Raw genomic sequence first — 56,945 nt, 5'->3', positions numbered from 1 at the left:
TTCCTGGGGATTTCCTCGCCTGCGGCGACATCGATCACGTAGATGGTCAGATCCGCCAGTTCCGGGCTGAATGTGGCTGATAGATTGTCGCCTCCACTTTCAATCAAAACAATGTCGAGATCCGGATGACGTGTCTGCATCTCGGCGACGGCGGCCAAATTGATCGAGGCGTCTTCGCGAATTGCTGTATGCGGGCAACCGCCAGTTTCGACGCCGATGATCCTGTCCCGCGGCAGGACCTGCATGCGCATCAGCGCTTCGGCATCTTCCTGCGTATATATGTCGTTGGTAATAACACCCACCGAACAGACATCGCGCAGCGCTTCAGATAAGGCGGCGGTTAAAGTAGTTTTTCCGGCTCCTACCGGGCCTCCAATACCTACGCGAAGAGGGCCGTTTATACTGGTCATGTGCGGAAAATCCTCGAATATTGTGTTTCGTGTTTCATGGCCGCAATGTCCCCCAAGAACGCAGTAGAGCTTAACTCGTCCAGACTCGCCTTTTTTGCATTTTCAGCAATCTGGGCACACAGCGGTGTCAGTTGGCGGATCAACCTCTGAGCATCGGTCTGTCCAAGTGGCACAAGGCGCGTGGCACAGGCGACAAGGTTGCTTGCGAATGCTTGCAGAAACATCTTGGTCGTCAGCAGCAAGGGAAGGTTTTGTAGTCTTGCAGCCAGTCCAATCGAGACGGGGTAGGTGAAGTGCCCAAGGTCCAATTCCCAGACACCTTTGGTGACATTTCCGAAGGCCTGTCCCAGCAACTCGGTTTCCATGAGCCTTTCGGATGTCGCGCAAAAGGCCCGCGCCGTGACATCGACGTTGATCAGTTCATCTTTGTCCAGCGCATTGAAGGCCGCCACAACGAACAGAGCATCATTCCAACCAGAGCCATATTCTAGCACATCTGAAATCCAGGCTTCGGTATCCTGGGAATTCGCGACGGTTCCCCAGTCAATCGCGGATTCAAGTCCGTGAGAGTAGGCAAACCCCCCCACAGGATAGGCAGGGGACAACCATTGTGTCAGCGTCAGGATGTCGGCGTCAGTGGGTGTGGCCATGTGTCCTGCCGTGGCCATAGGCGCCGCCTTCGGGGGTGAACGGCTCGTGCACTTCTCGCGCGGTAGCCCCGATTTTAAGAAGCATGTCTCGGATTACGTGATCGACCTGGATCAACAGGCGAGCCTTTTCGATCTGGCAAGGCGTGTGGCGATTGCCGATATGCCACGCGATGCGCGTCAGATCCGGGGCTTTTACCTCCAGCAACGCTTCGGGCGCAGCCTGTATTTCCACTTCGCGACCATCGTCCAGAACCAACGCGCCGCCGTGGTTCAACGAAGTCGTTTGTGCCAGGTCGATGAGAATCTGTTCGCCACTTTCGCAGGTCAGAACCTTGCGCCGCAAAAAACGGTCTTCATAGGTCAGCGACAGGGCATCTGCAGGCTCGCCGTGTAGATGATCAGAATACCGCCGTGCTGTACAAAGGAGGATGGTCATGCCAGCGCCCCCTCTGTGGAACGGGTAGCTATTACCAGATAGAACCCGCGAAAACGTGTTGTACGATCCGGTCGCGTGACAGGCCGCGTTTGCGCAGTTCTTCGTCGCTCAGCGATTGCAGGAACTGGATTTGATCGGTGCGCGATCGTGCTTCTGCCAATCGAGCAAGAGCCGAATAGATCGACGAACCAATCGCCGAGAACAGACCGAATACGGAAAAACCGGAATGCTGTTGATTTTCTGTGTGTGCCATTGGGACCCTCGTAAAATTGCGAGACGTTGGTCCTCCCTTCCGTTCTAATATCTGTCATCTTTCACTCGCTTAGTAGTAGGCGATTGGTCATGCCCGGGATGCGTTTGCTGCAATGCAGCGTAAATTTTAATCAGAACATAAAGTATCGCTGTGCCATCGGTAGAACTTCGGCAGGCTGACAGGTTAGCAATTCGCCATCCGCGCGCACCTCATAGGTTTCCGGGTCAACATCGATATGCGGTGTCGCGTTGTTCAGCAGAAGATCCTGCTTGCCAATTTCTCGTGTGTTTTGGACGGCGACGGTTTGCTTTGCCAATCCCAGTGTATCACCGATCCCATCCACATGGGCCGCCTGCGAGACAAATGTGATCGCCGAGTTTTCCACCGATCGTCCGTAAGCGCCAAACATTGGGCGACTATAAACCGGCTGCGGTGTAGGGATCGACGCGTTGGGGTCGCCCATCTGCGCGCAGGCTATGGTGCCGCCCAGCAGAACCATCTCGGGCTTAACGCCGAAAAAGGCCGGGTTCCAAAGGACGAGGTCGGCGCGTTTGCCTTCCTCGATACTACCAATCTCGTGGCTCAGGCCATGTGCAATGGCCGGGTTGATGGTGTATTTCGCAATATAGCGGCGGACGCGAAAGTTGTCGTTCTCACCGGTTTCCTCGGGCAGGCGCCCGCGCTGTTTCTTCATCTTGTCTGCGGTTTGCCACGTGCGGATCAGCACCTCTCCGACGCGGCCCATGGCCTGACTGTCGGACGCGATGATCGAGAAAGCACCCATGTCGTGCAGGATATCCTCGGCCGCAATGGTCTCACGCCGAATGCGGCTTTCGGCAAAGGCCACGTCCTCGGGGATGGATTTGTCGAGGTGATGGCAGACCATCAGCATGTCGAGGTGTTCCTCGACCGTGTTTACCGTAAAGGGCCGCGTCGGGTTGGTAGAGGAGGGTAGGACATGGTCCTGGCCGCAGATCTTGATGATGTCCGGGGCATGGCCTCCGCCAGCGCCTTCGGTGTGGAAGGCGTGGATCGTGCGGCCTTTCATGGCGGCCACGGTGTTTTCGACAAATCCAGATTCGTTAAGCGTGTCGGTGTGGATCATCACTTGCACATCCATCGCATCAGCCACCGATAGGCAGCAGTCGATAGCGGCAGGGGTCGTGCCCCAATCTTCATGCAGTTTTAGGGCGCAGGCCCCAGCACGGACCTGTTCCTCAAGCGCTGCGGGCAATGAGGCGTTGCCCTTGCCTGCAAAGGCCAGATTCATGGGAAAGGCATCTGCCGCCTGCAACATCCGTCCGATATGCCAGGGGCCGGGGGTGCAGGTGGTCGCCAGCGTCCCATGCGCCGGACCGGTGCCGCCGCCCAGCATAGTGGTCAGGCCGGAATGCAGCGCGTCTTCGATCTGTTGTGGGCAGATGAAATGGATGTGGCTATCGAACCCGCCTGCGGTCAGAATGCGACCTTCGCCCGCAATGATCTCGGTGCCAGGACCGATAATGATGCCCACACCGGGCTGCGTATCCGGGTTTCCGGCCTTGCCGATCTTGGCGATACGCCCGTCTTTCAACCCCACATCCGCTTTGTAGATGCAGGAATGATCGAGGATCAGCGCGTTGGTGATCACCGTATCCACCGCCCCTTCGGCGCGCGTGAACTGAGATTGCCCCATTCCATCACGAATGACTTTGCCGCCACCGAACTTGACCTCCTCGCCATAGACGTCTTCGCGGTGTCCGGTTTCGCTAAAACGCGCGGCTGTTGCACGCTCAACGATCAGGTCTTTCTCGACCTCAATAATCAGATCGGTATCCGCCAATCGTACTTTGTCGCCGACCGTGGGGCCAAACATAGAGGCGTAGTCACTCCGACTGATTTTGCCCGGCATTTTTCAGAGCCCCCATGATATGCATATTGAAACCGTAGATGTGGCGGCGCCCGTCGTAGGGCACCAGCATAACCTCGCGAGTCTGACCCGGCTCAAATCGCACGGCAGTACCTGCTGGGATGTCTAATCGCATCCCTAAAGCTGCATAGCGATCGAAATCCAAGGCGGAGTTCGCTTCGGCGAAATGGTAATGGCTGCCGACCTGAACGGGTCGATCACCGGTGTTGGCGACAACAACAAGACGACTGCTGCGTCCGGCATTGAGCGTCAGTGAACCCTCGGCGGGTATGATCTCACCGGGGATCATTTTGGCAGTTTCATAATCACTGTGACAGCGATGACCGCGATCAATGCCAGCCCAGCTGCGAGCAGGGCATAATCACTGCCATGGGAGTGAACATGGGTATCCGAATGGGCCATGGCAGGGCCAGCCAGAATGAGGGCGGGAAACAGCATGCGATACATTGGGAACTCCTCTGAGGTTTAGCGAATAGGGTTATGGACAGTCACAAGCTTGGTGCCATCCGGGAAGGTGGCTTCGATCTGCACCTCGTGGATCATCTCGGGCACGCCTTCCATACATTGGCCGCGGGTGATCACTTCAGCCCCGGCCTGCATCATGTCGGCAACCGAATGGCCATCTCGCGCGCCCTCGACCACGGCGTCGGTGATCAGGGCGATAGCCTCGGGGTGGTTCAGTTTGACGCCGCGGTCCAGCCGCTTTCGGGCGACCTCGGCGGCCATGGCGACCAGAAGTTTGTCTTTTTCACGAGGTGTCAGGTTCATGTCAGAGCATCCAGCATCGGGGTAATGTGTCTTTGTTCAACCGGCGCAAAATCGGCATCAATGTGCGGCGAAGAGCCAAGCTGTTGTCGGCCAGAATACGGGCGACCAGCAGGTCCTGTTGGATCAAGGTTGCGCCGGCAGTATCGGGTAGCATTTTGCGAATGGAATCCAGTCGAGTTCCGGCCGCTTTCGACGCAAAGACGATCAGCGCCATCGCACCCGCGCCATCTGCAACATTTGGCTTCGAAAGGTGAGAGTGCCAATTCCCCGAGAACCGTATCGTATCCAGAAACGCCAGCGCCCCTGCGTGTCGAATCTCTATCTGATCGCGCAAGCGGATGTCGGTCAGCGTCTCGCCCATGGCCGCGCGACCGAAGACCAGCGGCTCTACCATCAGCATCTCGGCATCCGGCGCCATATCGATCCTGAGGCGGCGGTCCAAAGCACTGCCATTGAACAGAATAGTCTCTTGCGGCAACCAGTTCAGCCGGGCTCCGGCCTCAACTGTCAGATGATTGGTAATCTGGCCACATTCTTCGGGTTGAGCCTTGTAGGCCCTCTCGCAGGCTTGCGTTGTCAAAGTCAGCGCGGTGCCTTCTGCGGCCATGCCGGAAAACCGGAATGTATCCCCTCCGGTCACTCCACCTGCCGTGTTCAGAAGAACCGTATCAAGATCAGACGTCGTGGTTCTGGGAAACAGGCATTTAAATGACCCGGACTGGCGAAGCGTGTCCAGCACCGTCTTTTTGCCCAGTTTCTTAGTGCTCAGGCTGACGGCACCTGCAGCACGCGGTGGAACAGCACTGTGCGTGGGCAATATGGCTGTAACTTGGGTAATAAGGCACCTATAGAGCTTGGTTTGGTGGCACCTGTTTCTCTGTTGAAGGGGCGGAACACTAATCTACAGTGTCGAAATCTGCTTATTTCGACATCGCGCGTCTAAATTTTAGACAGCGACCCCGGTCTTGGATGAAAAAATAGGCGCATCTCGCCGATTTCCCAAATTGGGTAAATGGTAAGTTGCCAAGCTTGCTGCGATGCAGAAACCGTATGGGTGCCACCGCGGAAACGACCCGGGGGTGTGTGACGGCTGCGCGAATTGGACCTCGAACACAACCGCCACACGGAACGCAACAACAGTTGCGGGGATCAGGTAGAAGAAGAGTGTGCCTTTGCGCAAGCCCTCTCTCCCGGCCCCGCCAGGAGGATTATATGAAATCGCTCAAATCCACGCTCGCCGGATCACTTGTATTTGCTGCCATGGCCACCGCCGCACTGTCGGCTGAGGACACGATCAAGGTTGGCGTGCTGCATTCGCTGTCCGGCACGATGGCGATCTCGGAAACCACGCTGAAAGACACAATGCTGATGCTGATCGATCAGCAAAACGCGAAGGGCGGCCTGCTGGGCAAGCAGCTTGAGGCGGTTGTGGTCGACCCCGCATCCGACTGGCCGCTATTTGCTGAAAAAGCGCGCGAGCTGCTGACCGTGCATGAGGTGGACGTGATCTTTGGCAACTGGACCTCGGTTAGCCGGAAATCGGTGCTGCCGGTCATCGAAGAGCTGAACGGCCTGCTGTTCTACCCGGTTCAGTATGAGGGCGAGGAGTCCTCGAAAAACGTATTTTACACCGGCGCCGCGCCGAACCAACAGGCAATCCCTGCGACAGACTATTTTCTGGAGGAACTGGGGGTCGAGAAATTTGCTTTGCTCGGCACGGACTATGTCTACCCCAGAACCACCAACAATATTCTTGAAAGCTATCTGAAACAAAAGGGTATTGCTGATGACGATATCTTCGTCAATTACACCCCTTTCGGCCATTCCGACTGGTCCAAGATTGTGGCTGATGTGGTCGCGTTAGGCGCGGATGGCAAGAAAGTCGGCGTGATTTCGACCATCAATGGTGACGCCAATATCGGATTTTACAAGGAACTGGCAGCGGCTGGTGTTTCGGCAGATGACATTCCGGTCGTGGCCTTCTCGGTCGGTGAGGAAGAACTGTCCGGTCTGGATACCACCAACCTCGTCGGTCACCTCGCCGCTTGGAACTACTTCCAGTCGGCGGATACCGAGGTCAACGCAGAATTCGTGGACACCTGGAAAGCCACCATGGGCGATGAACGCGTGACCAACGACCCGATGGAGGCGCACTACATCGGCTTCAACATGTGGGTGAACGCCGCGACCGAGGCCGGTTCGACCGAAGTCGATTCCGTGCGCGCTGCGATGTACGGGCAGGAGTTCCCGAACCTGACCGGTGGCACCGCCGTCATGCTGCCAAACCACCACCTGGCGAAACCGGTTCTGATCGGTGAGATTCAGGAAGACGGCCAGTTCGATATCATCAGCGAAACCGAAGTCGTGCCGGGTGACGCGTGGACTGATTTCCTTCCGGAGTCGGCTGTGCTGGTCTCTGATTGGAAAGAGCTGGGTTGCGGTATGTACAACACCGAGACCAAGACCTGCGTTCAGACCCTGTCGAACTACTAACAGACCACGCAAGGCGGGTTTGTTTGCCCGCCTTGCCACAAAAGACATTCGGGTTTCACCACATGGTACGACTTTTCCTTGCGGGCCTCGCAATCCTGTGCGCCGGCCTGACTGCAAACGCTCAAGAGGTCGGTCTGCAACCGATCCTGCAAGAACATCAGGAGATCATCGCCAAAAGTTCGCGTAAGACGATCAAACCGGCGATTGATGCTATTGCGTCCAGCGGTTTGCCTCAGGCGCAAGTAATGCTTGAGACATGGGCCGCCAAAAACATGTGGATGCGCAAGTCTGACGGTCTGTTCTTCGCTGGCCAGAAAGGTGAGGGGCGGTCGTATGAACTGACCGATTTCGATACAGGTGCGATCGTCGGCACCTTCGAGAAGTCCGAGCTTAAGCAGTTGAAGCCCAACAGCGGTATCCGCGCGATGATTGGGACAGCGTTGGTGCAGTTCCAACTGACCGATCCCAACCGCGCGAAGCGGCTGGCGGCCCTGCAATCCATTCAGCGTGATCCCGAAAGCGCACTATTAGAGCCGCTGCGGGCTTCGATAGACGATGAACCGGACACGGAATTGAAAGCGCAAAAACAGCGGCTTGAACGATTGCTGACGATTGGATTTGACGAAGATACCGCAGCCCGCGTGGCCGCAATCGAAGAAATGTCCGGCGATCTGGGCGTAGATGTTCGTGCCGCTTTGAACCCTTTGGTCGTCACCTCCCGGCACGCCGCTCTCGAATTGCCCACTGACCTGAACGTCGCAGTTATTCTTGAAGCGGGCTCAGAAGTCTTAACGTCCGACGAAGCATATGACTTGCTCGTTGCGGGAAACCTCGCCCCACCGCGTGTTTCAGCGGATGATATCAGAGCGGCACTATCGACTAACATTGTCGGTGGTCGTGTAGGTGACATTCCCGTCGCGCAACTGAGTTCAGATGCAATGCGCGAGCGTGCGTATGCCTCTCTGGCAGAGGCCGGGCTTGTGCCAGCCTTATTCACGGACGCAGACATCGACGCTGCAGTAAACGCGCATGTATTCTTCGAGACCTACAGCGAGTCGTCTGCTGAGGTCACCGAAGCAGCCGAGAAAACTCTGGAACAGATCGAACTGAAGGTCGGCCTGAACCAAACACTCGACCTGACGCTGGACGCGATCTCACTGGCGTCGATCTATTTCCTCGCCGCCATTGGTCTGGCCATCACCTTCGGCGTGATGGGCGTGATCAACATGGCCCATGGTGAGTTTATTATGATGGGCGCCTATACCGGCTACGTGGTGCAACAGTTTATCCCTGACCACACGCTTTCGATCGTCGTGGCAATCCCCATGGCCTTTGCCGTGACATTTGCCATGGGTGTCGCAATGGAGAGGTTGGTGATCCGCTGGCTATACGCCCGGCCGCTGGAGACACTTCTGGCGACGTTCGGTATCTCAATTGCCCTGCAGCAACTGGCCAAGAACATCTTTGGTACACAGGCTCGTCCGCTGACCGCTCCAGGCTGGCTCAACGGGGCGTGGGTGCTGAACGACGTGGTCGCGATCAGCTATATCCGCATCGCGATCTTCGTGCTGGCTATGATCTTTCTGGGGCTGTTCCTCTACATCATGAAACGGACCCGGCTGGGGCTTGAGATGCGCGCGGTGACGCAGAACCCGCGCATGGCGGGGTCGATGGGGATCAATCCGGGGCGGGTGAACATGCTGACCTTCGGGCTGGGCTCGGGCATCGCCGGGATTGCGGGTGTCGCCATCGGCCTCTTTGCCAAGGTCACATCAGATTTGGGCAGCGATTATATCGTACAAAGCTTCATGACCGTTGTTGTCGGCGGTGTCGGCAACATCTGGGGCGCGCTGGCGGGTGCCGGAATGATCGGCTTCCTGCAGAAAGGGATCGAGTGGATGAACCCATCGAACACCCTCGCGGCGCAAACCTACATGATCATCTTCATCATCATTTTCATCCAGTTCCGGCCAAGGGGCATCATCGCCCTCAAGGGCCGCGCGGCGGGGGATTGAGCCATGGAACGCAGCTTTATCTCCAAGAACCCATCCGTGCTGGTCTTTCTTGCCATCCTGTCCCTGTTCACCCTGAGCGTGACCATCCTGTCCGAGGGTTTCGGGATCGGCGTAATCTCGACCAGTTTCGTTAAAACACTGGGCAAGACCCTGTGCCTGTGCCTGATCGCAGTGGCGATGGATCTGGTCTGGGGCTTCACTGGCATCCTGTCGTTGGGCCACTTCGCCTTTTTCGGGCTGGGCGGCTACATGATCGGTATGTGGCTGATGTACGAGCGTACACGCCTGATCGTGGTAGACTCGCTGGCACAGGCCGAAATTCCACCGACTTCGGCCGAGGTGGTGGACGCCATCGCTACACAAGTCTTTGGCGTTGTCGGATCGTCGGAATTTCCGTTGATCTGGGTGTTTTCCCACAGCCTGACACTGCAACTGATCCTGATCGTGCTGGTCCCCGGTCTACTGGCGCTGATCTTTGGATGGTTGGCTTTCCGGAGCCGTGTCACCGGTGTGTATCTGTCGATCCTGACCCAGGCTATGACTCTGGCGCTGGCCCTGTACCTGTTCCAGAACGACAGCGGCTTGCGCGGCAATAACGGGCTGTCCGGCTTGCAGAACCTGCCAGGTGTCACCGCCTCGCAGGACGTGGTGTCGATCTGGTTCCTCTGGGCTTCAGCACTGGCGCTGGGTCTGGGCTATATGCTGGCCGCATGGATCGTGTCAGGCAAGTTCGGCTCGGTCATCCGCGGCATTCGCGATAACGAGGCACGAGTGCGCTTCCTTGGCTACTCGGTCGAGGTCTACAAGCTGGCCGTCTTCACCCTGACTGCTTGCATCGCAGCCATTGCCGGCGCGCTTTACTATCCGCAAGCTGGCATCATTAATCCCGAGGAGATGGCCCCCATCGCCTCGATCTATTTGGCCGTCTGGGTCGCCATCGGTGGACGAGGCCGCTTGTACGGCGCGGTAGTTGGCGCAGCCTTTGTCAGCCTTCTGAGCACGTGGTTCACGGGCGGGCAGGCCCCGGATATTCCGCTTGGGTTTTATACGATCAAATGGGTTGATTGGTGGCAGGTGCTACTGGGCGTAACTTTCGTGTTGGTTACGTTGTTTGCCCCTCAGGGCATCGGAGGATTGTTCGACTTGTGGACCGATCGCCGCCACCCGGACAGGCATGGGGCAAATTTGGGACCGGGTGACGGCGCTCTGCGAGAGAAGGAGGCCATGGAATGAACACTTTGCTTGAGGTTAGCGGTGTTTCGGTCACTTTCGACGGTTTCCGAGCTATCAACAACTTGTCGTTCCAGATCGGCGACGTTGAGCTTCGCGCAGTGATCGGCCCGAACGGGGCCGGTAAGACTACGTTCATGGACATCATCACAGGTAAAACCCGGCCCAATGAAGGGCGTGTCATCTGGGGAGAGAAATCCCTATCTTTGTTGGGACTTTCCGAAGCAAAAATTGCGCAGGCTGGGATCGGGCGGAAGTTTCAGAAACCAACGGTTTTCGAAGACCAGACCGTGCACGAAAATCTGCTGATGGCGCTTCAGAACAAACGTGGCTGGCTTCACGTGCTTTTCTATCGAACCACCACTGAGGATTTGCAGAAAGTTGAAGATCTGGCTGTCGAAATCGGTCTGCATCAAGACCTAAGCCGCAAAGCTGGTGAACTGAGCCACGGTCAAAAACAATGGCTGGAAATTGGCATGCTGCTGGCCCAGGAGCCACTACTCTTGCTGGTGGACGAACCTGCCGCCGGCATGACACCGCAGGAGCGCGAACACACCACCGACTTACTGGTACAAGCCGCCAAAACCCGTGCCGTTGTCGTGGTGGAACACGATATGGAATTTGTCCGACGCCTGAATTGCAAAGTCACGGTTTTACACGAAGGGTCCGCCTTGGCTGAAGGCAGTCTTGATCACGTGACATCTAACCAGGACGTCATCGACGTTTATCTAGGGCGCTAAACAATGCTGAAGCTGACTGATCTGACTTTACATTATGGGCATTCGCAAATCCTCAACGGGATTTACATGGAAGCCAGACAAGGTGAAGTGACTTGTGTCATGGGGACCAATGGTGTCGGGAAAACCAGCCTGATGAAAGCAATATCAGGTACGCATCTGCGCTCGGGTGGCAATCTGGAACTGGACGGGAAACCTTTGGGTGTCCTGCCTGCTCATCAAATGGCGTGGAAAGGCGTGGCTTATGTTCCACAAGGTCGTGAAATATTTCCTTTGCTCACAGTTCGCGAAAACCTTGAAACGGGGTACGCCTGTCTGGCAGCCAGCGAGCATTTTATTCCAAATGAAATTTTTGACATGTTCCCGGTTCTCAAGCAGATGCAAAACCGTCGTGGAGGTGACCTTTCTGGCGGTCAGCAGCAACAGCTGGCGATCGCGCGGGCACTGATCACGCGGCCACGCCTGCTGCTGTTGGACGAGCCGACCGAAGGAATTCAGCCCAACATCATCCAACAGATAGGCGAAGTCATCCGGCACCTCAGAACCACGAGCGGAATGGCAATCATCCTGGTGGAGCAATACTTTGACTTTGCCTATGACCTTGCCGACAGATTTATCGTGTTGCGACGCGGAGAAGTCTTGATCAACGGCACTAGGGAAGACGTGACACGCGATAAGTTGTTGCAGGCCGTAACTGTCTAAAGCAGATGCTTGAAATGGGTTTCAGGATTGAAGAATGAAACGCAAAACTTGGTTAAATTTAGGCTCGGGATTTGGTTTGATCCTCTGAACACGTTCAATTGAAACTGTATTCTCTTCTGAAATCCCGTCGTTCGGTGTCTCCTTCCTTGAAGGGCAAGTATATTTGATCACATGACGGACTTCATTTCGTGCTGAAGTTCGACGTAGACGCTTTCCCAGCTTTCACCGTATTTCGAGTAATGACGGCTAACTAGAAGTACCCATGTTGTGGAAGGCTTTTGAGTCGCAAATGGCAAAACCTGTGCGCAGAAGAATTTCCGCATGATTCAAAATCAATAGCTTAGCTGTCATTGAGTGGCAAAACTATGTGTCGCCCGACAGTTGGACGTCAGACGAAATTGACCTTTGCGTCATAAACTGACCCAACACCCCCTTTTTCGTTCTCCCGTAGACTGTTTCGTTTGATCTGACTTCCCTTCCGGAAATCAGGGCTGATTTGCAGATCAGACGGCGAAGCCGCCTGTTCCTGCTGATCTGCCACGTGGCGAACGCGGGAGGGGGCGAGGCAATGCTAATCGGCAGGGGTGGTGCGGCCCGCAGGCACGGCCGAGGACACGGCCGGTCTAATAGGGTTGCCCGAGGGGGAGGGCCGCGCCCTCACACTGACGGCCAGAGCGTTTGACCTGTCCAAATCCCGCTGGCCCACGAAAGGAAAATGGTGGGGAAGAAAACCCCACCGCAAGTTGCGATTGTATCATTCTGTCGAACTGAAAAAGTAACAGTCTGGCCACCAAGCTGCCGTTCGCTGCAGTTGCGGCATGGATCCTCAAAAATGGCAGCTATGCGCAGATAGAGAACTTTGCAAATGTTCGTGGGATGTCACTACCGAGCCCAAAGCCTCGGCGTAAATTCCATCACTCTGTCTGCCTTGCAAAATGGTTACGCCCAAGGCTTGTTACGAAGACTAGTAGTCTTCGGTTTTACACCGTTCCCTTCAATTAGCGTTGTTTTAATTGACACAATGCCTTGCATGCGATCCGCTAAACTACGTCATCTGTTTTAGCGCAAGGATTTGATGTCATGCCAGAATCGCTCAACCTGCATAAATTTGAAAACCTAAGTCCTTTCCAAATCAAAGACGAACTTATCAAGTTGGCGCAAAAAGAGGCGCGGCAGATGGCTCTGCCATATCTTAATGCTGGTCGAGGGAACCCTAACTGGATCGCCACTAAAGCGCGGGAGGCATTTTTCCTTTTAGGGCAGTTCGCTATGACAGAAGCACAGCGCCATCGTAATGAGCCGCAGGTCGGTCTGGCCGGGATGCCGCAAGGGCCAGGCTGTTATGACCGGCTAAAAGCATATTGCGCCAAATCGGTTGAAGAAAACGGCCCTCCAGGGGCGGAAGCTTTGGTGGCCGTAGTGGATTTTGCGATTGAGAGATTTGGTTTTACGCCAGACGATTTCGTGCTTGAGCTGACCGACGGTATTGTTGGCGACCATTACCCGATGCCCGACCGGTGCATGGAGCACAACGAGGCGATTGTCCACGAATACGTCATGTGGGCGATGTGCGCGGGGAACCGACCGGATGCGAAGTTCGATATCTACGCAGTTGAGGGTGGAACCGCTGCGATGTGTTACATTTTCAAGGCACTCAAGAACCAGCGGTTGCTGAATGCCGGCGACACCATTGCGTTGGGCACACCGATTTTCACGCCCTATCTGGAAATGCCGGTACTTGAGGACTACGGGCTGAACACAGTGGATGTATCTTCGACAGAAGAGGACCATTTTCAACTGAACGACGATGATTTCGAAATTTTGTCCGACCCGAAAGTCAAAGCACTATTTCTGGTCAACCCGGGCAACCCGTCATCAGTCGCTATCAGCCCCGAAGTCTCGACTCGGCTTGTCGAGTTCGTAAAGAACCGCCGCCCGGACCTGATCATTTTGACTGACGATGTTTACGGGACCTTCGTTCCAAACTTTCAGTCCATCTTGGGGCACCTGCCTGAGAATACCATTGGGGTCTATTCCTACTCCAAGTATTTCGGTTGCACCGGGTGGCGCTTGGGCGCGATTTTGGTGGCCGAGAACAACATCTTCGACAAGATGATTGCGGAGGCTCCGGACGAAACCAAGGCCGTCGTCAACGCACGGTACGAAACGTTGACGCCTGATCCATCCTCGTTCAAGTTCATTGACCGGATCGTTGCCGACAGTCGCGATGTTGCGCTGAACCACACCGCAGGTCTATCACTGCCGCAGCAGGTGATGATGACTTTGTTTTCACTGGTCGAGCTTATGGACGAAGAGAAGGCCTATCAGAAATTCTGCTGGGGTATTCTGAAGCATCGCTTTGACGAGTTGGTCGAAGGGATGGGCATCGACGTTCCAGATAACCCGCTGTTCGACAAATATTACGGTATCATCGACTTCGAATTCTGGCTCCGTAAATACGTGGGCGAAGAGGTGGTCGAATGGATTAAGGAGAATGTCCACCCTCTAGATATATCCTTCAAACTGGCTCAGGATCACGGGATCGTTTTGCTGAATGGGTCGGGCTTTGACGCGCCCAACTGGTCGGCGCGGGTATCGTTCGCCAATTTGGATGATAGCGCTTACCGCCAGATCGGAAGGGCGGTGCGCGCGGTGGCCACTGGTTACGTGCAGGCCTACCGTGCCTCGAAAGGACTGCCTTTGCACGGTTGAAATCTAGCACTAGCAATGAGGAACGGATCAGCGTGATGGTTGCCACACACGCTGATCGCACCCTTTCAAGTTAGGATCCCGGTTGTCGCGCCCATTTCCGGTTTGACTCACGGAACAAAAGCCACAACCAGCGGCCCCCAGAGCGTCAGGAAGATGTTGGCCACGGCATAGGTCATGGTGAAGGCCGGTGTGGGAGTCGAGTTTCCAGCCTTTTCCAATAGTGTCGCAAAACCGGGATTGCCCGAGCGTGATCCGGTCACAACCGCACAGGCCTCAATCGGGTTTTTTATACGCAGGGCGAAATAGTTGATTGGGAACTGCACGATCATGGGCATCAATGTAACCACTACACCCAACAGCAGCAGCGTGATCCCATATTCCTGAATCGCCTCTAGCGCGGGCTTGCCTGCATTGAGGCCAACGACACCAACAAACACAGCTAATCCAAAGCTCTGAAGGAAATTCGCGGCCCCACGGTTAATACCGCCGATCTTGGGCCGCCGGATGCGCATGTAGCCGATGATCAACCCTGTAACTAGGCATCCGAGGCCGGACCCCAAAGCCACCTTCGTTCCCGCGATGACAAAACTGATCTCTCCTATCAGATAGCCGATGGCCACGCCGATCCCCAATGCAATGAAATTGGTTACCGAGGCCGAAGGCGGAACGTAGCCCGCAACTTTCGCAACTCGGTTCAGATCGTCCTTGTGACCGACAATACTGACCTCGTCCCCTGCGTGGATCTCAGTGTTGTGCAAGACGGGGACATCATGGCCCATGCGGGTGATCTTTGAGATGTGAACACCGCGCCTTTGATCCGCTGTCAGAGCCTCGCTCAATTCTGCCAACGTTTTGCCAGTCAGTTTGCGGTTGGTGACCACTACGTTTCGACGTTCCTCTACAACCGTCAGTTCAGGAGGATACTCTCCGATTTCACCACTGGCGCTACCCTCAAACTGGGTCAAAGTCGCTACGAGGCCAGAGACGACCACAACGTCTCCTGCATTGACCACTGTTTCAGGATTCGGATCCACAGGAGCGCCATCGTGGAGTAACCGTTCGACGATCAGATCGCCATCATAGCCGCTTTCGATGTCTTTGACGGGTTTTCCGGCAATGGTTGCATCGGCATTTACCTGATAGGCTCGGGCGTCAAACCGGTTCATAGGAAGGAACTCACCTTCCTCTAGTTTGCGACCGCCGCCGCTGAGCTTCTGAGCCAGCTTAATCGCTTCTTGTCGCAGGTCGACACGCATGATGATTGGAATGACACTAACTGCCAATATTGGGCCGATCGAGCCGAAGATATAAGTGACCGAGTATCCCACGGCGATGTTGGTTTTCAACTTTTCCGCCTCATCTGCGGCCAGCCCAAGCAGATCTATGGCATTTCCAGCGGTGCCGATGATTGCAGATTGTGTCAGGCCACCAGCGGCTAATCCAGCCGCCAACCCTTTATCCAAGCCGGCCAACCGAGCAACAACAATAACAAAAAACAACCCCCAGAGGGTCATCGTAAACGCGGCAAGTAACTTGGTCAGAGCAGTTCGGTTCAAGGCCGCAAAAAATTGAGGCCCGCCATTATAGCCAACCATAAAAATGAAGAGGGAAAAGAATACATTCTGAACATCGGTGCTAAGGTTGATACCGCCGATTTGGCCAATGAAGACCGCCACCAACAACGTACCGGCGATGCCCCCCAGTTCGAACTTGCCGACCCGAAACTTCCCAACGCCGTATCCCAGACCCAGACAAAGAAACAGTGCCATGATCGGGAAGGCGCGCAGTTGTTCTGTAATCAATTCCATTGTGAAATCTCCCGCGTCCCAACGGTGGTCCTTTCCGTTCAAGATACAGCGCCTTACTGTATTGAAAACAAGAAAATTTAGACGATGGGCGTCGTGCGGACTTTTCGAAAGTACTCGGAATAAACTTTTTCAAGGGCAGGTGCATTTGGAACCTAAAAAGCAACTTTTTGGAATGTAGTCACACCATTCACTCTTTGTTTTTGGGGAGTGAGTTTTGGCCATCCCGATGGATTTTTGAGTACCCTTCGGACAAGCTGCAATTACTCACGCAAGTTGCAGCGAACGGCGTTTGTTTTTCTGACCTGCTCTGCAGGAATGAAGCCATAAGTTTGAATCTCGGGCGACTGTGTACAGGATAGCGTCTTCGTAAACGCACTTAAGTCTTCAGTCTCTTTCTCAGGCAATTCCAGTTCCGAGAGTATGGCGGCCTTGTGGACGTGCGACTTTTAGTGGGTCTATTGGAAGACAACCAACAAATTTACGCTGGAGAAAAGACGGTCATCCGGGCTGGCAGCTTTTTCCGCTGACCCGCCAAGTGTGCTTCAAATCCAATGTCCACTTCGGGCTTGATAGGGATCCAGCATGTGGATTTCATCAGGGCCAGCGGTCAATCGCGCCGCACAAATAGGCCGGACAAATGACCGCTACGCAAAACGATCAAAATCACAAAGAAAACCCTTGCAACACCGGAGCTGTCCACAAATTGCATTATCCGCAGGATAGATGTGTCCAGTAAACCGCCTAGATTGGCTTTTACAAAAGATTGCGAAACAACCGATAGTCGGCGACACAGCGCGAGTATTTGTGAAATTTTTTTCAAGTTTTGGGAATTGTCCTAAACTTCGTTGACCAAGCGCACGCTCCACCTATGAATAAAGCTGTGCAACAAAATGCACGCACTGAAATTTCTTGCGTTCCTGATGCTGTGGAGGAAAACTATTTCAGGAGCGACGAGCAATCGACCTAGGGAGGAATTCCATGAACTATAAGAAACTCAAGACAGTTCTTGCGTCAACTGCACTCGTCGGCAGCATCTCGGCCGCAGCTCCGGCGGCGGCTGAGGGGATCATGTGCGAACCCGGTGAGACGTATATCATGAACGTCATGGTCTCGGGCCACCCCTACTGGGTGCCTGTCTACCAGGGCTTCAAACAGGCGGCCGAGGCATTCGGCTGCGAAACGGTATTCTCGGGCACACCCGATTACGATATCACCAAACAAATCGCATCGTTCGAACAGGATCTGGTCAAGACCCCCGCCGGTATCCTGCTGCACCCCATGCAGTCGGACCCGTTCATCGAGCCGATCAACCGGGCCATCGGCAACGGCACCGAGATTGTAACCTTTGCCGCCGACAGCCCGAACTCGGACCGGACCGCGTATATTACATCGGACAACCTGGCCGAGGCGAAATTTGCCGCCGAAGAGATCGTCAAGCAAGTGGGTGACAGCGCGGAATATGCGGTGCTGGAGAACCCGGGCCAATCGAACCACGACCTACGCGTGACGGCCCTGGTCGCATATATGGAAGAGAATTATCCGAACATGAACCTGGTCGGTCGTCAGGCCACCAATCAGGACAGCAACGCCGCCTATCGCGCTACTGCGTCGATCATTCAGGCCAACCCGAATGTGGCCGCGATCTGGATCCCTGAGGCAGGTTCAGCCGAAGGCGCGGTTGCGGCCAAGCTGGAAGCGAACTCGGACCTGCTGATCATGCATGCGGATGTGACGCCTACAACGCTGGAACATATCAAGGCGGGCAACATTCACATGTCGTTGAACCCCAACCAGGGTGTGCAGGGCTTCATGGGCTTCATGGCGGTGCACTTGGCCAATCGGGCGGATGTCTTTGACCCGTTCAACGACTGGCAAACCAGTGGTTTCAACCCCGTTCAGATCCCGTTCATGGACAACGGCTTTGCCGTCATCACCAAGGACAATGCCGACAGCTTTGACCTGAACGTCTATATGGAAGGCCGCGATCCGGCCTGATCCCCGAAAAGGGTGCTGCCTTGCAATCGAAGGCAGCGCCCACCCCAAACGAAACTGGGCGCGATGGTGTAATGCAAGACGATGTGATCCTGAAAATCTCGAACCTCAGCAAGTCCTTTGGCCCAGTCAAAGCCTTGCGCGGCGTCGACTTTGAACTGCGCAAAGGTGAGATACACGCCATCGCAGGCGAGAACGGGGCCGGTAAATCGACTTTGATGAACGTGATCGATGGCATCCTGCAACCCGATGACGGGCAGATCATGCTGGATGGCAAGCCGGTCAAGATCACCTCGCCGACAATGGCACAGCGTCTGGGCATCGGGTTTGTCCATCAGGAAATCGCCTTGTGCCCGGATGTGTCGGTTGCCGAAAACATCTTTATGGCCAAGACAAATGTCAGCAGGTCCTGGCTGATGGATTACAAAAAGCTGGAGCATGAGGCCCGCGACGTCTTTCGCCAACTCAGCAATATTGATCCGGCCGTTTTGGTCAAGAACCTGTCGATCTCGAACCAGCAACTGGTCGAGATTGCAAAGGCGCTGACCCTTGATTGCCGTATCCTGATCCTCGACGAACCCACCGCCGCACTGACCGAGGCCGAGGCACAGACCCTGTTCGGGATCATGCGTGACTTGGCGGATCGAGGTATTTCCATCATCTATATCTCGCACCGCATGGTCGAGATATTCGACAATTGCGACCGGGTGTCCGTGTTCCGGGATGGCCAACATATCGTGACGCAGAATGTGGCAGAGATTCAGCCCTCGGACGTGGTCAATGCCATGGTCGGACGGGTGATCGACAATTTGTATCCCGAGAAACAGACCAAAGACGAGAAATCGGACGATATCCTGTTGGATGTGCGCAACCTGACCGAGGCGACACGGTTCCGCAATGTATCCTTCAGCCTGAAAAAGGGTGAGATTCTGGGCATCGCCGGGCTGATCGGTGCAGGCCGCAGCGAGATCGCCAAGGGTATCTGCCGTCTGGAAGGCGACATCTCGGGAGAGGTCTGGCTGAATGGCGAAAAACTAAACCTGCGCACCTATCAGGACAGTATCGCAAAGGGCATGGTCTACCTGTCCGAGGACCGCAAAGGCGACGGCGTGTTTCTGGACCTGCCGATCTCGGCCAATATTTCCGCCCTGAAGCCCGACCAGGTAGCCAATGGGCTGGGGTTGATTCAATCGGCCTCGGAGGAGGCGCAGGCCGAAGCGCTGGGTCGAAAGCTAAACTTGAAATACGGATCCCTCTCCGATCCGGTTTCGTCGCTCTCAGGTGGCAATCAGCAGAAGGTGGCGCTTGCCAAGATGTTGTCGGTGAACCCGCGGCTGATCTTTCTGGATGAACCGACCCGCGGGGTCGACGTGGGCGCAAAAGCTGAAATCCACCGCATTCTGCGGGATCTGGCGCGGGATGGCGTCGGAATCGTCGTGATCTCCTCGGAGCTGCCGGAACTGATCGGTGTGTGTGACCGGGTGCTGGTGGTGCGCGAAGGGCATATCAGCGGTCAGGTAACGGATGAGGATATGACAGAAGAAAACATCATGCGTCTGGCCTCGGTCATGGATGCGCAGGCCACGGTTGCATGAGCGGAGAAAACAAGATGGACAACACAGTGAATATGGCCCAGGCAAACCCGAGCGACAGCACCTCGCCGCTGAAACGGCTGTTTCGGATGCGCGAAACCGGGCTGATCGTGATCATTCTGGGGCTGTTCCTGATCATGTCCTTTGCCTCGCCCTACTTTCTGACTTGGGCGAATATGCGGGCCATGTCGATGGCCTTTGCGATCGATGGCATTCTGGTGATTGGGATGACGATCCTGTTGATTTCGGGCGGGATAGACCTGTCGGTCGGTTCGGTCACGGCCTTGGCAATGGTGATCGCGGGCTGGCTGTTTCTCAGCGGAGTAGACCCCTGGGTTGCCTCAGCAATTTCCATCGCTCTGTGCACGGGGATCGGAGCTTTCATGGGGTTTTTTGTGACCCGCGTGGGTCTGCATCATTTCATCGTGTCGCTGGCCATCATGGTCATCGCGCGCGGCGCCTGCCTGTTGTTTACCGGAGGGCGACCCCTGGGTCTCTATACCCTACCGCCGGAGTTCAAGTTCATCGGGCAAGGCAGCATCGGGCCAGTTCCGATTGTAATCATCATCTTTCTGGTCTTTGTGATAGCCTTTGATTTCATGCTGCGTCGGACGACCATGTTCCGCAAGGTGTTCTACACCGGCAGCAACGAAAAGGCCGCCGCGTATTCCGGCATTCGGACCAAAAAGGTCATCTTCCTGACCACCACCCTGTGTTCGACCCTGTGCGGGATCGCCGGGATCATCTACATGGCGCGGTTCGGCTCGGCCCAGCCCACCTTTGGTCTGGGGCTAGAGCTGACGATCATCGCCGCCGCCGTGATTGGCGGGGCCAGCCTGAATGGCGGCTCGGGCTCGATCCTGGGTGCGATTCTGGGGGTGATCCTGCTATCGCTGGTGTCCAGCTCGCTCGCGCTGCTGGATGTGTCGGTCTACTGGCAGGATATCATCCGCGGTTCGATCCTGCTGAGCGCGGTGACCATCGATCATTACCTCAACAAACGGCGGGGGTAGACCATGACGGATAAACAAAAGGACTTTGAACTGATCCGACAGATCCACACGGTGCTGATCCTGCATTTCATCGAAGGTCAGAAACAGTCGGACATCGCCAAGGCGCTGAACCTGTCGACGTCCAAGGTGAACCGGCTGATCACGCAGGGCCGCCGCATGGGTATGGTGAAGATCGACATCGAAACCCCGTTCCAGACGTTGATGGATCTGGAGCGCGAGCTGGCACAGACCACCGGTCTGAACGATGCAGTGGTGACGCCCTCGGTGTCGGGCAGTGTCGAGACGACGCTGCAACAGGTGGGACGCGCCGCTGCGGGTCGTCTGGTCGAGACCCTGCGCGACGGTGACGTGATTGCGATTACCGGCGGCAAGGCCGTCAGCGCCGTGGTGGAAAGCCTGGCCCCCGAACAATCCTTTGACGTGACCGTTGTGCCGCTGACCGGCGGGGTTCAGGGCAAGTATTACACGGACGTCAACCATCTGGCGACGCAGATGGCGGAACGTTTGGGCGGTCAGACGATGCTGATGCATGCGCCGCTGTTTGCCGAAAGCCAGCAACAGCGGGACATGCTGATGGACGTCGCTTCGATCCGCGACGTACTGAATCTGGCACGGCGTGCGAATGTGGCGCTGGTCGGGATCGGTTCGATCGAGCCGGAATGTTCAAGCTATTACGACCTGCATCCCGTACCGGATGCGGATCGCAAGATGCTGATTGGGATGGGTGTCGTGGGCGAGTTTCTGGCACATCTGATCCACAGCAACGGCGCTGTATCGAACTACGCTCTGAACTCGCGTCTGGTCGCATTGCCGCCAGGCGATCTGGCCGAATGCACAAGGGTGATCGGTGTGACCGCAGGCCCGCTTAAGGTGCAGCCGATCACTGCGGCGCTGAACGGTAAATTTTTGGATTCACTGATTGTCGATGAAGAGACCGCCAAGGCGGTTCTGGAAGAAATGGAAGGAACGCAGAATGTCGCATGACATGCTGACACGTGAAATCGGCACGTCCGGGATCGAGGCCTCGGCCATCGGGCTGGGCACCTGGGCCATAGGCGGCTGGATGTGGGGTGGCACAGATGAGGCCAAATCCATCGCCGCAATACAGGCCTCGGTCGATGCTGGCGTGACCCTGATTGATACCGCCCCGGCCTATGGGCAAGGCGTGGCCGAGGGCATCGTGGGCAAGGCGCTGAAAGGCCGTCGTGATCAGGTGGTGCTGGCCACCAAATGCGGGCTGGTCTGGCACACGCAGAAAGGCAACCACTTCTTCGACTATGACGGCCGACCGGTGCATCGCTATCTGGGCAAGGATGCGATCATTCATGAGGTCGAACAAAGCCTGACCCGTCTGGGGACCGACTATATCGACCACTACATCACCCATTGGCAGGACACGACGACACCAGTGGCCGAGACGATGGAAGCGCTGGAGACGCTCAAGCAGCAGGGCAAAATTCGCTCCATCGGGGCCAGCAACACTTCGGCGGACGACGTTCGGGCCTATGTTGCCGCCGGTCAGCTGGACGCCATTCAGGAAGAATATTCTATGGTCAAACGTGACATCGAAAGCAGCCTGCTACCCGTCTGCAGCGAGAACGGGGTTTCGGTGCTGAGCTATTCCTCGCTGGCGCTTGGCCTGTTGACGGGCAAGGTCGGCCCCGACCGGGTTTTTACCGGCGATGATCAGCGCAAGGACAACCCGCGCTTTTCGCAGAGCAACCGGGAAAAGGTGGCCGAGTTGATGAAAACCATAACGCCGATTGCCGAGGCGCACGGCGCGACGCCAGCGCAGACGGTCATCGCCTGGACTGTTCAGCAGCCGGGCATCACCTTTTCACTGTGTGGGGCGCGGGATGCGGTGCAAGCGGCTGAAAACGCACGGGCGGGCCAATTGCGCCTGTCGGCTGAAGATATTGCGACAATCGATCAACAAGCAAAACACCACCTGAGCGATCTGGACGCCTGATCCCGGATCAAAACCAAAACACAAAGACCATTGAAACACTGTTTCAATGAACAGGAGAGTTATGTCCGATCAACGGGAACAGAACCTGGCCAGCCTGCGCAGCGATGCGGCCTTTGACGCGGTCGTCATCGGCGGCGGCGTGAACGGCATCGGCGTCTATCGCGATCTGTCCCTGCAGGGTTTGCGCGTTCTGTTGGTAGAACGGAACGACTTTTGTTCAGGCTGCAGCGCCGCGCCGTCCCGGATGATCCATGGCGGGCTGCGCTATCTGGAAAACGGTGAATTCGATCTCGTGCGCGAGTCCTTACGCGAACGCGATGCTCTGCTGGAAAACGCACCGCATCTGGTGCGCCCGCTGCCCACAATGATCCCGATCACCTCTCGGTTCTCCGGAATGCTGAACGCGGCGGCCAGCTTTGTGGGCTGGAAGGGAAAACCTGCCAGCCGGGGCGCGGTTCCGATCAAGCTAGGGCTGTCGCTATACGACTGGGTAACGCATAGCCGCCGGGTTTTGCCGCGCCACGGGTTCAACTCGGCCGCGCAGACGCGGCAGACCTGGCCCGATCTGACGCCCAAGGCCACACGGTCGGCTGTTTATCACGACGCATGGATCAGCCACCCGGAACGCCTGTGCATCGAAATGCTACGCGACACCGCACGGGCCAATCGCGCCTCAGTCGCGCTGAATTATGCTGAGCTGGACCAGCGGGACGGTACCTATCACCTGCGGGATGTGCGCACGGGAGCGACGCTCCCGGTTCGGCCAAAGGTCATTGTCAATGCCACCGGCGCGTGGCTGGACGACACGATCCGCACGCTGGGCAATGGGCTGGACAAGCCGATGGTGTCTGGCACCAAGGGCTCTCACCTGATCATCGACAACCCTGACCTGCTGAAGGCACTTGGCGGACATATGGTATATTTTGAGAATACCGATGGCCGGGTGTGTATCGTGTTTCCCTATCTGGGCAAGGTTCTGGCCGGGTCGACGGATATCCGGGTTGAACGCGCCCGGCGGGTGCGCTGCGAAGATGAGGAAAGGGACTACATCCTTGGATCGCTGCGCCTTGTGTTCCCTGACCTGACGTTTTCATCCGACGACGTCGTGTTCAGCTATAGCGGTATCCGCCCCCTGCCTCACAGCGATCATGATTTCACCGGGCGGATTTCCCGCGGCCATTACACCAGGCGCCTGGATGGAGAGGTGCCGCAATTCTGCATGATCGGTGGCAAATGGACCACCTTCCGCGCCTTTGCTGAACAAACAGCCGATGAAGTGCTGGCCGAATTGGGCAAAACCCGACGCCAGTCCACACTTGGCAGTGCCATAGGTGGCGGGGCCAGTTTTCCTGCACAACCGGCAGTTCTGGAAGAGGAATTGGTGCGCCACTACCAACTCAGCACTGAACGCGCCGCGCATTTGGTGACTCACTACGGTACGCAAGCCCGACAGGTGGCCCAAGGCAGTCCGGCGATTGCGGACACGCCCCTGGCCCCCGGTTGCCCTTACACGCGCGCAGAAATCCGACTGCTGCTGCGTGAGGAATATACTCAAACGCTCTCTGACATCGTGCTGCGTCGGACATCGCTGGCCATTACCGGCGGGATATCGATGCAGGTCATCGACACTCTGGCCGATCTGCTGGCGCAGGAGCGAAACCTGTCCAAACAGGACCTAAAACATCAGCGCAATGTGCTGATCAATGAATTGTCGGAGTTTCACGGCGTATCCGCCGAGACGCTGACCGCCAGAAATATCAAACGGAGTGAAGAATGCGTATTAGCAGCAAAGCCCGCATGAACCGAATGTTCACCAATGGTGGATGTCTCGACGTTGCAGTTGATCACGGGGTCTGTAACGAGCCCAGCTTTATGGTCGGTCTGGAAGACATGCCTGCAGTCATGAACACATTGATCGAGGCAAAACCGGATGCGATCCAATGCGCCTATGGGCAAGCAGATCTGTTGCAGAACCGCCCGGAAAAAGACAAGCCAGCGCTGGTCATGCGTATCGACATGGGTAACCCGTACAATGATCAACGCCACAGGGTGATGTGGTCTATGCTGCAAAACGCTGATGAACCAATCATCGGTGCGCTGGAAATGGATGCGGCAGCCGTCGTGGTGAACTTGTTCATGCTGCCGGATGAACCCGAACTGTTTCGTCAATGCGTCGAGAACATTTCACGCGTTCGGGCTGCGTGCGACAAATACGGGATGCCGCTGATGATCGAACCTCTGGTCATGCTGCCAAATGACATTCGCGGCGGCTATCAGGTAGACGGAAACGCGGAAAAGATTGTGACTCTGGTGCGTCTTGCCTCGGAAATGGGGGCAGATATCATCAAGGCCGATCCAACCGAGAACGCGCAGGATTTTCACCGCGTGATCGAGGCGGCCCGGGTTCCGGTTCTGGTTCGCGGCGGTGGCAAAGAGGATCTGAAGACTGTTCTTGAAAAATCGGCGGCCTTGATGGCGCAAGGCGCGCAGGGCATGGTCTATGGACGCAACATTTATCAGCATGACAACCCAAAGGCGGTTGTGTCGGCCCTGATGGCAATGATCCACAACGGCGCAAACGGCGAGGAAGCCTGGGATATCTACAACCGTGGCTGAGAAGAGCACATTTTTTCTGGGGCTGGACGCCGGGAACACTGTAATCAAGGCCGTCCTGTTTGATCAGGACGGGCATCAGGTTGCGGTGCACGCGCTGGACGGGCAGTCCTCGACGCCCGAGCCGGGATTTGTCGAACGTGACCTGAATGAGCTTTGGGCCAACGCGCGTGACGCAATTGGCGGCTGTATCGCCAAGGCTGGCATTCAGGCGGATCAGATTGCCGGTGTTGGATGTGCGGGCCATGGCAACGGGCTCTATCTGCTGGATCGGGCAGGGAGCCCGCTGATCGGTATTCAATCGCTGGACACCCGTGCCGCGGATCTGGCGGCACAGCTTTCCGCGGCCAACGGGGATAGATTGCACGAGATTTGCCTGCAATACCCCTGGCCCTCGCAAACTCCGGTTTTGCTGGCCTGGATCAAGCGACACCGGCCCGAGATTTACGACCGCACACAGACCATAATGCTGTGCAAGGACTTCATTACGTTCAAACTGACCGGTGAGCGAGTCAGCGATATGTCGGACATGTCCGGCTGCGGACTGACCCGAATGCCGGACTGTGTCTATGACGACGAATTGCTGACGCTTTACGGGCTTTCGGATGCGCGGGATTTCTTGCCGCACCTGATTGACCCCGGGGATATTGCCGGGGTCGTGACCGCTGATGCAGCTGCCGCGACCGGCCTGGCGCCCGGAACCCCGGTGATCGGCGGGTTTTTCGACGTGATCTCAAGCGCCATGGGGTCAGGTGTGGTTGCCGCGGGCGAGGCTTCGATCATCGCCGGAACCTGGAGCATCAATCAGGTGTTCTCAGCAGCGCCGGTCAACGACCGGAACGTCTTTATGGCCTCGTGCTTTGGCCGGGATCGTTTCGTCAATATCGAATCCAGTGCGACATCGGCGGCCAATCTGGAATGGTACGTGCGCGAGCTGGTTGAACGCGGCGGGCATCACGATGACCCGTTCGGTTATTGCAATGTGCAGATCGGGCGGGTGACACCCCGGGCAGATGATCCGTTCTTTCACCCCTTCCTCTATGGCTCAGGTCAGGGCGCATCGTTCCGTGCCGGGTTTTACGGGCTGGCTGGCTGGCATGGCGAAGGTCATATGCTGCGCGCCCTGTTCGAAGGTGTGATGTTCGAACACCGCCGCCATATCGGGGTACTGGAACAAGCGGGTGCTTCGCTTGATCGGGCCATTCTTTCGGGTGGTGGTTCGCGCAGCCCACTTTGGCCGCAGATGTTTGCAGATTGTTTGGGCTTTCCGATCACCGTGGCTGAAGCCCGCGAGACGGGCGCTCTGGGCGCGGCTATTGGCGCGGCCCGTGCAGTGGGCGAGGTAGGAACCTATGAGGAAGGGATCGCCCGGATGACACGCGTTAAACAGGTTTTTGAACCCGATCCGGGCATGCACACCCACTATGGCGACCGATACGACACTTATCTGGATCTGATCGAAACGATGCAGGACTTCTGGTCGCGCGCGCACATGCGGCAAGACCGAGCCTGAAACTACGCTATGATCGGCACACAAATAACAGGCAATCGAGATTGACCATGACACAGGCAACACGCCTTGATGGCGACTATGACTATATCATCGTCGGGGCCGGAACCGCGGGATGCGTGCTGGCAAACCGGCTGACCGAAGACCCCGACACGCGTGTATTGCTGCTAGAGGCCGGAAAATCCGACAATTACCACTGGGTGCATATACCGGTGGGTTACCTCTATTGCATCGGCAATCCCCGCACCGACTGGATGATGAAAACCGCGCCCGAGCCCGGCCTGAACGGGCGGTCTCTAGTCTATCCGCGTGGTAAGGTGCTGGGGGGCTGCTCGTCGGTCAACGGCATGATCTATATGCGCGGGCAAGCGGCGGATTACGATCACTGGCGACAGATGGGCAACACAGGCTGGGGCTGGGATGACGTTCTGCCCTATTTCCTGAAATCCGAGGATCACCACGGCGGCGACACCGATGTGCATCGCAGCGGGGGTGAGTGGAAGGTTCAGAAACAAAAGCTCAGCTGGGACATCCTGAAGGCGGTTCAGGACGGAGCAAAAGAATTCGGTATTCAGCCGCGCGACGATTTCAACGATGGCGACAACGAAGGGTCGGGTTTTTTTGAAGTGAATCAGAAGAACGGCGTGCGTTGGAACACCGCCAAAGCCTTTCTGCGCCCGGCCTCAAAGCGCCCGAACCTGCGGGTGATAACCCAGGCCACCACCGACCGCCTGATCTTGGACGGTAAATCCGTGCGCGGCGTCCGGTTTCGCCACAAGGGGCAAGTGTTGGAGGCACTTGCGGGGCATGAGGTGCTGTTGACTGCGGGTGCGATAAACTCACCAAAGATATTGGAGCTTTCAGGGATCGGTCGCGGCGATGTGCTCAGTTCGCTGGGCATCGACCTTCTGCACGAAAGCAACGGCGTCGGAGAGAACCTGCAGGACCATCTGCAGATCCGAACCGTGTACAAAGTGAAGAACGCTAAAACGTTGAACACGATGGCGAATTCCATCTTGGGCAAGGCTCGGATTGCTTTGCAATACGGGCTGACCCAATCAGGCCCAATGTCGATGGCACCCAGCCAATTCGGGATGTTCACCAAATCCGATCCCGCGCTGGAAACGCCGGATCTGGAATATCACGTCCAGCCTTTGTCAACCGACAAGCTAGGCGATCCGCTGCATCCCTTTCCCGCCATCACCGTGTCGGTCTGTAACCTGCGTCCCGAAAGTATCGGCAGTAGCCATATCCAAAGCCGAGATTTGGATCAGCAGCCCGATATTCGGCTGAACTACCTTTCCGCTGCACGGGATCGATCGGTTGCCGTCAAGTCGGTCCAACAGACCCGCCGGATTATGACGGCCAAAGCGCTTGAACCTTACCAGCCGCAAGAGATTCTGCCCGGCCCGGCCATTCAGGATGAGCCGGATCTGATGAATGCCGTCGGAGATATCGCAACAACGATCTTTCACCCGGTTGGTACGTGCAGAATGGGACAGGACGACAAAGCGGTCGTGGATCCGCAATTGCGTGTCGTGGGTCTGACGGGACTGCGCGTCGTAGATGCATCGATCATGCCAAAGATCGTGTCGGGAAATACCGCCTCTCCGGTCATTATGGTCGCCGAGAAAGCGGCTGACCTAATCAGGAAATCCAGAGCATAACTGGGTTAGTTTTGGAAAGTGGATCCGCTGCGACCCTGTTTCAGGGAGCGTCTCCACAGAGTGTTTTCTGTGACGTGAGCGATGATAGATGCCCCACAAGTATCAATGATACCTGTCGGGACAAGTTTGAAAAAGCACGGTATCGGGTGGTGAATGCATTAGAGTTCAACGAAAGCCTTCGGCAACGTGGTGAATTGACGACTTGGGTTTCAGGTGATCTGGCCAAGATATGGTCGCCGCCGCGGTGCAGGACTCGCTGGGGACAGGCGATTTATTCGGACATAGCGATCGAGATTTGCCTCACTTTGTGGGTCGTGTTTCGGCTTGCCTTGAGACAATCACAGGGCTTTATGCGATCGATTTCCAAGCTGATGGCTGGATCTTGTGGCGCCGGATTACTCGACGCGATAGCGACGCGGTAAGGGGCTGATAGTGGCCCCAAACCGGCGCGCTTCAGAAAAGCCGATCACCCTGAGTGTGGATAGTACCGGTCTGAAAATTCATGGTGCCCGGAGCCGGCATGAAGAAAAGCACGGTGCTAAGAACACCTGCAAAACATGCCGCAGACTGCACATCTCCCTTGACCCAGAAACCGGCGATATCGCCGCGGAGGAGTTGACCACTGAACATGCAGGCGATGAAACTGCTGTCCCGGATTTGCTCGCCAGAATTGAAACCGGTGTGGGCTGTTGCTTCGCGGAAGAACGCGGTTCACGGGGCGAATGCACAGCGCAATCAACACATCACTGCCATCGCCGAACATGGTAGAATGAAGTGGCAAACCAAGGCAGGATACAATCAGAGGTCAAAGGTTGAAGCCCAGATCGGCAGTTGGACACAAGTACTCAGGAATCGCCTGCAAGCGTGCGATTTCGACAATCAAAGATCTGAAGCGAAAATTGCATCAACAACGCTCAACCGCATGACAGCTCTCGGTCGTGCGGCGTATGAGCGGGTCTTTTGAAGTGATGGACAATGGGGTCAATCCGCCTCAATCTTGTTCCATGCAACACGGTCGCGGGGCTCTTTGGCAAACAATGCCCGTGAATTAATTTTCTGTATCTACGTCCGAAACCAGACGCATGCCGAGGTGTGCCGGGGGTGCGCCGACGGCGCAACCGCCTCGTGCTGGATCGCGCACGAGGAAAGGCACCGCGGCGACATGCTCACCACCGACAAAAAAGGCGGGGCATCGATCAGGGTCGATGTCTTCGCTGGCCCCAGCATAACAGTCCTGAGTCCATTCCCAGACGCTGCCGTCCAGATCAGCGATCCCGTGCAGTGATATCGAAAAGCTGCCTTGCGGTTTCAGAGCACGTGGAGCGAGCCCTTCGGTCAGATAACTTGAGGCCCATGTTAGTGATGGGTCGGTAAAGATCGGGTCGGGATCTTCAGGCAGAACTGACAATGCCATGTGGTTCCATTCCGCTCTTGTGGGAAGGCGAAAATCGTGACTAGTGGCGGCATTGATCCAACGCAAGTACTCGCTTACGTCTACATAATTGAGCCCGGTAGCGGGCGTTGTAGCCGGATCGAGACCCGACCGGGTGTGTAATTTCAGCGTACAACCACCGCTTTCGTGGCACAGATTCCATTCAGTGACCGTCACTTCGTGGCGTTGAACGTAGAGCGTTTCACCGCCGGGGAAAATGACCGGATTATCGGCCATTTCGGGCATCAGTTGTGTTTGAAAGAATGGCCCATTCAAAAACAACACACTTGCACAGATGACCACTGCCACACTCAGACCTGCCCAACCTAGATTGGTTGGATTGGTGATCCTTTGCATGGCAGTGGTTTTCATGATCTGAAGCCCAGCGGCGTTAGGTTGCAAATGGCCGGGGGGCTACAACCTGTTCCATCAGGTTATTGTCCCAGTCCCCTTCGACAATGAAATGCGCGGTGGCCCCCAGTAGCGCGGCTTCGATCAGGTTGTGGTTCACATAGGCATAAACGCCTGGCTGTTCGAACGTGTACATTGCGGCAACTGCACATCCTCCGCGGACGAACCATGTTTCGACACCGGTCTGAGGCGCATCGGTAAATGAGGTCTCCCAGACATAGTTACCGTGGCCGCCGATCAGGTGCGGACGGGTGTCGCGGTTGGCCTGATTGTGAATCATCAGAACCGTCTCGCCGACGTTGAACTTCAGCGCGTTCTCACCGGTCAGGGCACCCACCGCGCCGTTAAACACCGAATGTGTCGGGGTCAGCGTGCGCATCGCATCCAGGCTGTCGGCATAGTCGTCACCGGCGGCCTCATAGGTCTTGTACTCGCCGTTTTCGTCCTGGGGCAGATAGTAATCCTGCTCGCCGATATAGGCGATCTTGTCATATGTCAGCGGATTGCCATCCGCGTCCTTCAGGCCATCGCGCGGCAGCACCATCACCGCACCGTTCATGCCATGGGTGACGTGATACGGGATCATCGCCCCGCCCGGCGCGCAGTGATAGGTAAAGCAGCCCGGCTTGGTCGCCTTCCAGCGCAGCACGGTTTCCTCGCCAGGATAGACATGGGTCAGGCCACCGCCACCCAACGCACCGGTCGAAGCGTGGAAGTCGATATTGTGCTCCATCACGCTGTCTTCGGGGTTGCGCAGGGTCAGTTCGATCATGTCGCCTTCGTGGCAGATGATCAGCGGGCCTGGGACTGAACCATTGTAGGTCAGAGCCCAGACAGACGCGCCGGTATCCTCGTCAACGACCATAAGACGCTCAGTTGTCTCCATGGTGATTTCGATGATCTTTGGTCCGCCTGTGGCCACCTGCTCGTGCTCTGGTGCAAAGGGTGGTGCAACGAGTTCCTGTTTAACACGGGTATAGCCAGACAAATCCGCCGGTTTGGCTGTGCTGTCAGCCTTTTGTTCACCCGCAACTTTGTAGAGTTTAGCCGAGGCTGCATCTGCCTTGAGCGGCATTGGTGTACGACGAGCTGCCATGGCACCTGCGCCGGTCATAGCTGCGGCGCCTGCCAGAACCGATCCCCGCAACACATTGCGGCGGCTGGTTTTCATAAGGCCGGGGTTGATGAATTTGGTCATAGTATCCTCCTTGAGGTCGGATGAGTGCAGCGAGTAAGCATTTCGCCGCCGTATCGGGGATCAGAAGTTTTCAAGTTGGGCTGTGAAACGCGCCTTGGCTTTTTTGGGGACGCGGCCTTCAAGGAAACCCTCGGGAATTTCGACGTCACCCACCGCTACGGTCATCACCATGCCCATTGCATAGTGGGGTTTGCAGATCACGCCATAGACGCCTTCGGTATCCAGCGTGACTTCGATTTCCTCATTGATTTTGCCCTTAAACGGCTCGGCGCCATCAGGGAGCATGCCTTTGGCTGTTTCCGCGTTGTGGCCCTTGTCCGATGCGATGAACTTGATCGTGTCACCCGGGGCAGCCTGTACAAACGCGGGCTCGAACACCATGCGTTCACCATCACTGCCTTTGTTGAGCATTTGCACCTCGAAGGTTTCCGCGAAGGCGGCACCGGCCAGCAGGGTGGCCAGTGCAACGCTGGTTGTAAGCGTGCGGATCATCGAATTGTCCTTTCCTGAATGATCTCTTGGGCCTGACTCTATTGATTTCCGCGATCTGAAATTTGCGCTGGCGCAAGGTTTGGTGCGTTTTCGGGAAACACTGACCGTTACGATCTGGTTTTGCGGCTGTGATTGTGCCAAATCAGGTAAGCCATGATGGAAGCAGCCAAGAAAATATTGCCGCGGCTTGATGAAAGCCTGCTGACGCATTTGCCACCATTTTCAAAACTGGATCGTCGGCAAATCCGCACGATTCTGGATCAGGCCAGTTCGCGCCGCTATGAAGCGGGCGCGCATATCTTTGAAGAAGAAGACCCGGCCGATCGTTTCTTCATGTTGCTGGATGGCTATGTCCGAGTGGTGCGGGTTACGCAGACCGGTGAACAGGTCACCGCGTTGCATATCCCTGCAGGCCAACTTCTGGGAATTGCAAAGGCGATCGGGCGCGAGACTTATCCGGCCACGGCAGTCACGGCGACGGAGTCCATCGCGCTGAGCTGGCCCACCAGACTGTGGGATACTTTCGTCACCGAATATGACGGCTTCGCCACTGAAACCTACAAGACGGTTGGCCACCGTGTAGGAGAAATGAACACCCGTATTGTGGAGCTTGCGACGCAACAGGTGGAACAGCGCGTGGCTAACGCGCTGTTACGTCTGATCAATCAGACTGGTCGCAAGGTGGAGGATGGGATTGAGATTGATTTCCCCATCACCCGACAGGATCTTTCAGAGCTTACTGCGACCACCCTGCATACGGTCAGCCGATTGCTGAGCGCATGGGAAAAGCAAGGTATCGTTGAAAGCAAACGCAAGCGCATCAAAGTATGTGATCCACACGCGCTGGTCGAGCTCAGCCAAGGTTAGTCCGGTCAGGCACAGCTAGAAATTGCGCTCTTCAGCTCTTCCAAAAAGGCCGTTTCATCCAGATCGTATTCCAGACAGGCATCTGAGATGGTGTGAAACGGGTTCACCAGGCATCCGACACATAACATTCCATGCTTTAGGAAAACACGCATTGTCTGCGGCCATTGCGCCATAAGATCCGCAAGCGTCAGGTCTGGATCGTCAATGTTCGGGCAAGGCATTGGGGTTCCTCTCACCCTCGACTTTAGGCTTGGAACCGTTCCAAACGTTGCGCTGGCGCAAACAGTGCCTTCTTCGCTCGGGCTAGCAATAGGCATCCCGATCTGAAGGAGGCCGACGCATGGCTGAAATCTTAACCAAATCGCGGGCGCGAAACATCTTCTACGGGGGCTCGATCTTTTTCGTCGTGATCTTCGTGGCGATGACCGTCCACAGCCACCGTTACGTGGTTAATACGTCAACCGCAGGCATGGAACTCAGCGAAGAGGTCGTTCTGGGCAAACATGTCTGGGAACGCCATTCTTGCATCAACTGCCACAGCCTGCATGGCGAGGGTGCATATTTCGCCCCCGAGCTGGGCAACGTGATGACCCGCTGGGACGTCATGGACTCGCCCGAGGACGCCTATGAAATCCTCGATGGCTGGATGAAGGCGCAGCCCTCGGGCGTCGAGGGACGACGCCAGATGCCCTATTTCGATCTGACCGAAGAAGAGATGCGCGGCCTCGCCGAGTTCCTGCGCTGGGCGGATCAGACCGACACGCAGGGCTGGCCGCCCAATGACGCTGGCTAAGCGGCACGAAGGAGAAATCACATGAAATACCAATCTCAAAAAGTGGCGTATTACTATTTTCTGGCCGCAATAGCCCTGTTCGGCATTCAGGTGCTGGGCGGGCTTCTGGCGGGTTGGATCTATGTCTCGCCCAACTTCCTGTCCGAACTTCTGCCATTCAACATCATCCGCATGATCCACACCAACGCGCTGATCGTCTGGCTGCTGCTGGGCTTCTTCGGGGCGGCGTATTTCCTCATCCCCGAGGAATCCGAGCGCGAGATTTACTCGGTCAAACTGGCCTATCTGCAACTCATCATCCTGCTGGTGGGGACGCTTGGCGCGGTCGGCTCATATCTGGTGGGCATCCATGGCGGGCGTGAGTTTCTTGAACAGCCCCTGTGGGTCAAGTTCGGCATCCTTGTTGCGGCGCTGATCTTTCTGTTCAACGTCTCGATGACCGTCCTGGCGGGCAAGAAGACGGCAATCACCAATGTGTTGCTGATGGGCCTGTGGCTGCTGTCGCTGCTCTGGGTGTTTGCGTTCATCAACCCGGACAACCTGAGTCTCGACAAAATGTACTGGTGGTTCGTCGTGCACCTGTGGGTCGAAGCGACCTGGGAACTGGTTATGGCCGCTATCCTCGCCTTCCTGCTGCTCAAGCTGACAGGTGTGGACCGTGAAGTGGTGGAGAAATGGCTCTATGTCATCGTCGCCACCGCTCTGTTTTCCGGCATCCTCGGCACCGGACACCATTTCTACTGGATCGGTCTGCCGGGCTACTGGCAGTGGATCGGTTCGATCTTCTCGACCTTCGAGGTGATCCCCTTCTTCCTGATGATGAGCTTTGCCTTCGTCATGGTCTGGAAGGGCCGCAAGAACCACCCGAACAAAGCCGCACTATTGTGGTCGCTGGGGTCGTCCACCGTGGCCTTCTTTGGCGCCGGTGTCTGGGGCTTCCTGCACACCCTGCATGGGGTAAACTTCTACAGCCACGGCACGCAGATCACCGCAGCCCACGGCCACCTTGCCTTTTACGGGGCCTATGTGGCGCTGAACCTGGCGGTCTTCACCTACGCGATGCCGATGCTGCGGGGCAGGGCGCCCTATAATCAGGTGCTGAACATGGCCTCGTTCTGGCTGATGACCGGCGGCATGGCGTTCATGACCTTCGTGCTGACCTTCGCAGGCACCATCCAGACCCATATGCAGCGGGTGGTCGGTGACTATTACATGGACGTGCAGGACGCCCTGTCGATCTTCTATCTGATGCGGTTCGGCGCCGGTGCTGCCGTGGTGATCGGTGCGTTGCTGTTCATCTACTCGATGCTGGTCGTGCGCAAGCAAGAGATCATCACGCCCGGCGCCGCAGACTCGGTTCCCGGAGAGTAAGCCATGAACATGCAAACACCTCCGACCCTGCCGTTCTATCAGCCCGTCGCGCGTGAATGCGAGCTGTTCGAGACGGCCTATGACAATGGTTTGCCCCTTCTTCTGAAGGGGCCGACCGGCTGCGGCAAGACGCGCTTTGTCGAACATATGGCGGCCAAGATGGGCAAACCGCTTTATACCGTTGCCTGCCATGACGACCTGTCGGCGGCCGACCTGATCGGGCGCTACCTGCTCAAAGGCGGGGAAACCGTCTGGGTCGATGGCCCGCTCACCCGTGCGGTGCGCGAGGGCGGCATCTGCTACCTCGATGAGGTGGTCGAGGCCCGCAAGGACGTGACCGTGGTGCTGCACCCGCTCACCGATACGCGCCGGACACTGATGATCGACCGCACAGGGGAAGAACTGGTGGCACCACCGGGCTTCATGCTCGTGGCCTCCTACAACCCCGGTTACCAGAACGTGCTGAAGCGGCTGAAACCCTCGACCCGGCAGCGGTTCCTGTCCATCTCGTTCGACTTCCCCAACGAAGAGATCGAGATTGCCGTAGTGGCCCGCGAAAGCCGCCTTGAACCCGGACGCGTCGCGCCTCTGGTACGTCTGGGCGGTCATATCCGGGCGCTGTCGGGCATGGACCTCGAAGAGGGTGTCTCGACCCGTCTGCTGATCTATGCCGCCACGCTGATGGCCGGGGGCATGGGGGTCAATCAGGCGATCGAGGCCGCCATTGTCGAACCCCTGACCGATGAGGCCGACATGCAGCAGGCACTGCGCGATCTGGTTGCCACCATTTACGGATAAGCGTCATGCGACTTCTCGATCTCATGGAACCCGAAGAAACCGTTGGCAATCTCTGGCACGAGGTGGCCAGCGGGATCGCGGCGCATGTCAGCTACCCCGAGGCCGGTGTTTCCCTTGCCTCGGTCCGACCCAGCCTTGCGGTCCTGTTCCGTGCGCTGGGCGGAGCGCCCGGCGTGGAACTGGCCGAGGCCCCCGCGACGCTGGTGCGCCACCGCCGTCCGGTGCGCCGCAATCTGGGGGCTGAGCGGGACCGGGAATGGGTGGCGGGGTATGACGGCGAACGCCTGTCGCTCCCCCCGGTCATCGCTGCCTTCCCCGAGCCACACCTGAACCGCGCCGCCTATTTCTGGCTGACCGCGCTGGCGGCGGTCAGCGAAGTGACCGATTTCGATCTTGAAGGGGATGGCGCTGTCTTGGACGGGGCACAAATTCGCGCCAATGCCGCAGCCGCCGACCGGGCCTATGCAAGCTGCCCTGGCCTGCGCGGTGACTACGCCCGGATGGCAGAACACTGCGCCGCCACACGGCTCGACGTGATGCGCCCCACGCCTGAGGCACAGATCGAAACCGCGATCCGCGACCAGCTTTGCGGCGCAACACCGGCAATCGGCGCCGAAACCACTTCGCGCGGCTATAAACCCTTTGCGCCGGTACCGATCTGGCTGCGTTTTTCCCGCCCCGGATCGGGTGCGGCGGCAACCGAAGAACAGGCCGACCCTGCGGCCCCTCCGCCCAATGCCGCACTTACGAGCCGGAAACTGGGCCACCGCAAGGATCAGGATCAGCAGAACCGAAAAGACAGCTTCATCATCCACCGCTTTGAATCGATCCTGTCCTGGGTCGAGTCGATGAATATCAACCGCAGCGTCGATGACGACGATGACGAGAACGCCCAGAAAGCGGCCGAGGATCAGGACCAGATCATTCTGTCGAAACAGCATCGCAAGGCGGCAACGCGCCTGCGCCTGCATCTCGACCTTTCCCCCGCCGATGCCGATCACGAAGCCTTGGCCGGTGAGCATACCTATCCCGAATGGAACCACCGCGCGCGCTCCTACATGGAGGGGCACTGCCGCGTGCTGGATGCCCCGGCTCAGCCCGACGCCGCGCATCCCTTCCACCCGAACGAGCGCCGCGTCCGCGAAGTGCGCCGCCAGTTCGAAGCCCTGCGCCCGCGCCGCATCAAACAGCCGAGGCAGGTCGACGGATCGGAGCTTGACCTCGATGCCCTGCTGACCACACGGGCGGATCTGGCCGCAACCGGGCGCGGTTCCGACCGCATCTGGCAGGCCGTGCGCCAGACCGAGCGTGATCTGTCGGTCGCCTTCCTGATCGACAATTCCCGCTCGACCGAAGCCGCTATCGGCGACACCTCGGTTATCGAAGTGGCGCGCGAGGCGATCGGCGCGCTGGCCGCAGGCATCGACGCGGCGGGTGACCGGCTGGGCATCTGGGGCTTTTCCTCACTGCGCCGCGACCGGGTGTTCCTGACCCGCTGCAAGACCTTCGACACCCCCATGAGCCCCGACATCACCGCCAATATTGGCGCGCTGAAGCCGGGCCACTACACACGGCTGGGCGCCGCCATCCGGCATGTCAGCGCGCAACTGGCCGAGGAACCCTCGGCCCACAAGCTGCTCATCGTGCTGACCGACGGCAAGCCCAACGACCTTGATCATTACGAGGGCCAGCACGGGATCGAAGACAGTCACATGGCCGTCCGCGAAGCCCGACGCGCAGGGCAGAGCCTGCATGGCGTCGTCATCGACGAAGACGGGCAGGACTGGTTCGCGCGCATCTTCGGGCGCGGCGGTTTCACCCTGCTGCCCAACCCCGAACGGCTAACCCGGGCATTGCCCGATATTTATCGCACTCTGACAAAGGAAACTTGACATGCGTGTCCTTCCCTTTTTCCTGACCCTTCTCGCATCCCCGGTTTGGGCCGAAAGTTTTGACCGCCCGATCCCGCAGGCCCAATCCGCTACCGCCGAGTTCTGGTTCGCAGTTGGCAGCGTCACGTTGATCGCCGCGCTGGGGGTTGTGCATTGGCTGGTGTCGCGCCGATGACCCAGGAGAGTTGGACAGTTACCCGTATTACCCTGGTTCTGTACCCGTTAGGGGCAGGCGCCATGGCAGTTAACGTTTTCTTCTTGTCTCTGATATTCAGCTGGATAGGCGGACCGGTTCTGTCGACCGGATGGTCCATCGCGTTGGGCTGTGTAATTGGTGGACCTGCGACATGGTATTTTGCCAGTCACATACGGCACCTGATGGATATCGCCGATGGCAGAACAGAGGGCTAGGGATTAGCTGTGGCAAACTCATCAATGCAACAGATGCGCGCCTGGCGTGGACTGGCGCTGTTCAGTTACGGATTTCGCCCGTTCTTCCTGTTCGCTTCGGTCTGGGCTGTGCTGTCCATGCTGCTTTGGATCCTGATATTGTCTGGTGTGCTGACATTGCCTACGCGGTTTGATCCGGTATCGTGGCACGCCCACGCTTTTTTGTTTGGCTACCTTGGTGCTGTGCTCGCAGGATTTCTGCTGACCGCAGTGCCAAACTGGACCGGTCGATTGCCTCTGGTGGGCTGGCCTCTGATCGCGCTTTTTGCGATCTGGTGTGCAGGACGCGTCGCGGTTCTGACCTCTGCATTCCTTCCGCTTGGATGGGCCGCCGCCATTGATCTGATATTTCCGATAATCCTTGGCGGGCTGATATTGCGTGAGATCGTGGCAGGCGGGAACTGGCGCAATCTGTTGGTTCTGGGGTTGCTGGCCCTGTTCACGATTGCAAACGCGCTGTTCCACATCGAGAACGCACGCGGCGGCTATGCAGCCCAAGGCATTGGGTTACGTATGGGGCTCGCCACTGCATTGATGATGGTTGCAGTAATTGGCGGTCGGATCATCCCTTCGTTCACGCGCAACTGGTTGGTCCAGCGGCAGCACAATAAACTCCCGGTGCCTCCGATGCAGTCATTTGACAAAGTCGTGCTTGTGGCGACGATGGTAATCCTAATGCTGTGGACGGTTCAGCCGGTCCTGAAAGTCTCCGCTGTGCTGCTTCTTTTGCTGAGTGTCCTCCATCTGGTACGCCTATTGCGTTGGCAAGGTCATCAGACTGCACCAGAACCGCTGCTTTGGATGCTGCATGTATGTTACGCTTTCATTCCATTGGGTGCCTTTGCGCTGGGAGCGGCCATATTATCGGGCAGCTCCGGGCTTGCTGCAGCACAACATCTTTGGATGGTTGGCGCTATCGGCGGGATGACACTTGCCGTCATGACCAGAGCCACTTTGGGCCACACCGGCCGTCCACTGCGCGCAGACCGTATGACGGTTACAATCTATTTTGCGCTTTTGGTGGCAGTTGCCGCGCGGCTATTCGCTGATAAAGTACCGAGCCTAACCGATCTTTCGGGCATCTTCTGGCTTCTGTCTTTCGGCGGGTTTGTTTTGTGCTACGCTCCTCTTTTGGTCCGCTCCACAAAAACAGGCTAACGCTTGGAAACTGCCGTGCGACCGAAACTATAGCGCTCCAAACCATCCGGAACTATCAAGTCAAAATCCGCACCCCGGCCCTGGTTCTCGTAAATGGAAGAAAGGCGAGGACGTGAAACGATTAGTTGCTACCAAATATTTCCGCAAACATGTTTGGGAAGCGGTCTTTGATCGTTGAAAATGGAAAAATTTTCCCCGTTTTGTAAGACCGCATCAATAGCGGTCGTCTAATCCACCATAGCGAAGGACCTCTTTGTCTGCTCACCTGCTATTTGCCACCTCGTTCTGAACGTCTGGAATGTGCGGTTCGCGACTTGCTGCACGAGCGAGACTTTAGGTGTTGTCCAAGGTCAAGTAAGGGCTCAAAGGACATATTCAAGCTCACCACAGAGAACATCGGCAGTGAGCCCAATGCAGACTTTGGTTTCAGTGGTGTGAACGTAGGGTATATTTTGACCATACTAACGGAGACGTAACAAGGAGCTTCACCCAAGAAGACGCAGCCGACGTCATTAATGAGAATAAACGGGACATCAACCGACTCAGAATGACAACAACCAATATCATGACAGTGCATCAACTTAAGTTCTATCTCGACTGGCTTGATCTGAATAAGGTGGAAGTCGACAGAACTACAGTTTCACTTCCATCGTTAATGGAAATTGAGGCAATGACCGCCGCCTTTGTGATTTCGTATGGACGGCTGTTTTCATCCACTACCGGAGTGACAAAGTACGTTAGAAAAAACGTCCCAGAGGAACATAAGCATGCACATGATGAAATAATCTCACTTCGAAATGAACGCTATGCACACCACGGAGATCATGAGTCGTGCGGTGTAGGGTCAGGACCCTAGCTAAAGCGGATGCGGTGCATGAGCTTTGACCAAGGCGGCAGGACGTAAGCTTCAAGCGACAGGCAGCCAAGTGCCTCCGGTTTTCCATATTTATCTAATTACTGCTATGTATGAATTCATCAAAGAATGAGGACATGATGAATTCACTAACCAGAATAACACGTGGGATAGGCGTCGCTCTCAAAGACGGTAGAGTGAAAGGCATTCTTGCCTTCACAGTTGGAATGATTTTATGGGCCTCGGTCTTTTACCACTTTGTCGAAGGTTGGAGTTGGCTCGACTCAATCTACTTTTCTGTCGTGACCATTTCGACCGTGGGGTTTGGTGACTTCTCACCTGAAACCGCGGCAGGGAAGATCTTCACAATGATTTACATCGTCGTGGGCCTCGGTGTCTTCGTGACCGCGGCGACCACAGTGGCGGATACAATCTTGTCCCAGGACGACAAAAAAGCGGACAAGTAGATTATCCCAATTTGACCAAATCGAGTTCATGCCCAGGCATTGGTTTGACTGGGCCCCTCAAGCTGTGGCTCGGATTCATTTGTGTCTTCAAACTGATAGACGATCACTAAAATTCAAAAAAATATACATATTATGTTTTTTGAGTGTAACATTCGAAAAACACATGGAGGGATGGAATGGAAAAGACACAGGACGCAAAGATTGTCGATCTAGCGATACGATTGCTGTTTCTCGGACTATTCCTCTACAGCGCCCTGGTCATGGTGGCCCCGCTTGCGAGCGTGGTTATCTGGGCAACGATCCTCTGTGTGGCGCTATATCCGGCATTTGATTGGCTTCAGTCCAAGCTGGGAGGGCGGAAAAAACTTGCCACGACGATCTTGGTTTTGCTGGGCCTTGTTCTGACCCTCGGGCCAGTCGCTACCGCGGTGTCTGGTGCCGCAGAACTTGGGTCTGAATTCGCGGAACAAGCAGACAAAGGTGACTTGAAAGTCCCACCTGCGCCAGAGGGTCTCAAGGAGTTGCCCTTGGTGGGAGACAAAATAGCCGATGTCTGGGGAATGTTTGAGCGCAATCTTGACGGCGCGCTTGCAAAATACGGCACGCAAATCCTTGAGATCACCAAGTCGCTCTTCGGAAAGGTGCTGGGCATCGGAATCGGGCTGCTTGGTTTAGCTCTTTCCGTACTGATTATGGGGGCTTTGTTCAGCCCCGGGCCAAGTTTGGTCCAGGGTCTTCAGCGCTTTGCCAACCGTGTCTTCGCACCACGCGGCGGTGAATTCGTAACGCTGGCAGGCGCAACTATTCGGAACGTTACAAAAGGCGTGATTGGCGTAGCAGCCATTCAGGCGGTCTGCGTTTGGATACTATTGGCTTTGTTTGGGATTTCTTCGGCCGCCACGCTGGCATTTATCTGCCTGATACTCTCGATTATCCAAATCGGGCCCGGATTGGTTCTTATACCGGTAATTATTTACGCATGGAGTTCCATGTCCGGCGGAACTGCTTTGATCTTCACCGTTTTGGCCGTTCCAGTCATGATAATGGACAGTTTCTTAAGACCCGTGTTCATCTCAAAAGGCCTCGAGACTCCTATGTTGGTCATCCTCATCGGTGTTCTCGGCGGTATGATGGCGTACGGTTTGATTGGCGTCTTTATGGGCCCCGTTCTCTTTGCTGTTTTCTATGAGCTATTCAAGGTTTGGATTGATACCTCGCCCGAAGCCGAGGGCACTGCTGAAGGTGCTGCGAAATGAGGAAGACGATATGGACAACCCTGGCTGTCATTCTGATTTTTCTTGTTTGGTACCTGGTCGCTGATCGGAAAACGCCATTTACCGGGAACGCCAGAGTAAAAGCCGTGGCGACCCAGATCGTCCCGCAGGTGACTGGCACTGTGACTGAAGTTTTGGTCGAAAACGGTGAGGTTGTCTCGGCCGGAGATGTCCTTGTCCGGATCGACGCGCGACCCTACGAGATTCAGCGCGACAAGGCGGAAGCTGATCTCGAGGCCGCCACTCAAGAGGTGGGTGCATCTTCGGCAGAGGTAAGAGCGGCACAGGCCAAACTCGCAAGGGCGCAAAGCGATCTGGATACAATGCGCATTCAGACGGAACGCGTATTTGCGCTCGAAAAGAAAGGGTTGATCGCCGTCACTAAGGCCGATGATGCGCGAGGGCAACTGGCAGAGTCCGAGGCAAACTATGAGAACGCAAAAGCGGATCTGGAAAAAGCAAAACAGAGGCTTGGTGACGATGGGATTGAAAACCCGAAAATCCAGCGTGCGTTGGCGGCCTTGGCGGATGCAGAACTGAACCTGGAATGGACTGAACTGCGTGCTCCGGCGACAGGCGTGATCTCTAATCTGTTGATAGCGCCTGGAACGTATGCGCGATCCGGTCAGGATCTGTTGACATTTCTGGACGCGACTGACGTCTGGATCGAGGCGTATTTTACCGAGAACAACCTAGGAAGAGCTTCGGTAGGGTCTCCGGTTGATGTGGTTTTGGATATGCATCCCGGTCAGATTGTTCCTGGCGTCATTGAGAGCTTTAGCGCGGCCGTTTCCCTAAGTGGCGGTGATGTGCCCGGGCAACTGGCGAGTCCGCCCAGTACCAAAGGTTTCTTGAGGGAGCCGGAAAGGTTCCCAGTCAGGATCGTATTGCCGGGCTATGAAGCTGGAAGTGCCGAAGATGATCTTCGCTTTCAGTTGAATGGTCAGGCCGATGTGATCATGTATCTAAGTGACAACTCGTTGCTGAACTTGGTAGGCCGCACCTACATCCGCGTGGTTTCAATACTGTCCTATGCGTATTGAGGACCAACGCTCTGTCGCCCGGCTTGCGGTGGGTGTTACCGGCGTCTTTTCCTTGGGCTTGTTTCTTGGCTGGCCACTCGCCGTCGTTGGGGCGGTGTTCGCCGCACTGTTTTTGCAGGCGCCCGCCGCATTGCCTCTGGCAGCATTTGCTAAGCTGTTTGTTTTTTCGATTGGATTGATGTTCATTTCGTTCCTGGTGTCGTCAATCTTCTCACCATATCCTCTTGTTTTTCTCATTCTGGTGGCCATTGGAATAATCCTATCTTTCATGTGGTCAGTTTCTGGCGCCGGAGTTTTACCAGGTGTCATCGCTCTCATGGGAGCATTGATGATCCCAAACTTGGTTCTGCAATCCCAGGATCTGGCCTTGGTGCTTGTGTACTGGATACCTTTGAATCTGCTGTTTGCGGGCTTCGTATCGACGCTAATGTTCGTGCTGATCCCCGCCGAACCTCAATCAGCGGCCCAGAAGAAGGCCGCATCGTCGTCGAACTTCGACCCACATCGCCGAATAGTCAGGATGTCGCTTGTAACAGTGCCGTTTGCCTTGGCGTTTTTTGTTTCCGGCGCATCTGCATTACTAGTTTTGTTTTTTGTCGCCCTGCTGAGCCAGCAACTCGCGGCAATGCCCGCTGCAGGCAAAACAGTTGCAAAAGCTATGCTGACGGCAAACCTTCTTGGGGCGGCAGTATCCATCATTTGTTATGAGATAAACGTAATAGCTCCGGTTATTCTCACCCCCATTTTGCTGTGTTTTTTCTTTTGCCTAACACTCGGAGCACTTGGAAAGTCAAAAGTCCCGCTCGCCGCCGCCGCCGGTTCCGCTATTACAACGGCTCTGATTGTATATGGCGGGTCGGTTGCACCGTTTTCAGACGAGGCTGACGTCAAGAGCATCACTCGCGTATTGCAAGTTGCCAGCGCCGCTTTTTTTGTAATCATCGCATATGTTGTGGTGGATGAGTTTTGGCCGGAGAAAGAGCGCCAAGCGGCTCAATGAAGTTAGTTGCGATGTGGCATGGTTCTGAAAGAGATAGAATTTCTAGTGTCAGGACCCATTGATTTCTGCGGGGTTGCGTGATTCACGGTTCGAAAAACGAGCGGCGAACATGTCTGATCTGTTTTGGTTGACCGACGCCCAGATGGCGCGTCTTGAGCCCTTCTTCCCAAAGTCTCACGGCAAACCCCGCGTCGATGACCGGCGGGTGTTGAGCGGGATAGTCTTCATTAATCGCAATGGCTTGCGCTGGCGCGATGCGCCGAAGGAATACGGCCCGCACAAGACGCTCTACAACCGCTGGAAACGTTGGAGCGGCAAGGGCAACTTCGCCCGGATGATGGCCGGATTGGCCGCTGAGCACGGCGAAGATAAGACCGTGATGATAGATGCGACCTACCTGAAGGCGCACCGCACAGCGACCAGTTTGGGCGTCAAAAAGGGGGGCGTGGACGCCTGATCGGTCGGACCAAGGGTGGCATGAACACGAAGCTGCACGCTATCTGCGACAGCAAGGGACGCCCACTCAACTTGTTTGTGACGGCCGGGCAGGTCAGCGATTATATCGACGCACGGGCATTGTTGAGCAGCCTGCCAGATGTCGAATGGCTGCTTGGGGATCGCGGATATGATGCTGATTGGTTCCGGGAAGCGTTGAAAGACAAAGGTATACGCACGTGCATCCCGGGCCGGAAGCACCGGAAGAAAGCGGTGAAGTACGACAAGCGCCACTACAAACGTCGCAATCGGATCGAGATCATGTTCGGAAGGCTGAAAGATTGGCGGCAAGTGGCAACCCGATACGACAGGTGCCCAAACGTCTTCCTCTCAGCCATCGCACTGGCGGCTACCGTCATCTATTGGCTATGAGTCCTGACCCTAAGTACTATTAGTGCCAACCAAAAAATCGATTGGCACTTGTTCGTTAGAACTTTCCTTGGCCTCTTCAGGCACCAACATTCACAACCATTTTGCCAAAATTCTCCCCGCGAAGTAGCTGGTTCAGGGCTTCTGGTGCAGCCTCCAACCCATCCACCATGTGCTCGCGGTACTTAACCGCACCATCCTGAATCCAGCTTGTCATATCGCGTGTGAACTCTTGGTAAAGCGATATTGGAAAGCTGTCGAAAATGATGAAACCCTGTGCTTTCACCTTCTGCCTCAGCAAGGTGCCCATTATTGCTGGTCCCATATCGGGACCTTTGGGTAGATCCGTCAAATTGTACCACGAAATCACGCCGCAGATTGGCATACGGGCAAAGGGGTTGAGCAAGGGTAAAACAGCATAAAGCACCTTGCCACCAACATTCTCGAAGTAGACATCGATCCCATCGGGGCATGCTGCGCGCAGCTGGTCGGCAAAATCGGCGGTCTTATGATCAATACAGGCGTCGAAACCGAGGTTTTCGACCACATGGGCACACTTTTCGGCCCCACCAGCAATCCCGACAACTCGGCAACCCTTGAGTTTGGCAATCTGACCCACGGTGGCTCCAACAGGGCCGGAGGCTGCGGCAACAACAACGGTTTCGCCGGGTTTTGGTTCGCCTATCTGCAATAACCCTGCATAGGCAGTATAGCCAGGCATCCCAAGTATCCCAAGAGCCCAAGACGGGTTTTGGGGAGATTTACCCATGTTGATGACCTCGTGACCATCGGAGATTGCATAATCTTGCCACCCACTGTTTGAGAGGACAAAGTCGCCAACTTCGAAACCATCGAGATTTGCAGCAATGACTTCCCCTACAACTTGTCCCGTCATCACTTCTCCTATTGCTACGGGTTCGGCATAGGATTTAGCGTCGTTCATCCGCCCACGCATGTAGGGGTCGAGCGACAGGTAATGTGAGCGGACCAGCATTTCACCTGCGCCCGGCGTAGGGATATCTGCGGTTTCCAAACGGAGCGTACTGGCGTCGGGCTCGCCACTGGGGCGCTCATTCAATACGATCCGGCGATTAGTATCAGTGGTCTGGGTCATTTAGTGCTCTTTCCTTATACGTGTCGGTTTGAGGGAAGCGGAGGTATTCTTTGCGAAGAGTACGTATCAGTTTCAGGTTCCCGGCGCTGGATCGACAGAACGTTCAGTTTCCCTTGAGCACGAGCTCATCAACTTCCTTACGCCAATGGACGGAAGGGCATCAACACATGCGTGGTTCCTCAAGTTCAATTGTAAAATTTTCTCACCATGGCTTGCAAGGAAACGCACAATTTCCGAACAGTGGGTAAGCCCATGCGCCATTCACACCAGTTGCGATGACATTGACAACGATTCCAAGAAGTGACGCATACTCAAGATGCGGGTTTGGGAGTGCCAGCACAGCTTCTCTGATGATCAAGAATGCCGCCAGCACAATCAGTACGCCCTCGGCGACGGCGGAAAGATACTCGGCCTTTTTGTGACCAAAGAGGTGTTTTTCGTCAGGGGGTATATTGGAAATCCGAACTGCAAAATACGCCAGCAGCGCTGCAACGACGTTTACAGTTGATTCCATTGCGTCTGACAACAACGCCACCGAGCCCGTCAGCTACCAGGTCAGCAGTTACAGGGCCAGTACCACAATGGATATTGGAATGGACCAAAGAGCGATTTTTTTGTGTCATTTGGCCACGACCCTTTGTCAATCATGATCAGAAACTCGGGTGACTGGTGAACTCCGGTGTTCAGCACGTAAAACAGGTGTTTGGTGAAAAGGGAATATGCCCCGCGGCTTCCTAACAGCGACCGACGACAGCCTCTGGTCCCCCTGCATGGCGCCAACGACGTTACTCTGATGGAAGCCTCGTCGACGAAACAGGAACAGTTTTGAGATACGCGGCAATCGCCAAACGGTCCTCATCTGTAAGGCGAGACGTGTTCTCGATGACCTCCACCATTTCTCCACCAGCACTGTCATAATCCGGCGTGAAGCCAGATTTGAGGTACTCGGCAATGTCAGCCTCGGACCAATCAAGCTGGTCTGAAGTAAGGCCGGGGATTCGACCTTTCCCGTTTGGATTTGGAGCGCCCGTCAGCCAAAGGTCTCGTTTTATACCACCTAGACCATTTCGCGGGGTATGGCATTCAGCGCAATGACCCAGCGCCTCGACTAAATACCTGCCATGTCTTTGTTGGTCGGTCAAATCACTTTCGACTACCCAACCTGGCGTCATGAACAACAGTTTCCATCCCCCCAATCCACGACGAACATTGAAAGGAAAACCTACCTCATGCGGAACGCTTGCAGTTGTGGCTGCTGGCAGAGTGCCGAGGAATGCGTGAAGCGAAACGACGTCGTGTGCTGACATGTTGGCGTAAGATGTATAGGGAAACGCTGGAAAATAGTGCTGCCCTTCGGGTCCGGTCCCCTGGATCAAGGCGTTGGCCAGATCCAGGGCAGACCAGGACCCAATGCCGACTTCTGGGTCACTGGAAATGTTGGGGGCAGTGAACGTGCCGAAATCCGTCTCAAACCGGCGACCACCGGAGAGCATGAGCTTGTCCTCGCCAACTGCATCAGGCGCTGCATGACAGGATGCGCATCCTGCCGCGTAGAACACGATTTCACCTCTGGCGTGATCTGGGTTCAAACCGTCGAGTTGAGACGGCTCCACTCTTTGTGGTCGGGTCAGAACCAAACCGGCCAACCCAACCAAAAGTGCAACGAAAGCGGTAAATAGGAAAATCCGCTTCACAGCTATCTGCCGATTAGTCTTTCGGTGCTCTGTAAGCTTTGTGACACGCCGAACAGCTTCCACCCAGATCGCCCATGGCCGCTTTCAGGGCATCAACATCTTGGCCAGCCGCAGCCTGCATCGCAATAGCGGCATCTGCCATGGCCTGCCCTTTCGCACCAACGTCAGGGAAGTTTTCCCAGATTGCCGACAGCGCTCGGGTGGACGGATCGGACACATTGTCAGATCCCTGGGGCCACATCGCGGATTGGTCGATCTGCGTTAGCACAACAAGGTTGTTTGCAGCCCGTGTTGCGGCTTCGGCATCATAGTCCACTTCGCCTTTGGCCATGCCGCCAAGTGTACCAAGATTGAAGGCATAGAGTTGCATGATTGAGGTTCGAGCTTTCACAGCCGGGTTTTCACTTTCGTGGGCGATGGCTGTGCCAATGGCGACCAATGACAAAAGACCTGCCGCGAAGATTGAGAACTTCTTCATCATGATGTGTCTCCCTGTTCAATGCTCCGAATGTTAGCTTGAACGAATTTTCTTGTAATTGTTTGTTATTGGTCGTCACTTGTTAATTTATGAACAATGAAAACTGGGATGACATTCGGTACGCACTAGCCGTAAGCAAATACGGTTCGTTGAACGCGGCGGCGGCGGCGATGGGCGTCACGCACGCCACAGTCTTGCGCAGGGTGGCCGCATTCGAAGAACGCAATAGTTGCGTGGTTTTTCAGAAAAGTTCGTCAGGATATTCCGTTCTCCCCGAAGCCAGTGCGATCTTTTCAGCCATGGAAAGCGTTGAAGAAGCGGTGCTTTCGGTGGAGCGGGCGGTTGTCGGAGCAAATCGCTCGCCAATGGGTCACGTGCGCATTACATCGACTGATAGTCTTTGTCAGATTGTTCTCCCAAGAATACTCAACAAAATCTCACTCCTTTACCCAGGTTTGAACCTGACTCTGCTAAGCCAGAACAGCCACCATGATCTTTCCCGACTGACAGCAGACATTGCTGTGCGCCCTTCGATAAAGCTCGGGGAAGGGTTAATCGGAGAGCGTGCAGGAACGCTGTCCTTCGGTGTCTATGACGATGGTAGCCCCAATCGCAAGTGGATGAGGCTAGACGGAGCGTTGAGTCGTTCACTTCCTGCCAAATGGCTGGCGCAGAATGTAAGCGCCGACGAAATGACCAATGGAGCAGACAGTTTTCTGGTGCTACAGCAGATGGCGGCCTCGGGAGCTGGTAAAACCTTTTTGCCGTCATTTTTTGGCGACGTGGATACCCGCCTTAAGCGGTCGAAGGACGTGAATCCTAAGTTCGAGGTTCCGCTGTGGGTCGCAACGTTAGAAGAAATCTCGCAAACTCCAAGGTTTGCCTTAGTTCAGAAGGCACTAGTCGAACGCATATCGGAAGCGCTTGCTAAGTGATTTTATGCAACTGAGACTTTCGAGTTCTTAAATTTTTGACTTTCCAAGTTTGCAATGTCCAGTCGGAAACGTTCGCATTGGGCTGCTCCAATCAATTATGATTGCTGCGGAGAACGGCAAAACTGAGCCCAGACTGCACACGAGAAGAATCTAAGGCGATCCGGCTTGAATTGATCAATTCACAAGTTTCTAATCTTCGGGAAATTGGGAGATTTGCGAGAATGAGTGTCTTCCGCAGTTTTGCCGCGCCATGTGGCGCAACAGTCTTTCAACCAGGTCAAGCATGTCCAGGCTTCATCATTCTGTCAGAGGGATCAAGTCGTGTAACGCTTACAGGCCCGAGCGGACGCGAAGTGGTCCTATATCGTGTCACGCCGGCCGACGTATGCCTCTAGATTTTATCATGCCTGATAAGGGACGAGGCCTACGGTGCCGAAGGTGTTGCAGAGACCGACTTGACCGGGCAAATCGTGCTAGCTCACGAGTTTCGAAAGAAGCTCGCCGAGGACGCTGAGTTCCGAGTTATGATTATGTTGTCCGTTTCCTCGCGGTTTTCGGAACAACAGCAGTTGATTGAAGATGTGGCGCTTACGAACTTCGATGCGTGACTCGCCAAGGCCTTGATAAGGCTTGCGTCTTCAGGCAGCAGGGTGAAGGCAACCCACTCCGTACTCACAAGCGAAACAGCCTCAGGCCGCGCCTACGTGTCCCGCAGATTGGCGGAGTTCGCGAAGAAAGGCTGGGTAAAGCAGCATGAGGACGGCATCGCCATACTTGATCGCAAGGAACTGGAACATGTTGCCGCAGGTTAGCGGTGACTCTGTCACCGTCTGTCGGCGACGTAAAAGGTTAGAATTGGGCATCAATCAACCAAGGAGGATTTAATGATGTCCAGAAATGAAGGAACACTTGGTCGCGCACGCGTATCATTCTTGACCTTGTGTTGCTGTCTTTGACCTTTGTCGGCTCTCAGACGATGTGGGGCTTATTGGCATCATCCCGCTCATCACAGGTCTAGTTGGCGTTGGCCCGATCTACTCCGCGCTAAGGATCAAGACGTGCAGCGTGAACCTGCCTGGCGCAACGGCATTGCTGCGTTGGCGCAAGGCCGCAATGAGTCAAAAACCGACAAGATGGTGCATGCTGTTCGAATAACAGTGAAGCGCAGTAACCGGGCTTTGCAAAGTTCGCCCTGTGACATGCGCCCGTTATTCTATATCTTGCTACGATTCCGCAGTCGCGGCCAACACGCACACTGTTCCCCGTACGAGAAGTGTCGAAGTCGTTCGAATTCCCATTCTTCTCAAATGAGTTGTACTTCGATTGCCCGAAGCTAGGGACTGGTCTCGGCTATTTATGTTTGTGTCTTTCCTGAAATTAGAATCCGGCAAGCCAAGCCGCCGAGGCTAGAGGATGTATCCAGTGTTAGCTTGCAGCCGTAAGCGTTCAACAAGTCAACTGTTATGGCCAAACCTAAACCGGTTCCTCGAACAGAAGTGTCCAGCCGCCCTCCGGAATGCAGTACCCCTTCACGTGCATCTTCTGGAATTCCAGGTCCGTCATCCTCAATGCAAATCTCAATACCGCCCGCAACACGTTTGGCAGCTATGTGAATTCTTGTCCGACACCATTTCAGAGCGTTGTCGAGGAGGTTTCCAATCACTTCTTCGATGTCTTGAGCGTCCATTCGGACCTGAAGTCCGCTCTCGCATTCTGTCGTTAAAGATTTTCCTTCACGCTCTGCCGTGACCGAGAACAATCTGGATAGCCTATTAACCGAATGAGTAAGATCAGTTCGAGAGTATGTAAGTTCAGCGGTGTTTGACGCACGCATGCGTGCAAGGGAGCGCTTGAGCTGAGCATCGATCCTGTTCAACGCGTCGTCGGCAGGTTCGGTATCTGCTCCGTTGTCCGACAAAGCTGCCAGTTCGTTTCGGAGGATCGCAGTCGGGGTTTTTAGCGCATGCGCCAAATCAGCCGCTTGCCGTCGAGAACCAGATACAATCTCGCGGTTTCTGTGCAGCAATTGATTGAGGTCCTCGACAAGTGGCGAAACTTCTTCCGGATAGCCCTCCGGCTTAAGATCGTCTCCCTTGTCCCAGCGATGCGCCACATCTGCGCGCAGCTTCCTGAGAGGACCGACAATTGCAGACATCAACATCAATGAACCAGCAACTCCGATCAAGCCAACCAATCCAAAAACCGGCAGCAAGTTGTCCTGCGCGGCCCGGCGTTCGCTGATCAGCTCTCCTCTGCTTTCAGCGACAGTCACGCCCCATTCGGTTCCGTCTTCGAACGTGATCTTCTGAAACACACTTCGCACGGCCTCATTATCCGGGCCAGCGGTGTTCCAGACGACTGCCTCTTCCCTCAAGCCAGCAGGTTCGGAAATTGTTTCGTCAAAGAGCGATGCGGACGTAAATATGGCGCCGCTGCCATCCGTCACTTGCCAATACCTGCCGGAGTACGGCGTTCCGTAGGCCGGGTCGAACATGAGATCACGCAGAGCCTCAGGGTCGTCTGTGGTTGCGCTCAGGCCGACAATAAGTTGCGTGTGCCTGTCGCGCAGCGTCTCATCAAACTGTTCCAGGACGCGGGTATTGATGTAGGAAAACACAACGAGCGTTCCGACACCCACAGAAAGGGCGCCAGTCGCGAGGCCGCCAAGCAACGCGCGTTGGCGAAGCGACAACATCAGGCGGTATCGATCATATAGCCGCGCCCTCTGACAGTCGTAATAAGTTCAGAGCCTAGTTTTTTACGCAGCCGGGTTATGAAAACAGCAATGGTGTTGGAATCCCGATCGCCGTCGTATTCGTAAATGTGTTCTGACAACTCGGTGCGCGAAACCATGCGTCCCATGTTGTGAGCAAGGTAGGTAAGAACGGCGATCTCTTGCGCGGTCAGAACCACAGGAATTCCACCAACACTGACGCGCCCGTTTCGTGTGTCGAGCGAGACATCCCCCATTTCGATCACAGGGTTCAACTGACCGCTTTGTCTGCGCAGGATTGCACGCACACGTGCTGCCAACTCGGGCATGTGGAACGGCTTGGTCATGTAGTCATCAGCGCCGGCATCCAGGCCATCCACGCGCTCGCTCCACCCGTCGCGAGCCGTCAGGATCAAAACAGGCGTCTTAACGCCTGCACTACGCCATTCACGCAAGACAGAAATACCGTCGCGTTCTGGCAACCCGATGTCGAGGATGATTATGTCGTAAGGTTCTGTCGCACCCAGGTGCAGGGCGTCTGTACCATTGTTGGCCACATCTACAACACGGCCTTCCGCAATTAGAAGTTTTTTAACCTGCTCGCATAGTTGCGGTTCATCTTCAGCCAGAAGTACTCTCATATTCAAAAGCTACAGTCGCAACGGCATTAGTTTAAGCACTATTTTTAACGATCGCCTTTGCCGTTCCCGCCAGAATTCCCACCGCCGTTGCCATTGCCACCTGCGTTACCACCGCCGTTCCCATTGCCGCCGCCGTTACCGTTGCCGCCACCGTTGCCATTGCCGCCGCCGTTACCGTTGCCGCCACCGTTGCCATTGCCACCGGCGTTGCCATTGCCGCCGCCGTTGCCTCCAGCATTGCCATTGCCGCCGCCGTTGCCTCCAGCATTGCCGTTGTCGCCACCGTTACCATTGCCTCCAGCATTCCCGTTGCCACCAGCGTTGCCACCTCCGTTGCCATTGTTTCCACGGCTCGTAGAAGTATTGCGACTGTTGCTGACGTCAGCAGGTGTCGAACGCGCTGCTTTCGATATTTGTCGACCAACACTGGATCGATTGGAAACGACCGTTCCGGTCTGGGCATTCACAATTACACTGACAATTTTTCCATCGGGCTTTTTGACAAGAATGCGATAGTAAATTTGATCAGCCTGAAACGCGCGCGCATCAACGGGGGTGCCACCAAAGGCTTTCTCGACGCCTTTGATAACCCGTTTCAAACGGATGGTGCCGCCGGTCAAGGTCGCCTTGCGCAGTTCACCTTGCATGAGCTCGCGCGTCTGGGCAGCCGCTTCCCCAATGGGCAAAGCAACCAGCAAACTTGCAACAATCAAGATCACCTTCGCACGCATGAACGTCCTCGTATTTCGCGGCTAGAGGCTACGTCTTTCGACATGAACCGATGATGAACAAGCAGTTAGCCCTGCGTTCAAGCACCCTCAAGTTAAATGGAAACGAACTTTGAAGATTCGTACGTGAATCGAGACTTTGGAACACAGAGAGCCGATTTAAAGAATTAACGTCCGCTGATTTCCACTGAGGAGGCTGTTATGAAAACCACCAATTTTGGACTGTTAAAAGCATCAACCTTGGCAATCGCGTTGCTGGGATCAACTGCCATCGTGGCCACCATCGCCGCGCCGGATGTAGCCTTTGCTAAGGAAGGTAAAGGCAATGGCGGAGGAAACGGTAAAGGTGGAGGAAACGGCGGCGGAAAAGGTGACGCTGGCGGAAACGGCAAGGGCGCCGATAATGGAAACGCTGGAGGAAACGGCGGCGGAAAAGGTAATAGCAGCGGCAAAGGGAACTCAGATAAAGGAGACCGTAGCGACCACAGTTCTGCCGGTAACAAAGGCGGAAAGAAAGATGCCGACAAAGGCCGGAGTGGGCGAAGTGCTGGGAAGTCCATTTTTGGAAACTCGAAGTCAAAATCCTCGCGCTCTGCTTCTGGGAATAGCGGTCGTTTTACATTGAAGGATATCTTCAGCGGAAAAGGTAAGACTAGAACGTTTAACACTTCAAAGAAAAACACGACCGCTCATAGCGGTAAGCAAAAGCCAAGGACATATTCGAAATCATCAACAACCGTGGTTGTCGAAGAGTCCATCCGCCCGGCCGTGCGAACCAAAGGGAACAGTATGGCGGCGCTTCTCGGCGCTCACCCGTCCGAATTAGGAGCGCTTAACGCAGCCAATGCCAACGCAACTGCATTAGAAAACGCTGCACCCAATTCCCGTGTCGGTCGAATTGCCAATTACCGAGACACCGTTCTAGCCGGAGAGCCGCTGCGCGAGGAGCTTGCGGAACAATTGGAAGAACTCGCCGGATTGGAACCTCCAGAGCGGACTATTCCGGAGATAGAAGAAGACTTGCGCACAGCTCTGGTCGACGTTCAAGAGAATCAAGAGAGGGTCGAAGACCTTGAACAGGCGCTCGAAGACGCCGGTGGAACGGATCCTGAAATCGAAGAACAGCTCGAAGAAGCACGTGCGGATTTAGACAGTTCGGTCGAAGAAGCACAGGACCTGAACGACGAACGACAAGCTGCTGTTGAATACGAAGAAGCAACCGAAGAAGTGCAAGAACTCGTTGATCTGGTTGATGAACAAGAATTGGCTGAGCGAGAAGCGCTGGAAGCCGCAGCCAACAAACCCGTCACCGACGCAGTTGAAGAAGAGGTGAAAGCGTTGTTGGGTCTGTAACGAAAGATCCCAGCCTCTTCCCGTCAATCAATTCGAAGTGCTGACCACTCACGGAAGCACTCAGCGCCGGGCCAGCCAAATGTTTCCCAAGAGTGAGAAGCGGCTGGCCCGAAGTTCATTGAGTTCGCCAAAGGTTGCGTCAATTTCCCTAGGGCGCACAAAAAGAAACCCCGCCCCAAACCGGAGCAGGATTTAGTTATCAATTCCAATATTTAGGACGAATATCGGGAATTGTTTGAGAGTCTGCTGAACTGTCTTCAGACGTTGTTATGTGCCTCAAAAAGCCGCTTGTTTTTAACGATTTCTGTCAGTGCATTTTCTATAGGAGGGAAGCGACCACTGCTCGACCTTGTTGTGGTTGACAAACGTTCCACGGCAACTTTGCCGGAGGTTTGCATCACAGTTGTTGGGCTGGACTCTTCAGTCACAAAGGCAGACTTAATCATGCGTTTCCCCTTGTCAGCGATCAAACGGTTTACAACTCGTTCGATCCAACATGAGCACTATGCCTCAGTTTGATTGAACACTTTGAGAACACATTGTTCACGTTCGGTTAATGTTGTTCGCGAAATAAAGACAAAGGATTAAGCGGGCGACGAGGTGGACGAAGAGCACCCTAACCTGGCACTTTGGTTGGATCATGCGATCACAATCTCAGCACATGGTCTCAGGTCGTAAGCAATTTATCGTACAGGAAAGCGACTCTTCGCTGATGAACTCGCCATTACCCATTCAAACTCATATCTAGGCTGTTAAGATAGAGAAGGTGCTCGTTAGGAAAAAAATTATTGGAGTTTTGGCGCTGGCACTGACCGCACAAGGTGCGTCACCAGCCAACGCAAATCCCAGTTTGTGGAGCCATAACACAGGGCAAGCTAGTGGAGTTGGCGCTACCCGCCAATCCAAGTGAAATCCAAATCCGGACTTTGTCCACCAGGCTTGGCGAAAAAAGCGGTCCCGTTCGTACCGCCAGGACAGGCCAAAAAATACCGTCGTCGGGACTACATTTATGATGGGTATGCCCGAGTCGATAATCCTAGCCGGTGGGGATTACGGCGCAATGGATATTACGTGCGAGCCGGAAACTACGTTTACGAAATAAACCGTGAAACTTATGAAGTGTTGAACCTGATAAGGGCAATCGCTGATGTCCTGAATTGAGTGCATTGGTGGTTTCTCGCACTAAATTCAGTTTGCAGTCATTCGGTCGAATTGCCAGATTCGAAGGGATGGACCTGCGCAAGACCTCAGTTGTGGCGAAGAATTCATCTAAACTGCGTCTATGGTTGGCCCGAACGGGGCTTTGGCAAAGCCTTCGCCACGGACTTTTTTGCTTTCTTAAGCAACTCGGGATTTGCAAAGCTCAGCTGGGAACGTCCGGTTTGGGCCATAGACCCGTCACAAGCAACCATTTAACCGACAGCAGCTTTGTCCGGAGGCTGTGTGAAAACTCTGACCGGTCGGCGAAACATGCCGAAAACTCCTTTTATGTGCATTCTCTCGCGCTTCTGAGAGACCATTCGCACAGGCGCTGAAAACGAGCGCGACGAGAGAGTTCGTGAGAACTAGCACCTAGAAGCTTATGATGCCTTCAAAAGGAAACAGACATCATGAACTCTCAAGCTTTAGGTGAGTTCACAAGTGATTAGAAAATACAAAACAACTCCATGCGTTCGGCTACTCAATTCCCGTTGGGAAGGACGGCCGTCGACTGTGGCCCAGGCAATTGTAAAAAACGAAGTGAGTCGTCCGGCATCACCCAGACTGCGAAGAGAAGTGTGACCCGGAAGAGTGAATATGGCCCCTTACAATCAAGGAAATCGAGCTTGACCCAAACGCTCAATTGGAGAAACGGACCTTGAGCTCTAAGCTCAAATGCTTCAATGGCATCCCGATCTCTGGACATTCACAACAAAGGCGCACGCATTTCATTAGTCCCTGATCCCGCCGAGCCAGGCACTTGTCGCTTCAAGCCCTTTGCGCAAGACAGAAAACATCTGCTCAATTTCACTTTCGCTAATCATTAGGGGCGGTGAAAGAACACACATGTTGATCACAGGTCGAACAAGTAGCCCACGTTTCTGGCATTCAATATCGATTTGGCCGCCAATCTCGTAGTCGCATCCCAGGTCGCTCCGGGGATCACCATCAACTGAGCATTGAACGCATCCCATCAACCCCATCCCGCGCACATCGGCAACGATGTCAATCTGACGCAGCTGCTGTAGTTGATCCTGAAATACCGGAGCGACGTTCCGAACGTGTTCGAGAAGCTGTTCCCGTTCAATAATTTCCATACTTTTTAGACCAGCGGCCGCGCTGACCGGGTGGCCAGAATAGGTGTAACCATTAGAAAAGGTAGCATCTTTTCCCGCAACGTCGGCGATCAATCTATCCGAGATAACCGCGGCGCCCATAGGTGCATACCCGGATGTCATTCCTTTGGC

General features: G+C 55.5%; 57 protein-coding genes and 1 pseudogene (2 of these 58 cut by a window edge). 35 read left to right on the top strand and 23 right to left on the bottom strand.

Features of this window, described 5'->3' with window-relative positions:
- The 9 genes from ureG to AC2FJF_RS12280 form a co-directional block, all read right to left on the bottom strand.
- Window positions 1-410, bottom strand: partial view of an urease accessory protein UreG gene (gene ureG, locus AC2FJF_RS12320; protein WP_170519465.1) — the 5' portion only. Its footprint begins 220 nt before the window's first position; the window shows 410 of its 630 coding nt (coding positions 1-410); the start codon lies at window positions 408-410; its stop codon lies beyond the left edge, outside the window.
- Window positions 407-1,060, bottom strand: a complete 654-nt coding sequence (locus AC2FJF_RS12315) for an urease accessory protein UreF (RefSeq protein ID WP_496725663.1) — start codon at window positions 1,058-1,060, stop codon at window positions 407-409. Before AC2FJF_RS12315 ends, ureG begins: the two co-directional genes overlap by 4 nt.
- Window positions 1,044-1,496: an urease accessory protein UreE gene (locus AC2FJF_RS12310; protein WP_496725662.1), complete on the bottom strand. Its 453-nt coding sequence runs from the start codon at window positions 1,494-1,496 to the stop codon at window positions 1,044-1,046. The genes AC2FJF_RS12315 and AC2FJF_RS12310 overlap by 17 nt, the downstream gene beginning before the upstream one ends.
- A 31-nt stretch (window positions 1,497-1,527) precedes the next feature.
- Entirely contained in the window at window positions 1,528-1,749 is a 222-nt protein-coding gene (locus AC2FJF_RS12305) for a DUF1127 domain-containing protein (protein WP_170519457.1), read from the bottom strand.
- Window positions 1,750-1,879: 130 nt separating this feature from the next.
- Window positions 1,880-3,640 (bottom strand): urease subunit alpha, encoded by a 1,761-nt coding sequence (gene ureC / locus AC2FJF_RS12300; protein WP_496725661.1) that lies wholly within the window; start codon window positions 3,638-3,640, stop codon window positions 1,880-1,882.
- Window positions 3,615-3,947, bottom strand: coding sequence for an urease subunit beta (locus tag AC2FJF_RS12295; RefSeq protein WP_496725660.1), 333 nt, complete (start codon window positions 3,945-3,947; stop codon window positions 3,615-3,617). Before AC2FJF_RS12295 ends, ureC begins: the two co-directional genes overlap by 26 nt.
- On the bottom strand, window positions 3,944-4,105 hold the full coding sequence (locus AC2FJF_RS12290; RefSeq protein ID WP_496725659.1) for a hypothetical protein: 162 nt from the start codon (window positions 4,103-4,105) through the stop codon (window positions 3,944-3,946). Before AC2FJF_RS12290 ends, AC2FJF_RS12295 begins: the two co-directional genes overlap by 4 nt.
- An 18-nt stretch (window positions 4,106-4,123) precedes the next feature.
- Complete coding sequence (locus tag AC2FJF_RS12285) at window positions 4,124-4,426, bottom strand: urease subunit gamma (RefSeq protein ID WP_496725658.1); 303 nt, start codon at window positions 4,424-4,426, stop codon at window positions 4,124-4,126.
- A 1-nt stretch (window position 4,427) separates the two neighbouring features.
- Entirely contained in the window at window positions 4,428-5,243 is an 816-nt protein-coding gene (locus AC2FJF_RS12280; RefSeq protein ID WP_496725657.1) for an urease accessory protein UreD, read from the bottom strand.
- A 395-nt stretch (window positions 5,244-5,638) separates the two neighbouring features.
- Between AC2FJF_RS12280 and urtA the strand changes: the two genes are divergently transcribed.
- The 6 genes from urtA (at window position 5,639) to AC2FJF_RS12250 (ending at window position 14,315) form a co-directional block, all read left to right on the top strand.
- Window positions 5,639-6,919 carry an urea ABC transporter substrate-binding protein gene (urtA, locus tag AC2FJF_RS12275; protein WP_496725656.1) on the top strand — a complete coding sequence of 427 codons (1,281 nt, stop codon included), beginning with the start codon at window positions 5,639-5,641 and terminating at the stop codon, window positions 6,917-6,919.
- Between the two features lie 62 nt (window positions 6,920-6,981).
- Window positions 6,982-8,934: an urea ABC transporter permease subunit UrtB gene (gene urtB, locus AC2FJF_RS12270; RefSeq protein WP_496725655.1), complete on the top strand. Its 1,953-nt coding sequence runs from the start codon at window positions 6,982-6,984 to the stop codon at window positions 8,932-8,934.
- Window positions 8,935-8,937: 3 nt separating this feature from the next.
- A complete protein-coding gene (gene urtC, locus AC2FJF_RS12265; protein WP_496725654.1) occupies window positions 8,938-10,167 on the top strand; it encodes an urea ABC transporter permease subunit UrtC in 1,230 nt (409 codons plus the stop codon).
- The gene (gene urtD / locus AC2FJF_RS12260; protein ID WP_496725653.1) at window positions 10,164-10,904 is read left to right on the top strand and encodes an urea ABC transporter ATP-binding protein UrtD; all 741 of its coding nucleotides are present in this window, start codon (window positions 10,164-10,166) and stop codon (window positions 10,902-10,904) included. The genes urtC and urtD overlap by 4 nt, the downstream gene beginning before the upstream one ends.
- Before the next feature lie 3 nt (window positions 10,905-10,907).
- Window positions 10,908-11,603 (top strand): urea ABC transporter ATP-binding subunit UrtE, encoded by a 696-nt coding sequence (urtE, locus tag AC2FJF_RS12255; protein WP_496725652.1) that lies wholly within the window; start codon window positions 10,908-10,910, stop codon window positions 11,601-11,603.
- A gap of 1,080 nt (window positions 11,604-12,683) precedes the next feature.
- Window positions 12,684-14,315: a bifunctional aspartate transaminase/aspartate 4-decarboxylase gene (locus AC2FJF_RS12250; protein WP_496725651.1), complete on the top strand. Its 1,632-nt coding sequence runs from the start codon at window positions 12,684-12,686 to the stop codon at window positions 14,313-14,315.
- 107 nt (window positions 14,316-14,422) lie between these two features.
- Here the strand turns inward: AC2FJF_RS12250 and aspT are convergent, their stop codons facing one another.
- Window positions 14,423-16,123, bottom strand: a complete 1,701-nt coding sequence (gene aspT / locus AC2FJF_RS12245; protein WP_496725650.1) for an aspartate-alanine antiporter — start codon at window positions 16,121-16,123, stop codon at window positions 14,423-14,425.
- Between the two features lie 978 nt (window positions 16,124-17,101).
- Between aspT and AC2FJF_RS12240 the strand changes: the two genes are divergently transcribed.
- From AC2FJF_RS12240 to AC2FJF_RS12185, 12 genes and pseudogenes are all read left to right on the top strand, one after another.
- Complete coding sequence (locus AC2FJF_RS12240; RefSeq protein ID WP_496725649.1) at window positions 17,102-18,118, top strand: substrate-binding domain-containing protein; 1,017 nt, start codon at window positions 17,102-17,104, stop codon at window positions 18,116-18,118.
- A 20-nt stretch (window positions 18,119-18,138) separates the two neighbouring features.
- On the top strand, window positions 18,139-19,710 hold the full coding sequence (locus tag AC2FJF_RS12235; protein ID WP_496725648.1) for a sugar ABC transporter ATP-binding protein: 1,572 nt from the start codon (window positions 18,139-18,141) through the stop codon (window positions 19,708-19,710).
- A 14-nt stretch (window positions 19,711-19,724) separates the two neighbouring features.
- Window positions 19,725-20,720 (top strand): ABC transporter permease, encoded by a 996-nt coding sequence (locus tag AC2FJF_RS12230; RefSeq protein WP_496725647.1) that lies wholly within the window; start codon window positions 19,725-19,727, stop codon window positions 20,718-20,720.
- Between the two features lie 3 nt (window positions 20,721-20,723).
- The gene (locus AC2FJF_RS12225) at window positions 20,724-21,704 is read left to right on the top strand and encodes a sugar-binding transcriptional regulator (RefSeq protein WP_496725646.1); all 981 of its coding nucleotides are present in this window, start codon (window positions 20,724-20,726) and stop codon (window positions 21,702-21,704) included.
- Window positions 21,694-22,689, top strand: a complete 996-nt coding sequence (locus AC2FJF_RS12220) for an aldo/keto reductase (RefSeq protein ID WP_496725645.1) — start codon at window positions 21,694-21,696, stop codon at window positions 22,687-22,689. The genes AC2FJF_RS12225 and AC2FJF_RS12220 overlap by 11 nt, the downstream gene beginning before the upstream one ends.
- A gap of 46 nt (window positions 22,690-22,735) precedes the next feature.
- Complete coding sequence (locus AC2FJF_RS12215; protein ID WP_496725644.1) at window positions 22,736-24,490, top strand: glycerol-3-phosphate dehydrogenase/oxidase; 1,755 nt, start codon at window positions 22,736-22,738, stop codon at window positions 24,488-24,490.
- Window positions 24,463-25,305, top strand: a complete 843-nt coding sequence (locus tag AC2FJF_RS12210) for a class I fructose-bisphosphate aldolase (protein WP_496725643.1) — start codon at window positions 24,463-24,465, stop codon at window positions 25,303-25,305. The genes AC2FJF_RS12215 and AC2FJF_RS12210 overlap by 28 nt, the downstream gene beginning before the upstream one ends.
- Window positions 25,298-26,815 carry an FGGY-family carbohydrate kinase gene (locus AC2FJF_RS12205; RefSeq protein ID WP_496725642.1) on the top strand — a complete coding sequence of 506 codons (1,518 nt, stop codon included), beginning with the start codon at window positions 25,298-25,300 and terminating at the stop codon, window positions 26,813-26,815. Before AC2FJF_RS12210 ends, AC2FJF_RS12205 begins: the two co-directional genes overlap by 8 nt.
- Window positions 26,816-26,862: 47 nt before the next feature.
- The gene (locus AC2FJF_RS12200) at window positions 26,863-28,479 is read left to right on the top strand and encodes a GMC family oxidoreductase (protein WP_496725641.1); all 1,617 of its coding nucleotides are present in this window, start codon (window positions 26,863-26,865) and stop codon (window positions 28,477-28,479) included.
- Between the two features lie 74 nt (window positions 28,480-28,553).
- Window positions 28,554-28,901: a transposase gene (locus AC2FJF_RS12195; protein ID WP_496725640.1), complete on the top strand. Its 348-nt coding sequence runs from the start codon at window positions 28,554-28,556 to the stop codon at window positions 28,899-28,901.
- Window positions 28,902-28,911: 10 nt separating this feature from the next.
- A pseudogene (locus AC2FJF_RS12190) lies at window positions 28,912-29,094 on the top strand (IS5 family transposase); the annotation flags it as partial.
- Window positions 29,095-29,107: 13 nt separating this feature from the next.
- A complete protein-coding gene (locus AC2FJF_RS12185; RefSeq protein ID WP_496725769.1) occupies window positions 29,108-29,443 on the top strand; it encodes a hypothetical protein in 336 nt (111 codons plus the stop codon).
- A gap of 84 nt (window positions 29,444-29,527) precedes the next feature.
- On the opposite strand, the gene AC2FJF_RS12180 is transcribed toward AC2FJF_RS12185, so the two are convergent.
- From AC2FJF_RS12180 to AC2FJF_RS12170, 3 genes are read right to left on the bottom strand one after another with little or no spacing between them, the layout of a single operon-like run.
- Entirely contained in the window at window positions 29,528-30,283 is a 756-nt protein-coding gene (locus AC2FJF_RS12180) for a formylglycine-generating enzyme family protein (RefSeq protein WP_496725639.1), read from the bottom strand.
- 19 nt (window positions 30,284-30,302) lie between these two features.
- The gene (gene nirK, locus AC2FJF_RS12175) at window positions 30,303-31,520 is read right to left on the bottom strand and encodes a copper-containing nitrite reductase (protein ID WP_496725638.1); all 1,218 of its coding nucleotides are present in this window, start codon (window positions 31,518-31,520) and stop codon (window positions 30,303-30,305) included.
- Between the two features lie 60 nt (window positions 31,521-31,580).
- Window positions 31,581-32,012 (bottom strand): pseudoazurin, encoded by a 432-nt coding sequence (locus tag AC2FJF_RS12170; protein ID WP_496725637.1) that lies wholly within the window; start codon window positions 32,010-32,012, stop codon window positions 31,581-31,583.
- A gap of 156 nt (window positions 32,013-32,168) precedes the next feature.
- On the opposite strand from AC2FJF_RS12170, the gene AC2FJF_RS12165 reads away from it, so the two are divergent.
- Entirely contained in the window at window positions 32,169-32,879 is a 711-nt protein-coding gene (locus AC2FJF_RS12165) for a Crp/Fnr family transcriptional regulator (RefSeq protein ID WP_170335652.1), read from the top strand.
- Between the two features lie 5 nt (window positions 32,880-32,884).
- Here AC2FJF_RS12165 and AC2FJF_RS12160 read toward each other — a convergent pair whose 3' ends face one another.
- Window positions 32,885-33,100 (bottom strand): DUF1858 domain-containing protein, encoded by a 216-nt coding sequence (locus AC2FJF_RS12160; RefSeq protein ID WP_496725636.1) that lies wholly within the window; start codon window positions 33,098-33,100, stop codon window positions 32,885-32,887.
- 119 nt (window positions 33,101-33,219) lie between these two features.
- On the opposite strand from AC2FJF_RS12160, the gene AC2FJF_RS12155 reads away from it, so the two are divergent.
- From AC2FJF_RS12155 to AC2FJF_RS12100, 12 genes are all read left to right on the top strand, one after another.
- Window positions 33,220-33,672 (top strand): c-type cytochrome, encoded by a 453-nt coding sequence (locus AC2FJF_RS12155; protein ID WP_155147961.1) that lies wholly within the window; start codon window positions 33,220-33,222, stop codon window positions 33,670-33,672.
- A 21-nt stretch (window positions 33,673-33,693) separates the two neighbouring features.
- Window positions 33,694-35,043 carry a cbb3-type cytochrome c oxidase subunit I gene (locus AC2FJF_RS12150; protein WP_496725635.1) on the top strand — a complete coding sequence of 450 codons (1,350 nt, stop codon included), beginning with the start codon at window positions 33,694-33,696 and terminating at the stop codon, window positions 35,041-35,043.
- Between the two features lie 3 nt (window positions 35,044-35,046).
- Entirely contained in the window at window positions 35,047-35,841 is a 795-nt protein-coding gene (locus AC2FJF_RS12145; protein WP_496725634.1) for a CbbQ/NirQ/NorQ/GpvN family protein, read from the top strand.
- A 5-nt stretch (window positions 35,842-35,846) separates the two neighbouring features.
- Window positions 35,847-37,733 (top strand): nitric oxide reductase activation protein NorD, encoded by a 1,887-nt coding sequence (locus AC2FJF_RS12140; protein ID WP_496725633.1) that lies wholly within the window; start codon window positions 35,847-35,849, stop codon window positions 37,731-37,733.
- A 1-nt stretch (window position 37,734) separates the two neighbouring features.
- Window positions 37,735-37,908, top strand: a complete 174-nt coding sequence (locus AC2FJF_RS12135; RefSeq protein WP_496725217.1) for a protein NnrT — start codon at window positions 37,735-37,737, stop codon at window positions 37,906-37,908.
- A 62-nt stretch (window positions 37,909-37,970) separates the two neighbouring features.
- Window positions 37,971-38,144 (top strand): NnrT protein, encoded by a 174-nt coding sequence (locus AC2FJF_RS12130; protein ID WP_496725632.1) that lies wholly within the window; start codon window positions 37,971-37,973, stop codon window positions 38,142-38,144.
- 24 nt (window positions 38,145-38,168) lie between these two features.
- Window positions 38,169-39,341 (top strand): NnrS family protein, encoded by a 1,173-nt coding sequence (locus tag AC2FJF_RS12125; protein WP_496725631.1) that lies wholly within the window; start codon window positions 38,169-38,171, stop codon window positions 39,339-39,341.
- Between the two features lie 993 nt (window positions 39,342-40,334).
- On the top strand, window positions 40,335-40,661 hold the full coding sequence (locus AC2FJF_RS12120; RefSeq protein ID WP_117870654.1) for a potassium channel family protein: 327 nt from the start codon (window positions 40,335-40,337) through the stop codon (window positions 40,659-40,661).
- 176 nt (window positions 40,662-40,837) lie between these two features.
- Complete coding sequence (locus AC2FJF_RS12115; RefSeq protein ID WP_496725630.1) at window positions 40,838-41,917, top strand: AI-2E family transporter; 1,080 nt, start codon at window positions 40,838-40,840, stop codon at window positions 41,915-41,917.
- Complete coding sequence (locus tag AC2FJF_RS12110) at window positions 41,914-42,978, top strand: HlyD family secretion protein (protein ID WP_496725629.1); 1,065 nt, start codon at window positions 41,914-41,916, stop codon at window positions 42,976-42,978. Before AC2FJF_RS12115 ends, AC2FJF_RS12110 begins: the two co-directional genes overlap by 4 nt.
- The gene (locus AC2FJF_RS12105; RefSeq protein WP_496725628.1) at window positions 42,968-43,978 is read left to right on the top strand and encodes a DUF2955 domain-containing protein; all 1,011 of its coding nucleotides are present in this window, start codon (window positions 42,968-42,970) and stop codon (window positions 43,976-43,978) included. Before AC2FJF_RS12110 ends, AC2FJF_RS12105 begins: the two co-directional genes overlap by 11 nt.
- A 109-nt stretch (window positions 43,979-44,087) precedes the next feature.
- A protein-coding gene (locus AC2FJF_RS12100) for an IS5 family transposase (RefSeq protein WP_496725627.1) occupies window positions 44,088-44,845 on the top strand; the annotation gives its coding sequence in 2 pieces (ribosomal slippage) (window positions 44,088-44,409 and window positions 44,409-44,845; 759 coding nt in all).
- Between the two features lie 76 nt (window positions 44,846-44,921).
- On the opposite strand, the gene curA is transcribed toward AC2FJF_RS12100, so the two are convergent.
- The 4 genes from curA to AC2FJF_RS12080 form a co-directional block, all read right to left on the bottom strand.
- Window positions 44,922-45,956, bottom strand: coding sequence for an NADPH-dependent curcumin/dihydrocurcumin reductase (curA, locus tag AC2FJF_RS12095; RefSeq protein ID WP_496725626.1), 1,035 nt, complete (start codon window positions 45,954-45,956; stop codon window positions 44,922-44,924).
- A gap of 202 nt (window positions 45,957-46,158) precedes the next feature.
- Complete coding sequence (locus AC2FJF_RS12090; RefSeq protein WP_496725625.1) at window positions 46,159-46,491, bottom strand: cation diffusion facilitator family transporter; 333 nt, start codon at window positions 46,489-46,491, stop codon at window positions 46,159-46,161.
- Window positions 46,492-46,741: 250 nt separating this feature from the next.
- Window positions 46,742-47,650 (bottom strand): c-type cytochrome, encoded by a 909-nt coding sequence (locus AC2FJF_RS12085; RefSeq protein ID WP_496725624.1) that lies wholly within the window; start codon window positions 47,648-47,650, stop codon window positions 46,742-46,744.
- A gap of 13 nt (window positions 47,651-47,663) precedes the next feature.
- Entirely contained in the window at window positions 47,664-48,131 is a 468-nt protein-coding gene (locus AC2FJF_RS12080; RefSeq protein ID WP_496725623.1) for a c-type cytochrome, read from the bottom strand.
- Window positions 48,132-48,217: 86 nt separating this feature from the next.
- Here AC2FJF_RS12080 and AC2FJF_RS12075 point away from each other — a divergent pair, with 86 nt between their 5' ends.
- The 3 genes from AC2FJF_RS12075 to AC2FJF_RS12065 all read left to right on the top strand — a co-directional run bounded on the left by AC2FJF_RS12075 (window position 48,218) and on the right by AC2FJF_RS12065 (window position 50,218).
- Window positions 48,218-49,063, top strand: a complete 846-nt coding sequence (locus tag AC2FJF_RS12075; protein WP_496725622.1) for a LysR family transcriptional regulator — start codon at window positions 48,218-48,220, stop codon at window positions 49,061-49,063.
- 620 nt (window positions 49,064-49,683) lie between these two features.
- Window positions 49,684-49,875, top strand: coding sequence for a helix-turn-helix domain-containing protein (locus AC2FJF_RS12070; RefSeq protein WP_496725621.1), 192 nt, complete (start codon window positions 49,684-49,686; stop codon window positions 49,873-49,875).
- Between the two features lie 166 nt (window positions 49,876-50,041).
- Entirely contained in the window at window positions 50,042-50,218 is a 177-nt protein-coding gene (locus AC2FJF_RS12065) for a YgaP family membrane protein (RefSeq protein WP_496725620.1), read from the top strand.
- Between the two features lie 199 nt (window positions 50,219-50,417).
- On the opposite strand, the gene AC2FJF_RS12060 is transcribed toward AC2FJF_RS12065, so the two are convergent.
- Genes AC2FJF_RS12060 through AC2FJF_RS12050 form a run of 3 tightly spaced genes read right to left on the bottom strand, consistent with a single transcriptional unit; the run spans window position 50,418 to window position 53,148 of the window.
- A complete protein-coding gene (locus AC2FJF_RS12060; protein ID WP_496725619.1) occupies window positions 50,418-51,758 on the bottom strand; it encodes a sensor histidine kinase in 1,341 nt (446 codons plus the stop codon).
- On the bottom strand, window positions 51,758-52,417 hold the full coding sequence (locus AC2FJF_RS12055; protein ID WP_496725618.1) for a response regulator transcription factor: 660 nt from the start codon (window positions 52,415-52,417) through the stop codon (window positions 51,758-51,760). The genes AC2FJF_RS12060 and AC2FJF_RS12055 overlap by 1 nt, the downstream gene beginning before the upstream one ends.
- Window positions 52,418-52,461: 44 nt before the next feature.
- The gene (locus AC2FJF_RS12050) at window positions 52,462-53,148 is read right to left on the bottom strand and encodes a PepSY domain-containing protein (protein WP_496725617.1); all 687 of its coding nucleotides are present in this window, start codon (window positions 53,146-53,148) and stop codon (window positions 52,462-52,464) included.
- 198 nt (window positions 53,149-53,346) lie between these two features.
- On the opposite strand from AC2FJF_RS12050, the gene AC2FJF_RS12045 reads away from it, so the two are divergent.
- A complete protein-coding gene (locus AC2FJF_RS12045; protein ID WP_496725616.1) occupies window positions 53,347-54,498 on the top strand; it encodes a hypothetical protein in 1,152 nt (383 codons plus the stop codon).
- Between the two features lie 257 nt (window positions 54,499-54,755).
- On the opposite strand, the gene AC2FJF_RS12040 is transcribed toward AC2FJF_RS12045, so the two are convergent.
- Together AC2FJF_RS12040 and AC2FJF_RS12035 are read right to left on the bottom strand one after the other, a co-directional pair.
- The gene (locus tag AC2FJF_RS12040) at window positions 54,756-54,944 is read right to left on the bottom strand and encodes a hypothetical protein (RefSeq protein ID WP_480794126.1); all 189 of its coding nucleotides are present in this window, start codon (window positions 54,942-54,944) and stop codon (window positions 54,756-54,758) included.
- Window positions 54,945-56,429: 1,485 nt separating this feature from the next.
- On the bottom strand, window positions 56,430-56,945 hold the 3' end of the coding sequence (locus AC2FJF_RS12035; RefSeq protein ID WP_496725615.1) for an aminotransferase. 846 nt of this gene lie beyond the right edge of the window; 516 of the gene's 1,362 nt are visible here — the last part of the coding sequence; its start codon lies off the right edge, out of view; it ends in the stop codon at window positions 56,430-56,432.

It is taken from the genome of Ruegeria sp. CDSB013, assembly GCF_059611165.1.
The sequence above is the reverse complement of the archived record's forward strand: the minus strand, read 5'-3'. Positions and strand labels throughout refer to the sequence as shown.

What these genes read in the sequence shown, in the direction of transcription:
- AC2FJF_RS12315 (WP_496725663.1), bottom strand. Translation starts at nt 1,060, where the DNA reads ATGGCCACACCCACTGACGCCGACATCCTGACGCTGACACAATGGTTG.
- AC2FJF_RS12310 (WP_496725662.1), bottom strand. Translation starts at nt 1,496, where the DNA reads ATGACCATCCTCCTTTGTACAGCACGGCGGTATTCTGATCATCTACAC.
- AC2FJF_RS12305 (WP_170519457.1), bottom strand. Translation starts at nt 1,749, where the DNA reads ATGGCACACACAGAAAATCAACAGCATTCCGGTTTTTCCGTATTCGGT.
- ureC (WP_496725661.1), bottom strand. Translation starts at nt 3,640, where the DNA reads ATGCCGGGCAAAATCAGTCGGAGTGACTACGCCTCTATGTTTGGCCCC.
- AC2FJF_RS12295 (WP_496725660.1), bottom strand. Translation starts at nt 3,947, where the DNA reads ATGATCCCCGGTGAGATCATACCCGCCGAGGGTTCACTGACGCTCAAT.
- AC2FJF_RS12290 (WP_496725659.1), bottom strand. Translation starts at nt 4,105, where the DNA reads ATGTATCGCATGCTGTTTCCCGCCCTCATTCTGGCTGGCCCTGCCATG.
- AC2FJF_RS12285 (WP_496725658.1), bottom strand. Translation starts at nt 4,426, where the DNA reads ATGAACCTGACACCTCGTGAAAAAGACAAACTTCTGGTCGCCATGGCC.
- urtA (WP_496725656.1), top strand. Translation starts at nt 5,639, where the DNA reads ATGAAATCGCTCAAATCCACGCTCGCCGGATCACTTGTATTTGCTGCC.
- urtB (WP_496725655.1), top strand. Translation starts at nt 6,982, where the DNA reads ATGGTACGACTTTTCCTTGCGGGCCTCGCAATCCTGTGCGCCGGCCTG.
- urtC (WP_496725654.1), top strand. Translation starts at nt 8,938, where the DNA reads ATGGAACGCAGCTTTATCTCCAAGAACCCATCCGTGCTGGTCTTTCTT.
- urtD (WP_496725653.1), top strand. Translation starts at nt 10,164, where the DNA reads ATGAACACTTTGCTTGAGGTTAGCGGTGTTTCGGTCACTTTCGACGGT.
- urtE (WP_496725652.1), top strand. Translation starts at nt 10,908, where the DNA reads ATGCTGAAGCTGACTGATCTGACTTTACATTATGGGCATTCGCAAATC.
- AC2FJF_RS12250 (WP_496725651.1), top strand. Translation starts at nt 12,684, where the DNA reads ATGCCAGAATCGCTCAACCTGCATAAATTTGAAAACCTAAGTCCTTTC.
- aspT (WP_496725650.1), bottom strand. Translation starts at nt 16,123, where the DNA reads ATGGAATTGATTACAGAACAACTGCGCGCCTTCCCGATCATGGCACTG.
- AC2FJF_RS12240 (WP_496725649.1), top strand. Translation starts at nt 17,102, where the DNA reads ATGAACTATAAGAAACTCAAGACAGTTCTTGCGTCAACTGCACTCGTC.
- AC2FJF_RS12230 (WP_496725647.1), top strand. Translation starts at nt 19,725, where the DNA reads ATGGACAACACAGTGAATATGGCCCAGGCAAACCCGAGCGACAGCACC.
- AC2FJF_RS12225 (WP_496725646.1), top strand. Translation starts at nt 20,724, where the DNA reads ATGACGGATAAACAAAAGGACTTTGAACTGATCCGACAGATCCACACG.
- AC2FJF_RS12220 (WP_496725645.1), top strand. Translation starts at nt 21,694, where the DNA reads ATGTCGCATGACATGCTGACACGTGAAATCGGCACGTCCGGGATCGAG.
- AC2FJF_RS12215 (WP_496725644.1), top strand. Translation starts at nt 22,736, where the DNA reads ATGAACAGGAGAGTTATGTCCGATCAACGGGAACAGAACCTGGCCAGC.
- AC2FJF_RS12210 (WP_496725643.1), top strand. Translation starts at nt 24,463, where the DNA reads ATGCGTATTAGCAGCAAAGCCCGCATGAACCGAATGTTCACCAATGGT.
- AC2FJF_RS12200 (WP_496725641.1), top strand. Translation starts at nt 26,863, where the DNA reads ATGACACAGGCAACACGCCTTGATGGCGACTATGACTATATCATCGTC.
- AC2FJF_RS12185 (WP_496725769.1), top strand. Translation starts at nt 29,108, where the DNA reads ATGCAGGCGATGAAACTGCTGTCCCGGATTTGCTCGCCAGAATTGAAA.
- AC2FJF_RS12180 (WP_496725639.1), bottom strand. Translation starts at nt 30,283, where the DNA reads ATGAAAACCACTGCCATGCAAAGGATCACCAATCCAACCAATCTAGGT.
- nirK (WP_496725638.1), bottom strand. Translation starts at nt 31,520, where the DNA reads ATGACCAAATTCATCAACCCCGGCCTTATGAAAACCAGCCGCCGCAAT.
- AC2FJF_RS12170 (WP_496725637.1), bottom strand. Translation starts at nt 32,012, where the DNA reads ATGATCCGCACGCTTACAACCAGCGTTGCACTGGCCACCCTGCTGGCC.
- AC2FJF_RS12165 (WP_170335652.1), top strand. Translation starts at nt 32,169, where the DNA reads ATGGAAGCAGCCAAGAAAATATTGCCGCGGCTTGATGAAAGCCTGCTG.
- AC2FJF_RS12160 (WP_496725636.1), bottom strand. Translation starts at nt 33,100, where the DNA reads ATGCCTTGCCCGAACATTGACGATCCAGACCTGACGCTTGCGGATCTT.
- AC2FJF_RS12155 (WP_155147961.1), top strand. Translation starts at nt 33,220, where the DNA reads ATGGCTGAAATCTTAACCAAATCGCGGGCGCGAAACATCTTCTACGGG.
- AC2FJF_RS12150 (WP_496725635.1), top strand. Translation starts at nt 33,694, where the DNA reads ATGAAATACCAATCTCAAAAAGTGGCGTATTACTATTTTCTGGCCGCA.
- AC2FJF_RS12145 (WP_496725634.1), top strand. Translation starts at nt 35,047, where the DNA reads ATGAACATGCAAACACCTCCGACCCTGCCGTTCTATCAGCCCGTCGCG.
- AC2FJF_RS12140 (WP_496725633.1), top strand. Translation starts at nt 35,847, where the DNA reads ATGCGACTTCTCGATCTCATGGAACCCGAAGAAACCGTTGGCAATCTC.
- AC2FJF_RS12135 (WP_496725217.1), top strand. Translation starts at nt 37,735, where the DNA reads ATGCGTGTCCTTCCCTTTTTCCTGACCCTTCTCGCATCCCCGGTTTGG.
- AC2FJF_RS12130 (WP_496725632.1), top strand. Translation starts at nt 37,971, where the DNA reads ATGGCAGTTAACGTTTTCTTCTTGTCTCTGATATTCAGCTGGATAGGC.
- AC2FJF_RS12125 (WP_496725631.1), top strand. Translation starts at nt 38,169, where the DNA reads ATGCAACAGATGCGCGCCTGGCGTGGACTGGCGCTGTTCAGTTACGGA.
- AC2FJF_RS12120 (WP_117870654.1), top strand. Translation starts at nt 40,335, where the DNA reads ATGAATTCACTAACCAGAATAACACGTGGGATAGGCGTCGCTCTCAAA.
- AC2FJF_RS12115 (WP_496725630.1), top strand. Translation starts at nt 40,838, where the DNA reads ATGGAAAAGACACAGGACGCAAAGATTGTCGATCTAGCGATACGATTG.
- AC2FJF_RS12110 (WP_496725629.1), top strand. Translation starts at nt 41,914, where the DNA reads ATGAGGAAGACGATATGGACAACCCTGGCTGTCATTCTGATTTTTCTT.
- AC2FJF_RS12105 (WP_496725628.1), top strand. Translation starts at nt 42,968, where the DNA reads ATGCGTATTGAGGACCAACGCTCTGTCGCCCGGCTTGCGGTGGGTGTT.
- curA (WP_496725626.1), bottom strand. Translation starts at nt 45,956, where the DNA reads ATGACCCAGACCACTGATACTAATCGCCGGATCGTATTGAATGAGCGC.
- AC2FJF_RS12080 (WP_496725623.1), bottom strand. Translation starts at nt 48,131, where the DNA reads ATGATGAAGAAGTTCTCAATCTTCGCGGCAGGTCTTTTGTCATTGGTC.
- AC2FJF_RS12075 (WP_496725622.1), top strand. Translation starts at nt 48,218, where the DNA reads ATGAACAATGAAAACTGGGATGACATTCGGTACGCACTAGCCGTAAGC.
- AC2FJF_RS12060 (WP_496725619.1), bottom strand. Translation starts at nt 51,758, where the DNA reads ATGTTGTCGCTTCGCCAACGCGCGTTGCTTGGCGGCCTCGCGACTGGC.
- AC2FJF_RS12055 (WP_496725618.1), bottom strand. Translation starts at nt 52,417, where the DNA reads ATGAGAGTACTTCTGGCTGAAGATGAACCGCAACTATGCGAGCAGGTT.
- AC2FJF_RS12050 (WP_496725617.1), bottom strand. Translation starts at nt 53,148, where the DNA reads ATGCGTGCGAAGGTGATCTTGATTGTTGCAAGTTTGCTGGTTGCTTTG.
- AC2FJF_RS12045 (WP_496725616.1), top strand. Translation starts at nt 53,347, where the DNA reads ATGAAAACCACCAATTTTGGACTGTTAAAAGCATCAACCTTGGCAATC.
- AC2FJF_RS12040 (WP_480794126.1), bottom strand. Translation starts at nt 54,944, where the DNA reads ATGATTAAGTCTGCCTTTGTGACTGAAGAGTCCAGCCCAACAACTGTG.